The sequence below is a fragment of the Streptomyces sp. NPDC029466 genome (assembly GCF_055574515.1).
Map to the genome: position 1 here is coordinate 8,191 of NZ_JBVHZH010000014.1, position 56,885 is coordinate 65,075.

Sequence of the window (56,885 nt, forward strand, 5' to 3'; positions counted from 1 at the left end):
GGTGTGCCGGACGTAAAGCGAAGCAGTCCGGCACACCCCACCCGCGCAGGCCCGTCACCGCACCCCGACAGCCCCGCGCAGCGGACCCGCCCGCCGCAGGCGCAACGGCGGGACAGCCAAGAACGTGGGGCCGAGGCAAAGCGCAGCGGAACGGCGGGAAAGCCAAAAACGTGGGAAGGCATTAAATGCGCTCAAGGCTACGCCCGGTACTGCGTGGCCCCAGCAAGGCCACATCCACGCACAGCAGCAGCATCATCGCTGCCGAGCCCATGAAGACCGCCGCCGAGCCGAAGGCAACTAGCGCGCTCAGGGCGACGAACGGCAGGACGACCGAGGTGAGCCGGGACAGTGAGTAGGCGATACCGATCGCGCTGCTGCGCAGACCGGTCGGGAAGAGTTCGGTCTGGTAGACGTGGAAGGCGTTGGAGAAGACATTGCTGCACACCGTCAGCAGGAAGCCGAAGGTGAGGATGGCCCAGGTGGCGGTGGCGAAGCCGAAGGCCAGACCGCAGGCGGCGATACCGAGCGCGGAGGCGATGATCAGCGTCCGGCGCTCGATCCGGTCGATGAGCGGGAGGGACAGCGCGGAGCCGAGCGGGTAGCCGCAGAAGCTCAGCGCCGCGTACAGCAGCGACTCGGTGACGGTGTGGCCCTTCGCGGTGAGCACCACCGGTGCCAGTGACCCGAAGCCGTAGTAGCCGACGGTCTGAAGTACCTGGAAGATCCACCACATGACGGTGCGCCGCCGCTGGTCGCCCCGGAACATCTCCGCCAGCGGCACCTTCCGCTCCGGCACGGTCTCCGCCTCCGCTACGGACGGCAGGCTGCCGCCGGTTTCCCGGGCCACCCGCTCCTCCAGCCCGGCCACGATCCGTTCTGCCTCCGCGTCGCGCCCCTGCACCGTCAGCCACCGCGGCGACTCCGGGAGCCGGCGCCGCATCAGCTGGAGGAACACGGCCCCCAGCGCACCGGCGACCAGCAGCCAGCGCCAGCCCTCGATGCCGAACAGCCGGTGCGCGGCCACCAGCCGGGCACCGAGCAGCGCGGCGACCGGAACCCCGACAAAGCCGAGGGTGTACGCCCAGGCGATATAGCGGCCACGTACCGCCCGGGGCAGGAACTCCGCGAGATAGGTGTCCACCAGCACGAGTTCGCCGCCGAGCCCGAGACCGGCCAGAAAGCGCAGCACCAGCAGCCAGGACAGGTCCGGGGCGGCCGCGCACAGCAGCGAGAAAAGGGCGTACCCGGCGAGGTTGATCAGGAACATCCGGCGCCGACCGAAGCGGTCGGCGAGCACCGACAGCACATTCGCGCCGACGAACATCCCGAGGAAACCGGCGGCGATCACCCAGGACTTCGCGGTGGGCCCGAGGTGCCACTGGTCGGCGAGGACCGCGGCCAGCACCCCGCCGAGGAAGATCTCGTAGAGGTCGAAGAAGGCGCCGATGCCGACGATGAGGGTGAGGCGGCGGTGCCACCGGGACGGCGGCAGCCGGTCCAGCCGGGCCGCGGCCCGGGCACCGATGGGGGTCCCCCCGCGCCGTTCAGGCGTGGAGGAGGTGGTGTCCGTCATGACGGTCCTCCCCTGAGCAGGTCCCGGCGCGCGCGGGACGGAGCCGGGTCCGCACCGCGTGGTCGGGCGTACGGCGAGGACCGTACTCCGTCAAGATCAGCAAGCGGAAGACCGCCTGCCTCCGTCCCGGAAGAGTGGTATGGCCTGCGGATTCGGTGCGGCCGCAGGGGCGCTGGATACCATGCCGGGGTCAACCGAACGGTCCGGGAGGGGCTCCGCGTGACGGCGAAGCAGGACGCGCCACGGCTGTCCGATCTCATGCCGTGGTCCGTGGCGCCGCTGCGGCTCGGCCGTTCCTGGGTGCGGGCGCCGGATCCGGCCACCCTGCGGGCCCGTTGGGCGGCGCTGGTGGCCGCCGAGGACGTGGCGGAACGCGAGCGGCTGTTCCGGCCGTCCCGGGCCCGGACCCTGCACTCCGCCGTCGGCCAGCTGCCGGGCCAGGCCACCCCGACCGGTCGGCTGAACCGGGCGAGCGGACCGTGCCCCGAACCGGTGCGGATCCTGCACGGCCCGTTCGACCAGCAGTGGCTGCTGCCCGACCACCGGCTGCTCGACGGGGCACGCCCGGAGCTGTGGCGGGTCGCGGACGCCCGGCAGCTGTTCGCGGTCGAGTGGCCGCAGGTGCCGCAGCTGCCCGGCCCGGCCGTGCTGTGCTCGGCGCTGCTGCCGGACGGACGGTCCCCGGCCGGCCGCCCCGGACGGATCCACCCCCTTTACCGGCGGCCCGGCGGGCAGGAGCCCAACATCGCCCCGGGCCTGCTCGCCCTCCTCGGCCGGCGCCTGGACCGCCCGGCGGGCCCGACGGACCTGCTCGCCTGGCTCGCCGCGAGCGCCCACCACTCCCCCGACGGCTGCACGGTCCCGCTCACCACCGACCCGGAGCTCTGGGACCGCGGCGTCGCACTCGGCGCCCGGCTGCTGTGGCTCGGCACCCGGGGCGCCCATGGGCACGGGGCCGACGGCGGGCAGGCGGGCGAGCGGCCCCGGATGCCGGGCGGCCGGCGCCCGTACGTGCGCTCCGCGCTGCCCGCCCGCGGACTGCCCGAGGCCCTCGGCTACGACCCGGAGGAGGAGGCGCTGCTCCTCGGCAGCGGCCGGATCTCGCCGGTGCCGCCGGGCGCCTGGGACTTCCACGCGGGCGGCGTCCGGGTCCTGGAGGCGTGGTACGCCGAGCGCACCGGCACGGGCACGGAAGTGCCCGAGCCCGGCTCGCTGGCCGCGCTGCGCCCCGACGGCTGGCGCCAGGAGTGGACCTCGGAGCTGCTGGAGCTGATCACCGTACTTGCCCTGCTGTCCGAACTCGCCCCGGAGTGCGCGGAGTTGAGGCGGTGCACGGCGGAGGGCGCACAGCTGACGGCGGGGGAACTGCGGGCGGCCGGGATCCTCCCGGCGCCGGTCTCCGTGCACCGCCCGGCCTCCGTGCTCGATCACCACGAGGAGGGCCCGGAGGGGCAGTTCGCGCTGCTGTGAGCGCCGGACGCGGGTCGCGGCCCGGCGGGGCCGCACACAGCAAACCACCCGTCGCGCTATGAGCGACGGGTGGTGGGGAGTGCCGCGACCGGCCGGGCGGGGACGGGGCCGGGCGAAGAAGTGAGCGGCTCACGGCACCTCCGGGGCGAGGGATCCCACCCCGGCGAACACACCGACGTATTGCTGGCGCCGCCGGCCTGATGAGCGATCGGACCGCGGTGCCGCGCCGGGACGGTGTGATCGCCCGAGATGCCGCTTCAGAAACGGGTCAGCCGTGCCCGCCGAACAGCGAGCGCCGCAGCCTGCGCAGCGGTGCGAACAGCGACACCCTCGCGCCGCGGCCGTTCCTCGTACGCGAGTGATCGCGCGCGGTGAGCTCCTGCATCAGCGATGTCGCGCCCTCCACCTCGCGCTGCGGGATGGCAGGACCACCCAGCACCGCGAGATGGCGGTCGAGACGCGCACTGGTGGCGCCGCTCCCGCATTTGATGGCAGGGACTCGCGCCCTGCTACGCACTGTTATCTGTTCCATGACTCTCCCCACCCTTTGAGGGCACCCCGGCCCGGGCAGGGTAACCCTATCTCTCTTGGAGGACACGCGTGCAGACCGGTCACCGGATTCACCTGCCTCGCTCTGACGTTGACGAACACCATACGGAATGTCACGTACAAGGCTTGGCTCAGGGCGAGTTGAGCAACCGTCGGACTTCGGCGCGGGCGGTACGGGGGGCCTGACGGACCGCCGGAACGCACAAGGAGAGACCGGAATCACGGCCTCTCCCCGGCGCCCGTCTTACGGATCGTCACGCAGCGGAGGCGAACACCGGCAGATAGCCGCCGGACTGGCCGGCGGCGGTGGGGTGGTAGGACTCCAGGACGGGGAAGGTCACGCTGTGCAGCCAGGCGCTGCCGGAGCACAGCTCATGACCGGAAAAGGTGGCGTTGACATCGGCGAAGGTGAAGCCGTGGTCGGCGGCCCGCTTGGCGGTGACGCCGTTGATGTGGTCGGCGGCGGCGTTGATCGCGGCGCGGGACTTCTCGGAGAGACCGGCGATACAGGTTCCCTGGAGCTTGTAGAAGCGCGGGTAGCCCAGGACCACCACATGCGCGGCCGGGGCCTTCTGGGAGATGGCGTCGTACACCTGGTCGAGCCGGCCGGGCAGGGTGGTGTCGATGTAGGTCCTGGCCTGGGCGATGCGGGCCAGGCAGGCGCTCTCGCCCTGGAGCGCACAGGTCGTCATGGTGTCGGCGAAGCCGGCGTCGTTGCCGCCGATGGAGATGCTCACCAGGCCGGTGGAGCTGCTGAGCGGTGCGAGTTGTCCGCTGAGAACATCACCCGTTCGGGCGCCCGAACAGGCGGTGAAACGGAAGGAGGAGGGGGAGTGCGCGGCGGCCCAGAGGACCGGGTAGGACTTGGTGCTGCGCTTGCAGGAGCCGCTGGCACTGTCGTAGCTGCCGGCTCCGACGCCGGAGGAGTAGGAGTCGCCGAGGGCGACATAGCCCGTGGCGGTGGGGAGTTGGGCGGACGCGGCGGCGCTCGCGCCGGTGAGCGCGAGCGCCGTGGTGACGAAGAAGGCGGACGTCAAGGCCGCGAATCGGGACAGTTTCATGGAACCTCCCTTAGCAGGAGCTCTGCCCTGTCTGTCGTAGCAAGACTCGCGGGTAGTCGGAAGTGTCCATGCCAAAAGTTGTTCGCGGTTCACGGCAAATCTCCCGATGTGGCGGTGGATTCACCGCCATGTCGTCGCTTCGGCACGGCGTGACGATGAGCCCCGGGAGAGGCCCCGAGGTGTGCGTCCGGCCCGGACTGCCTGCCCGCGCCGCCTCTTGACGGCCTTTCGGCGGCACCCTGCGCGTCACTCCTCGCTGTTGCGGCGACGGCGGGCGAGGGCGGGCACGAGAAAGGCGGTGGCCGCGACGAAGACGCCCACCAGCAGGAGCACCAGAGTCGGACGGGTTCCCAGACCGAGCAGCCCGGCCCCGAGGAAGCCGCCGGCGAACATCGAGACGACCGAGAGCAGCCGGCGGCCCGCGCTGTGCCTGCCGTACCCCAGCCGCGCGTCCCGCCCCAGCGGCGACGCGCTGACCAGCGCCGTCATCGCCCGGGTCTCCACGGTCGTGGTGAGATCGGGCGGCGCGGCCCGCATGGCGGTGACATTGCGCATGCCCATCGCCACCGCCATCAGACCGATGACGACATCGCGCCGGCCCTGCGGCAGCCCCGGGACCGCCCCCGACTCCCAGGCCGCCGCCGCGGCCGCGATCAGCAGCGCCGCCTCCACGGCCAGCGCCACCGGGAACCACTGGGAGGCCCGTGCGGCCAGCATGGACTCCAACCGCGCCCCGAGGACCGCGCCCAGCGCGAAGGCCCCGAGCGAAACCGCCGTCGCCACGACCGGGAGCCCACCCTGCCCGGCGATCCCGAAGCCGAGGAAGAGCAGATTGCCGGTCTGGGTGGCGGTGAAGACCTGACCGAGCGCCAGAAAGCTGACGGCGTCGAGCATCCCGGTGGCCACGGTCAGACAGACCATGACCACCGTCAGCGGGGTTCCGCTCGGCGGCTCCACGGGCGCGACTCCTTCCCGCGGTCACCTCACCTCGCGGTACGTCCTCCCAGTCTCCGGACGGCCCGCCCGACGGACCGTCATTGCGCCGTCTGTGGGCGGCCCGTCGCCCCCGGCCCCGGGCCCGGTCGCCTCCCGGCCCCGGCCCTCCGCCGCCGCACCCGGCTCCGGGGAAACGCCGGGATAATCCGTGTACGTGGTGGCCCGCCGTGACGGATCATGGCCGCATGTGTGCCGATCACGTCCAGCCGTCCGCCGCCGAGGAGTCCCTTCCGCTCCGGCTGACCATGGACGACAGCGATTCGCCCGCCGATGTCGTCGACGCGCTCTTCCTGGGCCGGTTCGCCAGAGGAGAGCAGCCGTACGCCCGCAGCCGGTCCATGGACCGGGTCCGCCCGGGCCTGACCCTGCTGCCCCCGGGCGCCCGGGTGCTGCGCTCGGCGAAGGACGAGGACCGCAGCGCCCTCCTCGCCGAGGGCGACGGTTTCACCCTGCTGGTCTCCCGCTGGAACCGCGGCGCCGATGTGACGGTCACCGCCGTCACCGACGAGCTCGCCGAGAAGGTGCTGGGCCAGGCCGCTGACGGGGCGGAGGACGAACCGGAGCCACAGCCGGAGAACGTCCCGATGGGCTTCTGGTACTTCTCCCCGCGCCGCGGGCCGCACCGTACGTCCCGGCAGATCTCGGCGGGCACCTGGGAGGAGATCCGCCCCAACTACACGGCGCCGGTGGCCGACGCCATGGACCGGCTGATGAAGGTGGCGCCCGAGGAGATCTCCGGCCGGCTGCTGTTGCTGCACGGCCCGCCCGGTACGGGCAAGACCTCCGCGCTGCGCACCCTGGCCCGCTCCTGGCGGGACTGGTGCCAGGTGGACTGCGTGCTGGACCCGGAGCGGCTGTTCAACGATGTCGGCTATCTGATGGACATCGCGATCGGCGAGGACGACAGCACCGGCAAGGGCCGCTGGCGGCTGCTGCTCCTGGAGGACTGCGACGAGCTGATCCGCGGCGAGGCCAAGCACGCCGCGGGCCAGGCCCTGTCGCGGCTGCTCAACCTGACCGACGGTCTGCTGGGCCAGGGCCGGAACGTCCTGGTCGGGGTGACCACCAACGAGGACCTGGAACGCATGCACCCGGCCGTGGTCCGCCCCGGCCGCTGTCTGGCCCGTATCGAGGTCGGCCCGCTGAGCCGCCCCGAAGCCGCCCACTGGCTCGGCACGGACCAGGGCATCGGCCGCGAGGGCGCCACCCTCGCCGAGCTCTACGCCCTGCGCCGCGGCACCCGCCCCGCCTCGGTCCCGCCCCAGGACTCGGGCGCGGACGCGGGGATGTATCTGTGAACCTCCGGGGAACGGGCCCCGCCCGGCTCCGCGGTGGACCAGAACTGCCGGGGTCAGCCCGGACGGGAGCCGGGTGACTCGGACAGGGCCGCGGCCAGCTCGGGCCGCAGCACCTTTCCGGTGGCGGTGCGCGGTATCTCCGGTACCGGCACCACGCGCGAGGGAAGTACTGCCTGGGGGAACCTCGCCCGCAAGGCGGCCCGGGCACCCGCGGTGTCCGTGGCGGTGCCGAGTACCACGGCCGCGATGATGCGCTCTCCGGTGAACCGGTCCGGGACCGTGACGCAGGCCGCGTCCCGGATGTCCGGAACGGCGCGAAGGACCCGGTCCATCTCTTCCAGCGAGACGGTTTCCCCGGACACCTTGGCGATGTTCTTCAGCCTGCCCGTGAGGACGAAGTAGTCGCGCCCGTCCTCCTCCACCCGGTATCCCAGGTCCTGGGAGTGGAACCACCCGTCGCGGAAGGCCTCCGCGGTGGCCTCGGCGTTGCCGGTGTAGCCGGACATCACGTTGAAGCCCCGCATGCACACCTCACCGGTCTGTCCGGGGCGCACCGGACGGCACTCCTCATCGAGTACCGCCACTTCGTTGCCGTAGACAGCCACTCCGACCGAGGGGATGTCCGGATCCAGCATGAGCCGCCGGTAGGTTTCCTCGGACAGGTCGGCCGGCATCGTGGTGGAGAAATTCGTGGTTTCGGACAGGCCGTAGCCCTGGAGCACCCGGGCACCGAGCCTGTCGGCGACCGCGCGGGCGGTGCGGGTGGTCAGCGGGGCCGCTGCCGAGACGAAGTAGTCGAAGTCCGCCGGTACCGCAGGGCCGCGCCACGTTTCCGCGAGCGCTTCGAGGATGCCCGGTACCACGCTCGCGAGACGCGGACGGTAGTGCCGCAGCGTCTTCGGATAGTTCATCGGCGAGAACGACTCGGCGAGAATCGTGTGCGCCCCGGCCATCATGGTGCCCAGGACGGTGAAGTGGGCTCCGTTGACGTGGTGGATGGGCAGGCATCCCAGCACCCGGTCACCGGGGGCCAGACCGTGGTGGCGTCGTACCGCCTCGGCATTGGCCACCGCGTTGAGGTGTGACTGAGCGACGATCTTGGACGCGGCGGTGGAGCCGGACGTGGCGAAGTACAGCGCGTCAGCGGCCGGGTCGACAGCCGGCAGCGGCAGCGCCGGCTCCGCCAGGTCTTCCCAGTGCGGCAGGGTGGTGGCGTCCGCGTGCCGCGCGTCGGTGCCGGGTGCTTGGAGCACGCCCAGCGCGCCGGCGGCCCTGACCTGCTCGGCGCGGCGTTCCGGCGGATCGAACGGCCCGAGCATGAGCAGGCCGAACCCGGCGCGCAGCACGCCCAGTACCGCCAGGACCGAGGGCACGTCGTTCGTGGGCGCGAGGGCGAGCACGGCCGGGCGCGCGGTGCCCCACTCGGCACACAGCCATCCCGCGAGCGCGCGGCTCGCGACCTCGGCGGTGCGGTAGTCCAGGGTGGTCTCCGTGCCGTCGTGTGCCACGGCGGTGATCAGTGGTGCGCTGCCCTGACGCCGTGCGAACCAGTGCAGTGCGTCGAACGGGGTACGCCACGCCGAATGGGGGAAGCCGGGGTCGACTCCCAGATACCGATGGGCGCGTATGCGGTCAGCAGAGGTCATTGCACGGCCATCCCTCGTGGTTCACCTGGAATCTGCGGAATGCGGAATGCGGACGACGGGGCTAGTGCCGGTCGGGCGTCACGCCCGTTGCGGGGAGCTGTGAGCGGCCCTGGTGCGGCAGGGGCTGGGTGCGGCGGGTCCGTTCGGCCCAGGCCACCACTGCTCCCGTGGGCAGGACTGCCAGCAGGAACGCTCCCCCCAGCACGAGCCAGCCCGGCGGGCCCCACTCGATCAGGAGGAAGGTCAGCAAGAGGGGCGCGAACGTCATGGCGGTCGCGTAACCGGTCATCGCGAAGCCCTGGTACTGGCCTTGCTTCCCTGCCGGGGCAAGGCTGAAGGTGATGTGCCACGAGGCCGCCGACACCAGCAGTTCGCCGCATACGTGCAGGGCGCCGGCCACCAGCAGCAACACGGTCGACACGAGGGGCGAACCACCCGCGGAAACGGCGAACAGGCCGCAGGCGGCGCCCAGTGCCATCCCTGACCACCGGTAGGCCCGCACGGCTCTGGGCATCGTGGTCACCCGGGTGCCGATACGCACCTGGAACAGCACGACGCTGACCGTGTTCAGCACGAACAGTACGGTCACCATCGCCGTCGAGGCATGGGTGTACCTGGTGATCCACAGGGGCAGCACGATCTCCAGCAGCACCGTGTGCAGGGCGAGTACGGCGCCGAGTGCGGTGAAGACCGCGAACGGACCGTCGCGGAAGACCGCCCAGGTGGGCTCGTCCGGCGGCGAGTCGGGGGCCGGCGGGACCGGGGGCAGGGTCGCGAGCATGGCCGCGGAGGCGAAGAAGCCCAGCGCGTTCACGATGATGACGGTCGAGAACGCCGTGGTGGTACCGCTCTGCAAGGCGATGCTCGCTCCCGCGGCGCCGACTCCGATGCCGGCGTTGTTCACCGACCGGACCATCGCCTGCGTCCGCACCACCTCTTCGCCGCCCACCAGCCGCGCGATGAGCGCTTGCTGCGCGGCACGGGACCCGCGCTGTGACGCGGTGAACAGGCACGCCACCAGCACGAAGACCGGGAATCCGCGCACCAGCAAGTAGCCCGCCGCCGCGACGCCGTTGAGCGCCACGAGCAGGACGGCGACGCGCTGCGGACCCCGGCGGTCGGCCAGGTGTCCCAGGGGCACGCCGACCACCATGCCGATCGCGCAGGCGATCGTCAGCCCCAGGCCCATCTCGGTGAGAGTGAGGCCGCCCACCCGGGTGAAGTAGATCGCTGAGCAGGTAGCGAACGCGCCGCTGCCCGCGGTCATCAGCAAGCTGGCGGTGACGAGCCTGCGGGTCGGGCTCAGTCTCGGCAACATCAAGGGAATGCCCTTCTTGGGTGGCGCCGTTGACCGATTCAGGACAGCAGCAGTCGAGGGCGGTGGACGTCCAGCCAGGTCGCGAGGTTCAGGCTGCGCTCCAGTCCGCTCCGCACCGCCGGGCCCGTTTCCCCGGTCACCGCCCTCTCCAGCCATGGCCTGCTGATCAGCCCGAACACCGGGTGGTCCGGGTCGACGAGCAGTTCCTTCGCCTGAAGCCGCAACGCGGCCGGATAGCGCGGGTCCTGGATGGACGGGTACGCGCTCTTGACCCGGTCGGCCACCGACGGGGGCAGCAGGTCCCGGACGGCCGCCCGCAACAGGCTCTTCTCGCGGCCGTCGACGCTCTTCATCGTCCACGGGGTGTTGTGCACGTACTCCACCAGCCGGTGATCGCAGAACGGCACCCGGACCTCCAGCCCGACGGCCATGCTCATCCGGTCCTTGCGGTCCAGCAGCATGCGCATGAACCGGGTGATGCCGAGGTGCGAGGTCACCCGGCGGGTGCGGGCCTCGGCGTCGTCCCCGGGCAGCTGTTCCACCTCGGCCACCGCGTCGGCGTAGCGGTCCGCTGTGTAGGCGGACAGGTCCAGCGCCCGGAGCAGCTCCGGGCGCAGTACGCCGCCGTCCCGGCCCTGGCTGCCCGGGGGCGCCCCGTTCGCCGGCGACATCCACGGAAAGGTGCCGGCCCGCTGCGCCGCCAGGGACTGGTGCCAGTGGTACCCGCCGAACACCTCGTCGGCGCTCTCGCCGGACAGTGCTACTGCCGAGTGCCTCGCGACCGCGTGGAACAGCCGGTAGAGCGAGACGTCGGTGTCACCGGTGCCGGCCGGGACGTCCCGGGCGGTGATCACCGCCCGGCGGACGGCCGGGTCGGCGAGCGCGTCGGTGTCCAGCACGATGTCAGAGTGCACGGTGCCCACGTGGGCGACCACATCCCGCACATAGGGCGCGTCCGGGGTGGGGCGTGCCGGGTCCGGTAGGAAGTTCTCGGTCTGTCCGGCGAAGTCGACGGCGAAACTGTGTGCCTTCTGGCCCTGGAGGGACAGTTGTTGCGCGGAGAGCGCGGTCACCGCGCTGGAGTCCAGTCCGCCGGAGAGCAGCAGGCACAGCGGGACATCGGCGACCAGCTGCCGGGAGACGATGTCCTCCAGCAGGTCGCGCACATGGGAAATGGTCGCGTCCCGGTCGTCGGTGTGTTCTTGCGAGGTCAGCGTCCAATAGACGTGCTCCCGCACGCCCGTGACATCGATCGTGGTCACCGTGCCGGGCCTGACCTCGCGCATGCCCGCCCATATCGCATGCCCCGGTGTCTTGATGAAGCCGAAGAGCTCCCGCAGTCCGTCCAGGTCGACGGCCCTGGTGGCCAGCGGGTTCGCCAGTATCGCCTTGGGCTCCGAGCCGAAGAGCACGCCATCCGCCGTGGGCGTGTAGTACAGCGGCTTGATGCCCAGCCGGTCACGGATCATGACCAGTTTCGCCGAGCGGGGGTCCCAGACAGCGAAGGCGTACATCCCGTTGAGCCGTTCGGCGACCGCCTCACCCCACTCCAGGTAGCCGCGCAGCACCACCTCGGTGTCCCCGGCGGAACGGAAGACATGCCCCCGGCGCCGCAACTCCTCCCGCAGCTCACGGTAGTTGTAGACCTCGCCGCTGTAGACCATGGCCAGCGGGCCGGCGGGGGGCTCCAGTGTCATCGGCTGGGTACTGCCGGCGAGGTCGATGACCGCCAGCCGCCGGTGGCCGAGCGCGGCGCGACCGCGGGGCTCGGTCCAGGTGCCGGCCGCGTCCGGACCACGGCAGGACATGGTCTCGGTCATCGCCTCCAGCGTCGGCCGTTCCCGGTTCAGGTCCCGCTCGAAGGCAACCCATCCGGCGATACCACACATGCGACTGTCTCCCTCGGAAAGCAGAACGGGGGCCGGCCCGCGCGGGGACCGAATCGTCAGGAAAAAGCGTGCAGCCACTCCGCCATGGGCAACCGCAATTCCTCGCACCTTCGCGGTGGGGATACCTCCACCCGCTGCGAAAAGGTAGCAGCGGGCTTCGTGAGCAAATACCGCTTCCGGTAATGGGCGAACCACTCGCGAGTAATACGGGACGCGGCCGCCGTCGGCGCGGTGCGCATCGGCACGAGCGCCTCATCAGCGACGGAACACCGCCGGGACCGGCGGATTGCCGGGGAGTTTCCCCGTCGTACCTGATGCGCCCCGGCCGGTGGTCCGGGCATGGTGCGGGAATGAAGTGCGGCGGAAGGGGGCTGATCTACGCTCCCGACGGTCGCCATGGCAAATGCCGCGTACCTGAAGGAGACATCTGTGCCGGGCACTGAATTCCTGACCACCGCGATAAAGGGGGCTTCGTGATGACCACAGTGACCTGGGAAGTCGCCGCGGACGCCGGCGAGGTGCACGATCTGCTGTGCGCGAGCGACCGTTATCAAGGGGAGCGGTTCCACTCGCCCGTGCCGCAGCGCAATCCCGCCACCACCGCATCCCGGGTGCAGGACGGCCTGGTGCACCTGTTGCGCGTCGGAGGGGCGGCGGCCGCCATGTTCACCCTCACCCGGACACCGGCCTTCGCGGAGCCGCCGGGAGTCTTCCCGGCGGCCGCGGACCCCGCGTACCTGAGCAGGCTTGCCGTCCGGCCCGACCTCGTCGCCGCCGCCTCGCTCGCCGGGCCGCTGTGTCTGCGCCGGGCCATGGCGCTCGCGCGCGAGCGCGGCGCGGACATGCTGAGAGCCGAAGCGAACCCCGACATCGAGTCCACCGTGGAGTGCATGACGCTCCTGGGCTTCCGCCGCTGCACCACGTCATCCGGTGGGGCCGACGGGCCGCGGCGTGTCCACCTCTATCGCGTGCTGACCTGAGTCGCCTCAGTCGCAGTCGAACCGGTAGGTGCTGCGGTGCCGGTAGACCTCGCCCGGGTCGAGCCGTGCGGACGGGTAGTCCGGGCGGTTCGGTGCGTCCGGCATGGCCCCGGTCTCCAGGCAGATCCCGCTGCGCGGGCGCTGGGCGAACCAGTCCCCGGTGTAGACGCCGACCGCCGGCTGGTCCGTACCGAGCCGCATCACCCGGCCACTGCCCGGATGCGACAGCTCCGCGAGCACCGCCCCGCCCGGGGCGAGGAAGCAGTTGTCGATACGGACCCCGTCGAGCGACCGCTCGGCGGTGAAGTCGCGGGCGGTGCCGCGCACTTCTTCGGGGGCACCGGGAAGGGGGATGAGGTCTTTGTCGAAGCGCACCGCCTCGGTCGCCCCGAGCCGGAGCCGGTGCCCGTCGATGGTGCCTTCACCCGCGAGGTTCCAGAAGGCGTGGTTGGTCATCCCGACGACCGTGGGCGCCGTGGTGCGCGCGGTGTACTCGATGATCAGCGTGCCGTCCGGCTCGATCCGGTAGGTGGCGCAGGCCGTCAGTGCGCCCGGGTAGCCCTGGTCGCCGTCCGGGCTGAGCGCGGACAGCCGCACCTCCAGCGCGTCGCCGTCTCTCGACGCCTCGGCCGACCATACGCGGCGGTCGAGCCCCTCGGAGCCGCCGTGCACATGGTGCTCGCCCTCGTTGCGGTCCAGCGTGTGGCGCACGCCGTCGAGGGTGAACTCCGCGCCGGACACACAGCGGCAGTAGCGGCCGAGGGTGGCCCCGACGTACGGATTCCTGGCGCGGTCCAGGTAGGCGTCGAGATCCGGCAGGCGTACGCAGACATTGGCGTAGCGGCCCTCCCGGTCCGGTACCTGGACGTCAACCAGGGTGGCGCCGTAGCTCCACGCCGTCACCGCGGGCCCGCTGCCGGTGTCCAGCACATAGGACTCCACCGCGGCGGCGGGGTGCCCGGCGCGGGCGGGCGCGACACCGACGGTGGTGCGCTCGATGGTGGGACGTGATGTCACAAGGTCTCCTCTCGGCCCGGCGTGCGGTGACCGCCAGACACTAATCACGCGGGCCCGCAGTCGCGCCCACCCGGCGGTAATTGCCGGGGCATCGGCCTCACGTGGGGGGCCGTTCGGACGTATCCGCTCAACGGGCCGGCCGGTTGCCGGAAGGGTGGCGTTGTAGTTACCCGGGCGGTGATCCGGCCGCGTTACGTTCATCGCGCAGTGGCGGTCCTTCCCCAGGGCGGACGCAGCAACGGCCGATTCCGCGAGGCGGGCGCACAGATCGTCCCGTGCCGGTGGAGCAGCTACCCAGGACAGGTGAGACATGAAAGACGGCCTTGCGCTGACCGAGAGTGACGTACTCGACTATGTGCACACGCTGCTGTGCGACCTGCTGTTGAGGGAATCCATTCCGGCCGACTACGACCTCAAGGACAGTGGCGCCCTCAACTCCGTCATGTTCCTTGAGCTGTTCGTCCGGCTGGAGACACGGTTCGAGATACACATCACCGGTGCCGATGTGCACCAGGACAATTTCCGCACCGTGGAGTCCATCACCCGGTTCGTCCGTGTGAAGCGAGCGGAGGTCTGATGGGCGCGGAACTCACCCTCACCGGCTGCACACCCGCCGATTACGCGGAGATATGCGCCCTTCAGGAGGGGCTGTGGGCCGGCGGGCCGGACGGCAATCTCGCTTACCTGGAGTGGAAATACCACGCCAATCCCTATCTCGACGAGCGGTACACGGTCATCGCCCGCTCACCGTCGGCCGAGGGCGCCGAACTTCTCGGCATGGTGGGGGTCTTCGGTTCGTGCTGGGAAAGCGACGGGCGCCGGTTCACGCTGCCCTGTCTGACGGACACGATCCTCGCGAGCGAGTACCGCAACAGCCCGCTCTTCCATGACATGGTCGAGGAGGTGCTCTCCCGGCTGCGCCGCGACGGCGTCCCGTGGCTGCTCGACTTCGGCGACCAGGGCACCGTGCCGGCGATGCTGATCCGTGGCTGGCGGCAGGTCGGTGTCTGGGGACAGTCCGTGCTGACGCGGGCCGCCGGCGCCGGGCACCACGGTCCATGGGAGGCGTTGCCGGTCACCCGCGGTGTGCGCTCCGGTTCGCTGATCTCGCCCGCCCGCACCCCGGACCTCGACGCCATGGCCGAGGTCGTGCGCGAAGTGCCCGCCGACGGTCGCCTCCGCGTCGCGCGCGACAACGCCTACTTCGACTGGCGGGCCTCGAATCCGCTGGCGACGTACTACTACCTCGTGGCGCGGTCGGAAGCAGGGAGCGCCGAGGGCTATCTCGTAGCCCATCGCTCCGGCGTGGACACCGACCAGGGGCCGACACCGACCACCGTCGTCGAGTGTGAAGCCCGCACCGCGGAGGTCTGCGCCGACCTCATCCAGATCGCCCACGAGTCCCTGCCCGGCACCCGGGTGCTCATGTGGACACGGGATCTGTCAGACGCGGGCGTTGGCGTGCTGGCCGAGATGGGCGCCGAGTTCATCGAGCCGACCGGCCGGCCCACGCAGGACCGGCCGCTGCCCAGCCTCCTCATCCGCGAGACCGGTGCCCCTCCGCGCGCGGCCGGGCTCCCGGACGTGAGCCGGCTCGACGGGTGGGACTTCCGCGGTGTCTCCGGCCGGGGCTGGCGCTAGATCGTGGCTGCCCGGGTCTCGTCTCCTCCTGCGCGAGGCGCGTGGACCGGGTACCGCTCGACAAGAGGAAGAGAGGTGTTGACGTGACCGGCCATCGAGCAGGCGCGTTCCCGAACGCTACCCTCGTCGGGGAACGCCGGGAGTTGCCGGCGTCCTCCGTGGTGGAGCTGATCCGCCGATGGGCCGATACCGCGCCGGACGCGGTCGCGCTCGAATGCGGAGACACCCGGACCACGTTCCGTCAGCTGTGGCGGCGCAGCATGTCCATCGCCGCCGGGCTGCGTGACATGGACGTGCGGCCGGGTGAGGTCATCGGCATCATCGCCCACCGCACCGCGGAGTCGGTGGCCGCGATGATCGCGGTCATGGCCGTCCGCGCGACCTACGCGCCGATCGATCCCACCAATCCCCTCGGGCGCGTGCGGCTCATCCTCGACCAGGTACGGCCGCGCTTCATGCTGTGGGACGGCGACGGCTCCGTCGAATGCGCCGCCGGCTTCCCCACGCTGAACACCTCCGACCTGCCGGATCTGCCGGCGGACGGCCCGGCCCCCGTCACCGGCGGACCGCGCCACGACGATCCGGCCTACGTGGTCTTCACCTCGGGCTCGACGGGGCTGCCCAAGGGCGTGGTGGTGGAGCACCGGTCGCTGGTCAACTACATCGGCTGGGCCGCGACCCACGTCCTGCCGAACGCCGGCGGTGCCGCCTGCCCGGTGTTCGCCAGCATGAGCTTCGACCTCGCGCTCACCACCCTGTGGGTGCCCTTGGCGCAGGGCCGCACGATCGTCCTGATCGAGGACTCCTGGGACTACCCGAGCCTGTTCGCCCCCCGGGCCCGGCCGTATGACTTCATCAAGGCCACGCCCAGCCACTTCCGCCTGTTCGAGCGCATGCTGCGGCCGGAGTACCGGTCCGTCGCCAAGCGGCTGATGATCGGCGGTGAGCCGCTGGAGCCGGCCATGCTGCGGCAGATGGGCGACCGGCTCGACGGCGTGGAAGTGGTCAACCACTACGGGCCGACCGAGACCACCATCGGCTGCTGTGCCTTCCGTTCCACGGTGCGGGAGATGCCCGGTCTGCCCACCGTGCCCATCGGCAGCCCCGCCTGGAACACCGCGGCCTATGTGGTGGACGAGCGCGGCGGACCGGTGCGGGTGGGCGGCCAGGGTGAGCTTCTCATCAGCGGATTCGGTATCGCCCGCGGCTACCTCGGCGGCGGCGGGGACCGCTTCTTCGATGATCCCGCGTTCGGCGGCCGTGCCTACCGCACGGGCGACATCGTCGAGGTGCTGCCCGAGGGTGTACTGCTTCATCTCGGGCGGAAGGACGGCCAGTTGAAGGTGAGCGGCCACCGGTTCGAACCGGCCGAGTTGCGTCGCCACGCGCTCTCGCTGCCGCTGATCGCCGACGCCGCCTTCGACGTCATCCGCGGTGGTGTCCTGGACGCGGTCGAGGTCTTCGTGGTCTTCGACGACCGGTCGGCGCAGACGCCGCCCACGGAGCGGGAGATCCGCGCCCAGCTCGCCTCCCTGCTGCCCAAGGAACTGGTGCCCAGGCGGGTCCATGTCGTGCCCGGGATCGAGGTCAACGCCAACGGCAAAAGGGACGTACGGGCCACCAGGGAACTGGCCGAGGCGAGGGCGGGGGAAACCGGCCCATGAGCCCGGTACGGACAGCGCACACCGAGCCGGCCGACGGGGAAGAAGGATTCATGCGGAGCGTTCCCACGCACACCGACTCGCCGGAGTCCGCGCACGAGGTGATCGTGCTGGGCGTGACGGCGAGCGACGCGCATGCGGTGGCCAACCAGTTGATCGCACACGGGTTGCGCGCCCACGGCTACACCGTGATCAATCTGGGCGTCTGTACGCCCGTCGCGGAGTTCGCCCTGGCCGTGCGGGAGAACCCCGGTGTGCTCGCCGTGGTCATCGGCAGCCTCAACGGCCATGCCTACGAGGACCTGTGTGACCTCCCGGCCGCGCGCGCCGCGGGCGATCTGGCCTGCCCGGTCATTCTTGGCGGCAATCTGTCCGTGGGCAGCCGCAAGGATCCCGGTGCGCTGGACCGGCTGCGACAACTCGGGGTCGACCACCTTCTGTCCGAACTGAGCGATCTCGCCCCGCTGCTGCGTGAACTGGCCCGGCAGGCCGAGCAGTCCCGGCAGGCCGAGCAGTCCCGGCAGGCCGCGCGGTCCCGGCAGCTCCAGACCATATGAACCGGGACAGGCACCCCTTCACCGACGCGTCCGCCGCCTCCGGGCCCCCCTTTCCCTCAGTGGCCGAGACGGTGCGCTTCGCCCGCACCCGCGGCACGCCGACCGTCCGTGACGTACTGGCCCGGTCCGTGCGGAACGCGGTGGTGGCCATCCAGCCCCGCTGCGGGGTGGGCGGGCACACCGAGATGCGGCAGTTGCTGCGCGCTCTCGACACCGGCGCACGGCCGGATGTCCTGACCCTCACCATTGACTCCCACACCCGGCTCAACCGCTTCGCCCACGCGGCCCGGCTGGCCGGCACCGACCCGGGCGCGCTGAACGGCTATCCGCTCGTGGCGCACGGCTGGCAGCGGGGCCGCGAGCTGGTCGAGTCGGTGTCCGCACCGGTGGAGATCCGGCACGGCTCCCCGGACCCACGGCTGCTGTTCGATGTCGCGGTGGCCGCCGGCGCCACCTCGTTCGAGGGCGGCGGCATCTCGTACAACCTCCCCTACTGCAAGGACGTACCGCTCGCACACTCGCTGGCCTGCTGGCGCGAGGTCGACGCGCTGACCGGCGATCTCCGGCGCGCCGGACTGACCTTGGACCGCGAGTTGTTCGGCACCCTCACCGGGGTGCTGACGCCGCCGTCGATCAGCCTGGCCATCGGTGTGATCGAGGCCGCCCTTGCCGCGGCCGAGGGGGTGGGATGCCTGTCGTTGTCCTATCCGCAGGGCGGGCACCTCGCTCAGGACGTCGCCGCACTGCGCGCGATTCCGGTGCTGGCCGAGCGCTATCTGCCGGCGGATGTCGAGGTCTATCCGGTGCTGCACGAGTTCATGGGCGTCTTCCCGGGCCAACGGGCGCACGCCGAGCAACTGATCTTCTACGGGGCGCTCACCGCCCGGCTGGGCGGCGCCGCGAAACTGGTGACCAAGACCTACCAGGAGTCGCTGGGCGTTCCGGACGCCCAGGCGAACATCGACGGAATGCGCCTGGCGGCGGTCGCCAATTCACCGCTCCTGGACTTCGTCACCGTCGACACGGAACGGGTCGAGGAGGAACTGGACTGGCTGCTCGCCGAGGTGGATGACCTCGTCGCCCCGGTACTCGGCGCCGCGGACCCGGCCCGTGCCGTCACCGCGGCCTTCGCCGACGGCACGCTCGACATCCCGTTCAGCGCCAGCCGGTACGCCCGTGGGGAGGTGCTGCCCTGCCGCGACGCCTCCGGGGCGATCCGCTACGCGGTGGCCGGTGCGCTGCCCTTGTCCCCTGCCGCCGTGGACCGGCACCGCCGCAGCCTCGGCCTCGCCGACGGCCCGCACAGCATGCGTACCCTCGTCGACCGGGTCACCCACGACATCCACCACTTCCTGCACCTCTTCAGAGAGATCGAGCCGTGAGCTGCGGCAGGCCCGGCCCGTCCGGTGGCTCGGACGGCTCCGGTGCACCCGCCTCCCGCACGCCGTGAACCGCGCCGGGCCGGACGCGGACCGCTTCCCAGCCTTCCGGCGGCTCGGGGCCCAGGTGGTACGAGACATGTGATTCCGTCGCCTGGCGCGTGACCTCACACACCCGCACCTGCCCCCGGGGCGCCATCGCCAGCAGCCGGAAGCCCCGGTCGACCGCGTCCCCCGTGACCGTCGGGGCGCCGCTGTGCGCCGGCAGGTACGACAGGCAGGCCGCACCGGTGACCACGGCGACATGCAGACGGAGGCAGGACGGGTCGGCAGGCAGCCGGCCGCCCTCGATCCGGTCCCGGAGGGCGAAGGCCGTCCGCACGGCACGCGTGGCGTCGTCCCGGCGCGGGTGGTCGCTTCCGAACACGGCGGAGAACACCGGTGCCGTCACCGGCCCCACGGTCCCCCCGTTCTGTGTGGCCTGCTGCCGCAGCACCGCCTCGAAGTCCGCCATGGCCTGCTGCACGCCGTCCAGATCGGGGTCGTCGGACAGCTCGTGCCGCACCCACACCAGGACCACGCTCACCCGTGTGCGCCGGGGCGTCGACCGGTGGCCCGTACACTCCCGGTCGCCGTCCTCCACGCGGTCGGGCACCACCCGGGGGTCGCGTCGGTGGTCCCTGCCCACCCGTGCCAGTACGCGGCTCACCGAGGGAGCATCACGGGTGTCGGGCGCGTCCGGCCGGCGCGTGGCCTGCGGTTCGACGAGGGTCGGCATCCTGGTCCGCGCGGGCGCCTTCTGGTGCTCCGCTCCCGGCGCGGCCGGTACGTCCAGTTCGGGGGCGTGGTCGAGGATGGAGCGTTCCAGGCGACGCAGCTCCCGCGACGGCTCAAGGCCGAACTGCTCCACGAGGTCGCTCCTGATGCGCCGGAACACCGACAGCGCATCGGTCTGCCGACCGCACCGGTAGAACGCCAGCATCAGCTGGCCGCTCAGCCGCTCACGCAGCGGGTCCTCGGCGACCGCCGTCTGCAACTCGCCCAGAATCTCATGGTGGTGGCCGATCGCCAGGCCGGCCTCGAAATAGTCCTCCAGGGCCCCCAGCCGCTCGCTCTCCAGACCATCCAGCTCGGGCCAGTTCAAGTCGCCGTCCGCCAGGTCGGCCAGTGCCGCACCCCGCCACAGGCCGAGCGCCCCCCGCAGCGTGCCCACCGCGGCGGCATGGTCGCCGGCGCGGGCCTCGGCTCGTCCGCGTTCCACGTGCCGGCGGAACAGGAACAGATCCACCGTGTCGGGTTCGACCCGCAGCTGGTAGCCGGGAGCGAGCGTCAATAAGGCCGCACGGGGGTCCGCGGCCCCGTGGGCCAGATCGAGCCGCAGGCCCCGGACGGCGTTGCCGATCATCTTGCGCGCGGTGCGCGGCGTTTCGTCCGGCCACAGGACGTCGAGCAGCTTGTGGGTGGCCACGACCCGGTTGGCGTTCAGCAGGAGGTAGGCGAGCAGCCGGCGTTTGATCACTCCGCCGAGCGGCATGGCCGCGCCGTCCACGCCTGCCTGAAGAGAGCCCAGTATGCGGAAGTTCACTTCGACCTCATTTCCCTCTGACCCTGGCAAGAGCGTTCGGCGGCGAGAACCTTCCGCGCTTCCTTGAACCGGCATGAACCGGACGGACGGTTTGGCAGCTCACGCTCGGCAGATTGCCGGGGCGCCGGGCCCGGAGTCCAGCCTTCCGGAGGGCCTTTGCCCTTTTGAACAGGCCGGTGCATACCCCGGGGCACCGCAGGCGGCAACGGGCCGCCACGGGGAACGACACCTCCGTCGCGTCCCGGGCGGTCCCTTGATCAGATGAGGCCGGCGCGGATGGCGTAGGAGACGGCGTGCGCGCGGTTGCGCAGCCGTAAGCGCTTCATCAGGCCGTAGAGGATGTACTTCACCGTGCGCTCCGAATAGCACAACTTGGTGGCGATCTCGGACAGTTCCCTGCCCTCCGAGACCAGCCGGAGGACATCGAGTTCGCGGGGGCTGACGCCGGAGGCGGTGAGGCCGCGCGGCGCGAGGACCTCCCGGTGGGTCCACCGGACCTGTTCCATCAGCGCGCCCTGCAAGGTGGGCGGGAAGCTGCCGCCGCCGTCCGCGACGGTGAGCAGGGCGCGGACGAAGGCGGCGGGAGTGAAGGTGTCACGCCACAGCACGGCGCGCACTCCCCGGTCGATCGCCGCGGAGACGTCTGCTCGCCAGTGCCGTCCGGCGACGAGGAGGAAGCGCGTGTCGGGTCCGTCGGACAGGGCGCGCAGCTGGTCCAGTGCGGCGGCGTCGACGGTGTCGAAGGCGGCGACGACGGCGTCGGCCTCATGGATGCGCTGCGGTGGGACTTCCTGGACGCGGTGGTCGTGCTGGAGGGAGCTGACAAGTCCCGCGTGGACCACGACGTCGGGTGAGTGGACCGCCACACACACGGTGCCGGTGAGTATCTGCTCAGGCATTGCGCCTCCCCATCGGAAATCGCCCATGAGGTAGGTGATCGTGCCACGCACTTTTCGGAAACCGGCATTCCGCACGCCGCGATCGCTTAAGGACAGGGAAACCTGGCACGAGTGCCGGGCATGCGGACCCGATGGGGTGGACCGGTGCGGGTCTTCTTCGCCACGCCCGCCCGCGGCGGACGCATGTTCAGTGGTCCGGGGCGGTCAGGGGGTGGCCGGTGAGCATGGCCGAGACGACCTCGGTACGGGACCGCAGGCCGCTGCGTGCGAACAGCCGTGACAGGCGATTGGCCACGGCGTCCTCGCTGAGCCGCAGCACGGTGGCGATCTGGCGGTTGGTGAGCCCCTCGGTCACCAGCGTGGCCAGCAGCCGCTCGTTCTCGGCGGTGGCCTGTCTGCGGCCGGGGACGGTCAGCCCGGCCTCGCGCATCGCGGCCCGGGTGTGGAAGCGGCTCAGCAACGAGCCCGTCTCCCCGTACAGTTCGTACGCCTCGTGCAGCAGCTCCGGGGGGCCCGCCTCCCCGGCCGCCGCCGCGGTCAGCGTGCGGGCGGTCTCGAACGGCTGGCACCGCGAGCGGGCCAGGTCCACCGCCTCGTCCAGCATCTCGCGGGCGGCGCCGGAGCCCGGCTCGCGCACCCGCGCCGCGGCCAGCAGGTACAGCAGCCGGGTGCGTCCGCTGCCGGTGCGGCCGGCGAGTTCCTGGAGGCGCCACAGACAGGACGCCGCCGCATCGGCCCGGCCGTCCGCCGCCCGGAGCATGGCGAGGGCGGCCGCCAGTTCGTCGGTTCCGTAGACATAGCCGCGCGCGTCGGCCTCCCGCAGCCCGCGCCGCAGGATGCGGTCGGCCGCCTCGGGACGGCCCATGGTCCGCAGCACCGCGGCCTCGGCGACGTCCAGGAAGATCTCCGTATGCCCCTCGTGGGTCCCGCGTTCACCGGCGATCAGACGGGCGGCACCGGCCGGCTTGCCCCTGGCCAGCAGGATGGCGGCCGTCCCCGCGGCGAACAGATGGTGCTGGGGCGCCGCGATGAACGTCTGGTCCTTGGCGACCATGCCGCGCGCCAGCGCCAGCGCGTCGTCCCACCGGCCCTGGAGATGGAGCAGGAGGAAGTGGCTGGCGGGAGGAAGCGCCCCGGGCGGCATCCCGCGGTCCTTCAGCAGGTCCATGGCGCCGCACAGGTCGGCGTTGCCGAGTAACTGGAGGGCGTACCCCGCCGCTATCGAGTACAGCACCTCCGGGGGGAGGCCGGGATCCGGCGGCGTCTCCAGGGCGCGGGCGAGCACGTCGGTCCGGCCCTGCACCAGGTGCCCGGCGGCCTGCGCCAGCTCGGGTACCAGCCGGATCTGCGGGTGCGGGCGCCACACCGGCTCCGTCCGCGCGAGCAGGTCCAGCCCCTCCTGCCACCGCTCGCTCATGCACAACGCCAGCGCCCGCCCCGGCAACGCGGCCTCCGGGGGCAGCGGCAGCCGGTCCCACCACTCGGCCGCCCCCATCCGGGCCAGCTGCGGCCAGTCCTTCACGGAGGTGACCGCGACGACCTGGAGGATGGCGAGCTCATGGAGATCCGGGCCGCTGACGACATCGGAGGGGTCGCGCAGAATCGGCTCCGCCGCCCGGCCCGCCGCCGGGTGGTCGCCCACGACCCAGCCGGCCTTCACACACCGCAGCAACGCCAGTTCGCGGGCCGCCGGTTCCTCGGTCACGCGCAGCGCCGCCCGGAACCACCGCAGCATGCCGCGGTCCTCGGGGTCGGGGTGCAACGCCTCGGCGGCGGCGGTGAGTTCCGCCGCCGCGCGCTCGCGGTCGATCAGTCCGCCCGCGTCGGCGAGCCGGTCGGGCAGGTACGTCACGGCGTCCGCCTCCGCCAGGAGCACGGCCGGGCGCCGCGGGGCCGTCGCCGCGGCCGCGCCGTCCCGCGCCGCCCAGAGAGCCTCCACCGCGGCGGCGGATATCCGGGCGCGTTCCAGGGGCCCGAGCCGTTCCCGGGTGGCGTGCTCCATCAGCGGTGACCGGAACACCCAGCCCCGGGGGCCGCCGCCGTCCTCACCCGGCAGTTCGTCGAGGAGGCCGGCGGCGATCAGGCGGCGCACGCCGTCGCCGGCCTCCCGCTCGGACAGCCCGGTGGCCCCGGCCACCAGCGCCGCCGCCGTCCGGCCGAGCGGCCACAGGATGCTCAGTGCCGCCGCCGTCGTCCGGCACGGTTCGCCGAGCTCGTGCAGCGCCCTCATGAACCGGTCCGCATCGGGCAGTACCGGCACCGGCGCGCCGGCGGCGAGGAAGGCGTGCCCGTCGGCGATCCGCACCGCGTCCTGCCGCGACCACTCGGTGAGCAGCGCGTCGGCGGCTGCCGGAATCCCGCGGGTCAGCCCGAGGACGCGCGCCACCAGGGCCGGGTCGGGCACCGCCTGCGACCGCCGCGCCACCATGTCGGCGAGCTGCGGCCGGGTCAGGCGCGGCAGGCCGATGGTCCGCGCCGTGCCCGCCTTTGCCGGCAGTCCGGCGGCCTGGTCCGGCCGGCAGCCGGACGCCGCGTCACCGGCCCCGACGGTGTGCCGTACCGACGTGATCAGCAGCCGGACCTCCGGGGGGCGCCGGGCGGCGACGGCTCCCAGTACGTCGAGGGAGGCCGCGTCGGCGTACTGCGCGTCGTCCACCACCACGGCCACGGGCGCCAGTTGCGTCAGCGCGGACAGCAGTGCGTCGGCGAGCGCCGCCCGGTCGCCCCGCTCCATGGCCGGCAGCACCTCGGTGTCCAGGTCCGCCCGGCCGGCCGCGGGCTGCCGCCCGGTGACCGACCGGTGCTCCCGTACGGCGGTGACCACCCGCAGCGCCAGCAGGAGCGGGCGGTCCCGGTCCCCGCGCACGCAGACCAGCGGCAGGACCACATGATCCCGCGCCGCCAGCCGTGCGGCGGCCGCCTGCGCGAACGCGCTGCGCCCCGCCCCCCGTTCTCCGTGGACGAGCACCAGGCCGGGACCGTCCGGGTCGTCCAGGCAGCGCTCGAACTCGGTCAACTCCCGTTCGCGGCCCACCAGGTGCGCGCTCGCGCACTCCCCCCACGTCGCCGTGGCGCCGCGCGCCGCCCCGGTCTCCGCCGGCCGGCCACTGTCCACGCAAGCTCCTCAACGACGGGCCACCGGCGGGCGTTCCGCCTGGTGCGCGCGACGGGACCGGTGCACCGGTCCCGTCGGAGCCTGCATTATGGCCGTCCCCCGCGACGACGTCACGATCGGCGGGACGGCCCCGGTCGACGTGGGCCGAAGCGAGTGAGGAGTCCAGTGGAACGCCGTGCATCTCTCGTCGGCAGGGACCATCAAGTCGGCGTGGTCGCCGACGCCCTGCGTCCGGCCGGTACGGCGCGGACCCTGCTCGTGACCGGCGAGGCCGGAGCGGGCAAGACCGCCGTGCTGGACGAGGCGCGGCACACGGTGGTCCGGGCGGGGGCCAAGGTGCTGTCGTTACCCTGGATGACCGCCACCGGGCCGAGCGGGGCCGCCACCCTTGCCGACGCCGTCTGCGGCGTGCTCGCCGAGGTCCAGCACGGCCGGTTCCTGGCCCACATCACCGCCGTGCGCCGGGCGCAGTCGCGCTCCGGGGACGGCGGCGAACTGACGCTGCTGTCCACGCTGGGCGAGACCCTGGCGGACGCGGCGCGCCACGTGCCGTTCGCCCTCGTCCTCGACGGCGCCGAGCGCATACCCCCGCCGACCGCGTCCGCGCTCCAGCTGATGCTGCGGGTGTTCCGGCCCGCGGGCCTGCCGGTGGTGATGGCCGGGCGCCCGGTGCCCGGGGGCCCGGCAGCCGCGCCCGACCTGGCGACGGCGGCCGACCGGGTGCTCGACCTGCCGCCGCTGCGGCCGGAGGACATCGGCGAGCTGGTCGGACAGCGCCTCGGCCGTCCCGCCGACCCCGCGCTGCTCGCGGCGGTGCGGCGTTCCCTCGGCCCCCTGGCCGGCAACCCCGCGGCCGTGCTCTCGGTGCTCACCGCGCTGGACGAGGACGACGGCCTCGTCGGCCTCGACGGCCGTATCTGTCTGGCCGGAAGGGAGGACGAGCTGCGGCTCACCGTGGGCGCGGAGCCGCTGCGCCGGGTCACCGCCGACGGTAGGGACGCCGTCGTCGTCCTGGCCGGCCTCCTGCACCGCGCCGAACTGCGGCTGGAGGACCTGCACAGCCTGGTCGCGGCGTGCGCGGTGCCGGCGGCCGACCTCGGCCGGACGGTGGACCGGCTGGTGCGGGAGCGGGCGCTGACCGTCGACGGGGACGGCCGGCTGGCCTTCGCCGTCCCCGCGCTGGCGGCGGCGCTGCGGACGCTGCCGTCCCGCCGTGACGTGCGCTCGGTGCACGCCGCCGTCGTGCAGACGGTCGCCGAGCGGCTGGGCCCCGCCACCACGGGCGCCTGCCATCCGCTGCTGGCCGACCATGTCGCGGCCGCGGGCTCCGCGCTGAACGACGGCGTGGCGGTGCCGCTGCTGCTGGCGGCCGCCGCCAAGGACGCCCGGTCCTACCATCCGCGGGCGGCGCGGGCCTACCTCTCCGCGCTGCGCCGCCTGCCGCCCAACTACCCCGCGACGCTGGGCGTGCTGCGCGAGGCCGCCGAACTGGGGCTGGCGTGCGGCGACCACACCGGCGTCCTCGCGCTGGGCGAACCGATCCTCGCCGGCCTGCGGGACCCCGGCCCCACCGACGGCGGCGGGCTGGAGTTCGCCACCCTCGCCTGGGGGCTGTCCGCGCTGCACGAGCACCGGTCGCCCCACGACGAAGGCACCGTGCCCCGGGAGGTGTGCGCGCGGATGCCGCGGGCGGCGATGCTGGCCGCGCTCGGCGGTTGGTACGGGATCGGCCCGCTCCCCCCGGGGCCGCCGTCCGCGGAACCCGCCCCGGACAGCGGCCGGCTGCGCGAGGGGCACGGTCCGCTGCCGTCCCGGGCCGAGCTGCGGACGCTGGCCGCCGCCGTGGGCGGCCACGAGGAGCTGGCGAGGGCCGTCGACGGCCTCCAGCGGGAGGACCTCGGCGAGGCGGCCATCGGGCGGCTGCGGGACGCCGCGGCCTACGGCGACCTGGCGGGCGCCCTCGATTCCGTACTGGGGGAACGCTGTGTACGCGCGGACCACAGCGCCGCCGGCCGCTACCACACCATGGTCCGTGACTACCTGGCCGGGCGCTGGGACGACGCCCTGTCGGCGGCCCGCGGCATCGAGCGGCGCGGCGGGGTCTGCGGCGGGCCGGGCACCAGCCAGCTGGCCCGGGCGCTGGCGGCCGAGATCCACTGCTTCCGCGGTGACCTGGTACGCGCCCGCGAGTGGCTCGACCGCATTCCCGGCACGGTCGTCCACCCGCTGGTGGCCCGCGCCCGGCTGGGGGTGCGGTACTGGTCGGGACAGCAGGACGCGGCGCTGGAGGAGGCCTGGCACGACGTGCGGCGGGCGCGCGGCAGCGGCCTGCTCACGGGGGCCGAGCGGGTGCTGCTGCGCATCCTGGAGTTCGCCGAGGAGACCCGGCCACGGCAGGCGCGGCAGGCCCTGGAGCAGCTCGCGGCACTGCACGCGGAGGCGGACACGGCCATGACCCGGGAGGCGCTGCTGATCGCCCGTGGGGTGCTGGACCGCGACGCGGACGGCGCGCACGACGCCTACCGCTCGGCCGCGCGGCGGGGCGACCGGCACATGATGCTGTACTGCTGCCAGGTCCTCGCCGAGGTCGGCGACGATCCCCAGCCGTGGCTGGCCGAGGCGGCGCGGCACACCCATCTGCTGTCGCTGGGGCGTCCCGGGCGCGTTCTGCTCGACAGGTCGGCGCAACGCCGCAACGTGCCGCTGCCGAGGGGCCGTTCGGCGCGCGAGGGCCTGAGCGAGGCGGATGTGCGGCTGATCGGCATGGTCGGTGAGGGCGGGACCAACCGGCAGATCGCGGCCCGTCTGGCGTGCAGTGAGAAGACGGTCGAACAACGGCTGGCCCGGCTGTTCCAACGCACCGGCCGACGCTCGCGGGTGGAGCTGGTGGCAGCCTGGCTGGACGGCAGCCTGGCCGGGCTCGGCCCGGGGCCGGACGTCCCGCCGGGCGGTGCGGCGGGAGGGGGTGCCGGCCCGGCCGGCGGCTGAACGCGCGGGCGGGACCGGAGGCGAGCACGGAAGGGGCGTGCACCGGCCACGCGATCGAGCTCCCTGGCCCGGGCTGCGGGGTGCCCGCGGTTCAGGATGATGTCCGTCGCCCTTCACGGTGGAGCAGCGAACGGCCGGCCAGGGCAGCGGCCAGGGCCCGGGTGTGTCCGGGAAAGGCGAGCTCCTCCGCTTCGCCGAGCACACAGCAGCCCTGGGTCTCGGTCGTGCGCGCCATCTCGGGCAGTACCGCGGCCGCACGCGGCGGCAGCAGCGCGAAAATCTCCAGGGTGTCCCGGGTGCTGTGCGCTCCGAAGAGCCGCACACCTTGCGCGGAGGCCATGAGCCCGGTCTCCTCCCGGAGTTCGCGCACGGCCGCCTCCTGCCAGCTCTCCCCGACTTCCAGGTAGCCGCCGGGCAGGGCCAGCCGGCCACGCCCCGGGGGGAGCGCACGGCGGATCACGACGATGCCCCAAGAGCCGTCCTCCTGTGTCACGGGCTGGAGGGCGACCGCGGCCGGCAGCGGGTTGCGCCAGAGTGTCTCCTCACACGCCTGGCAGTGCAACGGCCAGTTCGTGCTGTCCGTGTACGCGTGGCCGCAATACGGGCAGTGTGTGATGCGGCGCCCGTGCGTGAATCCCATGAACGCCTCATTTCATGCCGGGGCCCGCGGAGAAGCTGCGGCGGGCCGGGCCGGTAAGGGTGCCGTCGTACACCGGCGGCCGTAGGAAGTATCGAATTCCTGGACGGCTGAGACCGTAACAATCTCCGGAGAATTCCCGGTTAATCGGCCGGCTATCGCCCGTGGTCCACGGTGGCTCCGCGTGATTCCCGGGTGATTCCGGCACCGCCTCTAGAGTGCTCCGCGTACCGGGTCGAAGCCGCAGGAGTACCGGCCTGCGGGGGGATGGAGAGGGGCTCTTCGGAGGCTGCTCCATCGGTTTCGTCCGCACACCCGCCCATGGCTGAGGCCGGCCGCACGGCTTGTTCTTCATCCGTGCGCCCCGGCCGTCATTGCTGCCCCCCTTTATCCGACCGTCAGCGTCATCGAGAGGGGCCGAATATCACCGCTCCACAGTTTCCTGGCGTCCGGTAGCTGATTCGTCCGAGCAAAGGAACAAGGCATGGAACAGTCCGCCTTCGCATCCTCCGAAGCCCTGTGTGCGGCAGCGCGCGAGGTCACGCACGGAAGCTTCCGGGCGTCGCGGTCCGACCCTCACCTCGCGCCCAGGGAACGGCTGCTGGGCAACGCGGCGCCCCTGCACGGTCCGGCCGCGGCCACCCTGGGGGAGCAGGAGGCCGACACCCGCGGCGTGCACCAGGAGATCACCGAGCAGCTGTGGCGTCAGGGCCTGGCCGTCGTTCAGCTCGACCAGCCGCTGTCACCCGACCGCTTCATGACACTCGGCGACGGCCTGGGCACCGCGACCCCGGAAACGGATCCCGCGGTACAGCCGTTCGTACAGGACGGCGTCATCCTCAACCTCCGCAGCCGGCACGCGCCCACGGCAGAGGTGTCGCTCCAGCCCTTCGCCCGCAACTCGCTCTCCCTGCACTCCGAGAGCAGCGGTGCCGCCGTGTCGAGGCAGCCCCGGTACATCGTGCTCATATGCGTCAACCCCGGCGACGACACCCCGCACGCCCGGACGGTGCTGGTGCCCATGCGGGAGGTGGCCCGCCGGCTGTCGCCCGGGACCCTGGAGCTGCTGTCGCACACCGGTTACCGGGACAGTCCGGCGGCGCCGCCCATCGCGCGCCATGTCGACGGCCGTTGGGTGTTCTCCTTCCGCGACTTTCTCGACCAAGAGCTGCGGTGGACACACGACCGGCCGGACACCGACCCCGAGACGGTCAACGCGGCCCTGCGCGAACTGCTGGCCGCCATGTACGCGCCCGAAGAGGCGCTCGCGGTGCGCTGGCGCCGGGGACTGCTTGTCGTGATCGACAACACCTACTACTTCCACGGCCGCACCGCCGGTGCCGCGACACCCCCGCGAGAGCAACGGCACCTCCAGCGCCTCCGCATCCGCTAGCGGTCGAGCCGCCCGCGCCGGACCCCCACCGAAGGCCCCTCCCCACCACTCCATGTGAGATGCCGATGACACTCTTCGACTCCCCTCTGGTCCCGCGCCCTTCGCACGCGTCGCAGGACGCCCTGGCGATGTCCCGGCGGGCACCCCGGCACGCCGGGATATCCGACACCTTCGCCACCCACATCGACGAGCGGGTGCTTGACGTATTCGCCCGAGCCCGCCGCCCCGACGACCCGCTGGAACTGCGCAACCTGTGGCTGGGCCGCGTGGAGAACGAACTGGGCGGCCACGCGCACCATCCGGCACTGGCCGAGCAGTGGCGGGACAGCCGCCGGCTCCGCTCGGTCGAACCGGAGCAGGTGCTGATCTCCCGGGCGACCGTCCGGTTCGTCAAGGAGCTGTTCAACTGGTACTTCCGCGACGACCTGTACGGCGATCTCCGGGACAACGCGCAGTACATCCTCTCCGGCGGCGCGGTGGACGAGGAACGGTGGGGTCTTCCGCAGAGCCTGAAGGAATGCGTCCGCTTCGCTCTGGACCGCGACTGGTACGGCTACTCCGACTCGCGGGGGCGCTACCCGGCGCGCGAGGCGATCGCCGCCTACGAGACCGCGCGGCTCGACGGCGTGCGCTACGGGCCCGAACACGTGGCCATGACCATGGGCGGGACCTTCGCCGTGAGCACGCTCGCGGACTTCGTCCTCCACCAGGCCGCCCCGTCCACACCACCGGCGCTGTGCGCGATCCCCAACTACCCGCCCCTGGTCGAGACGATCGCCCGCCGGCACGACATCCAGCTCGTTCCCCTGGACAGCGGGCACGGGCAGACCTCGATCGAGCCGCTCCTCGCGGCGCTCACGCCCGACACCCCTCTGGTGCTGCTCCAGACCGTGGGCAACCCCACCGGGGCGGCCGTCACGGAGGAGGGCCTGCGACGGCTGATCCAGGCGGCCTCCCCCTCCACCGTCATCGTCCTCGACGAGTGCCATGAGTGGCTGGGCGCCTACGAGGAGCGCTCGGCCGCGCGCGGGGCACCCAACGTCGTCCGGGTCTCCAGCCTGTCCAAGACCTGGTCGGCGCCGGGGCTCAAGGCGGGCTGGTTCCTCGCCGACCCCGCCTTCATCGCCGAGTACTACGAGTACGCCTCCTCCTCCTTCGGCGGGCCGCCGTCGTTCTTCTACACGATCGTGGAAGTGCTGGCGCGCATGGAGCGATGGCTGATCACCGGCCTGGACGAGCCCGGACCGGCCGAACTCAAGGAGTTCGAGGCGTCCTACGGACTCGGCATCGAGCAGCTACGGCACGCCTACCGCACCTACCGGACGGAGCGGCTGCGACGGGCCGAGGAGCTCACCGTGCTCCGCGACGCCGCCACCGTCCGCCTGGCGGAGACCCCCGCGCGGGTGCTCACGCCGCGCTTCTCCATCAACACCGCCGTGGAGCTGCCCGGCTGGGACGACTCCTACCGATGTTTCCGGGACGTGCTGCGGGAGACGGGGGTGTCCCTCTTCCCCGGCATCCTCACCTTCTGCTTCTCCGGTGCCGTCATGCGGATCACCACCGCCCGTCCCTGGGAGCAGCTCGCACCCGCCCTGGACCGGCTGGGATCCCATCTCGTGGCCAGGGCGGCCCGGTGACCTCCTCCCCCCACCCCGACGAGCGAGGGGCCGTATGAATTCCTGGGCCGTACCGGACGGCAGGCACAAACTCGTCCTCGGCATGGTGCACTTGGCGCCCCTGCCCGGCACTCCCTTCCACCAGCCCCACACCTTCCCGGAGATCCTCGACACGGCGGTGGCGTCCGCGCGGGCCCTGTACGACGGCGGGGCGGACGGCTGCCTCATCCAGACGGTCGACCGTGTCTACAGCGTCGCCGACGAGTCGGACCCGGCACGTACCGTCGCGATGGGCCTGATCGTGCGCGCGGTCGTCGAGGCGACCGGCGGGGCGTTCCGCGTCGGTGTCCAGATGATGCGCAACGCCACCAGGGCATCGCTCGCCGTGGCGCAGGTGGCCGGGGGCGACTACGTCCGGGCCGGCGCCCTGGTGGGGCAGACCCTCACCGCCCACGGCATGGTGCGGCCCGATCCGCTGGAGGTGATGAGCTATCGCCGCTCGATCGACGCGGAGCGCGTGGGCATCGTGGCGGACATCGACTCCATGCACTTCACCTGGCACGGAGGGGAGAAGACCACCGCGGAGGTGGCTCGCGCGGCCCGCACCGTCGGCGCGGACGCGGTGTCGCTCTCGCACCCTGACGCGCGCACGGCACTGCACATGATCGCGTCCGTCCGTGAGGCCGTGCCCCACCTGCCCGTCATCCTGGCCGGACACACGAACCACGACAACGCGGCGCGCCTGCTCGCCGCCGCGGACGGGGCGTTCGTGGGCACGTGTCTGGAGCGTGAGGGGTGGGGCGGCACGGTCGATACCGACCTGGTGCGGCGTTACGTCGACATCGTCCGGGAGGCCGAGCGATGACACCCGCGCACAGCCCGGGTCCCGGCCCGTCCGGACCGCCGCTACTGGAGCCGGAGGTGATGCTCCGTCAGGTGCACTGCCTCGCCGACGACATACGGGCCCACACCGCCCCCTTCGCCGAACAGGTGCGGGCCCTCCCGGGCTCCTTGGGCCTGGCAGACATCGAGTCGGTGGTCCTCGTGGGCAATGGCGACAGCGACCATGCCGCCCGGGCCGTCGAAATGGCCTTCCGGTCCCTCGCCGGTGTGGACTGCCGGCCGGTGAGCGCGCTGCCCTTCACCCACTACCGGAAGTCCGCTGCCCCCTCCTCGCCGGCCCGTGTGCTCACCCTCGCGATCTCCGCCTCGGGCAGCAGCCCGCTCGTGGTCCGGGCGGCCGAGCAGGCGAGGGCGGCGGGAGGAGCGGTCGTGGCTCTCACCGGACGGGCGGAGAGCCCGCTCGCCCGGGCCGCCCACGGCACCGTCCTGCTCGCGCTGCCCGGCCAGGAGCCGTCGCCGGGCGTCCGCACCTACCAGGCCAGCCTCCTGGGAGCGCTGCTGCTGGCGACAGCCCTGGGGCAGGCACGTGGACACCTGGACCGCGCGGCGGCCGACCTGCTGCGGGACGAACTCGGCGCACTGGCCGACGCGGTCGAGGCCACCGTGGGCGAGTGCACCGGACGGACCCGGCAGATCGCCGACCGGATCGCCCACGCGCCGGTGCTCACCGTGCTCGGTGGCGGACCGTCCCATGGCAGCGCCCTGTACAGCGCGGCGAAAGTCATCGAGACCTCCGCCGTCTTCGCCGTCGGCCAGGACCTGGAGGAGTGGTGCCACGTCGAGCGGTTCGCCGGCCCGCGTGATCTGCCGGTCTTCGTGCTGGCCCCGGCCGGCCGCTGCTCCGGGCACGCCCGGCAGGTCGCACAGCGCGCCACCGAGCTGGGCCGACGGCTCATCGCGGTCGCTCCCGCGGACCAGCTCGACGGCTTCCCCGCCTGGGCGAAGCTGCCCGTCCACGGGCAGGTGCGCGAGGAGTTCTCCCCGCTGCTCCACCACCTGTTCGCGCCCCCTCTCGCCTGTCACCTCGCCCAGTGCCTGAACCGTGTCCCGTTCGCCGCCGGCCGGGCCGGCCCGCACTCCCCGCACCGGCTCGGGTGAACCGCCGGGTCGTCGAACCACCTGCCAGCCCCTGACCCGAAACCACCTGGAAGCAGGGCCCACCATGTCGCAGCCCCCGCTCGCTCTGCCCCTGACCGACCCGCGCACCGGCCGGGAGCGGTCGTCCCTCGCCGTCGGCCGCGCACCCGAGACCCGTGCGGCGGTGGCGGCCGCCCGCCGCGCCCAGCCCGCCTGGGCCGCCCGCACCCCCCGCGAGCGGGCCCGGCGCCTGCTGCGGTTCGCGGACCTCATAGAGGAGAACTCCGCTGCGTATGTGGCGGCCGAGCAGGCCGGAACGGGAAAACCCGCCGCCGAGGCCCAGGGCGAGGTCGAGAACTGCGCTGATCTGCTGCGGTTCTACGCCGGCGCCCTGCGTGCCGACACCGCGCCCGCGGGCGGACGGCGGATGTTCGGCCGGGAGAGCTGGGTGCGGTGGGAACCCATGGGCGTCGTCGCGGCGATCGTGCCCTGGAACTACCCGCTCATGATGGCCGCCTGGCGCATCGGGCCGGCGCTCGCCGCCGGCAACACCGTCGTGCTCAAGCCCGCGCTGACCACTCCGGACACGGCCGTGCTGCTCGCCCGGGACGCTGCCGCGGCGCTGGTCCCCGACGCACTGGTGACGGTGCCGGGCGACCGGGGCACCGGGCGGCTGCTCGTCGCCGAGGCCATCGACATGGTGGCCTTCACCGGCAGCGAGGCAGGGGGCCAGGATGTCGCGGTCCGTGCGGCACCGCACCGGGTCAGCCTGGAACTGGGCGGCAACTGCCCCGCTCTGGTCCTCCCGGACGCGCCCGACGACACCTGCGAGGAGCTGGTGCGGGCCGTCACCTACAACGCCGGTCAGAGCTGTGCCGCTCCGGCACGGGTGATCACCCTGCGGGAGAACTACGACCGGACCGTCGCCGGGTTGGCCAAGGCGATGAGCGAGCGGCGCGCCGGAGCCGACTTCGGACCGCTCAACAACGCCGACCAGGCGGCGCGTTACGACCGCATCGTGGGGAGCAGCGCGGCGGGCATCGACCATGTCGCCGGCCTCGCCCCGCGGCCGGGACAGGAGAACGGCTTCTGGCGGCCCGGACGGATCCTCGCCGATCTGGCGCCGGACGACCCGGCAGTGGTGGAGGAGGTGTTCGGCCCGGTGCTGACGGTCCAGGCGGTGAACGACATCGAGGAGGCGCAGGCACTGGCCAACTCCGTACCGCAGGCCCTCGCCGCGAGCGTCTGGGGATCCGACACGACCACCACGCTGGCCCTGGCCCACGAGTTGAACGCCGGGGAGGTCTGGGTCAACTGCCATCTGGACCAGAGCCCGGAACTGCCCCACGGCGGCCGCGGCACCTCCGGGCACGGCACGGACATGAGCGTCCTCGCCCTCACGGAGTACCAGCGCCCCAAGACCGTCACCGTGCGCCTCCACACGCACTGACACGCCCGGCCGGGCCCGTTACCCCCAGCCCGGTCCGCTCTGCCGGCCGGGCCGACGAAGGAGAAGAGGAAGAGGAACATGAGTGAGATGGCCGGTCGAACCGGTGACGCACTGCGCGAAACGGTCCGTGATCTCGTCGCTCGGCAGCTGCCCGACGCGGTGGGCAGTGAGCTGACACCGGACCTCCCGCTGCGTGAGGCCGGGTTGAGCTCCCTGGGCATGGTCGCGACGCTGGTGGCGATCGAGAGCGAGTTCGGCGTCAGTCTCCCCGACGACCTGATCACCCCGGAGACCTTCCACACCCTGCGGACGCTGGCCACCGCTCTCGCGCCGGTGGTCGAGGCGCAGCGGGAGGCGACGGGCACGGCGAGGGCAGAAGATGCCGTCTCCTGAACCGGCGCTGAGGTTCGGCGTCCACTCCGGGCAGCAGTATGAGTCGTACGACGAGATCCTGGCGTTGTGGCGCAGGGCCGAGGAACTCGGCTACGACTGGTGCTCGCTCTTCGACCACCTGCGACCCCCCATGGGCGGACCGGACGGTCCGTGCTTCGAGGGCACCACCCTGCTCTCCGCACTGACCGCCCACACGGACCGGATCCGCGGTGCCCTGATGGTGGCGCCGGTGGCCTGGCGTCACCCGGCGATGCTGGCCGCGCTCGCCGCGACCATCGACCACGTCAGCACCGGGCGGGTGGAGATCGGCATCGGAGTCGGCGGAGCCGATCTCGCCCACCAGCAGTACGGCTTCCACCTGCCCGAACGCGCCGAGCGAGGGGACATGCTGGAGGAGACTGCCGCGATCCTGCGGGGCCTGTGGTCGGGCGAGAGGTTCTCGTTCACCGGCAAGCACTTCCGCATCACCGACGGCTATCTGCGTCCCGCGCCGGTGCAGCCGCGGCTGCCGCTGGTCGTCGGCGGTGCGAGTACACCCGTGCTGCGCGTGGTCGCGCGGCACGGCGATGTGTGGAACAGCCTGCTCACGGACCCTGACCGGTATCGCCGGCGGGTCGAGCGGCTGGACCGCGAGTGCGAGCGGGCTGGCCGTGACCGGGCGGAGATCCGTCTTTCGATGACCTTCCGCGCCCTGCTCGTCGACGACCCGGCGGAGCTGCCGGGCAGACTCGCCCGCTTGCGCGACACCTTCCCGCCCGATTCGCCGGTGTGGCCGGAGTATCTGGTCTTCGGTACGCCGGAGCAGTGCGCCGAAGCACTGCTGCCCTACCGCGAACTGGGCGTCACCGACTTCGTGCTGGGCGTCCGGCCCCCGGTGGACCGGGACACCGTCACGCTCTTCGCCGAGCGCGTGATCCCGCACCTGCGCCCCGCCTCCGCCCCGGCGTGAGCCGGACGTCCGCCCGGTGAGCAATCGCCCCGGAACACCACCGCACTGAGGCCCGCGTGCCCCGCGCGACGCCCACAAGAAGGGTTACTCGTATGGCCAATTACTACTCCCAGGGATTCGCTGCCTTCTTCAACAGCAGTTACACCGGCTGGGTGGACCGCTTCTCTCCGAAGCTGGTCGCCCACCTGGCACAAACGGCCGGGGACCACCGCACCGCTGCGGACATCTGCTGCGGCACCGGCGTGACCGCCGCCCACTTCCTTGACGCCGGATGGAGCCTGTACGGGGTGGACGGTTCCCAGGCGATGCTCGACCTCGCGCGCACCCGGCACAGCGAGCGGATCGAGGAGGGCAGGTTCGGCGTGATCCAGGCCGACGCCCGCTCCTTCGACCTGCCCGCCCAGGTCGCCGCCTGCGTCAGCCTGGACGGCGCCCTCAACCACCTTCCCTCCACCGACGATCTGCGCCAGTGCTTCACCGCGGTGGCCGCCGCGCTCACCCAGGGAGGCGAATTCATCTTCGACCTCTACGAGCAGTCGCACTTCCTCCACTGGAACCACGCCACGCTCACGGACAGCCCTGAGGCCGTCGTGGTCAAGCGCGGGGTATGGGACACCGGCAGCCGCACCGGAATGCTGCGCGTCTCGGGCGTATTCGACGCCGGAGGCCGGGCCCAGAGGGTCGACCAGACACTGACGAGCTGGTACTACGACCACGCCGACGTGACCGGTGCACTGCACGCGGCAGGGTTGGAGCCGCTCTCCCACGCCTTCGGCGGCACCGATCTCAAGTGCGACTCGGGCTCATGCTCGCGGACAGACGTGCCGTGCCGCACCATCTACCGCGCGCGAAAGGCCTGACCCAGCGACGGGGACAGCCGACTCCACCGGCGCCGGGTACCGGCGGTCCCGGTGACCGTGCGAGGCTCGGTGACCGGTGAAGTCGCCGCCGCACGGGACGTGTTCGGCCGGCCAGAGACGGTGAGGGCAGAGATGACGTCCGCAGTGCGCTACAAGACGGCCTGGGAGGACCCGGCCACCCGCCGGGCCTGGCGCCGTACCGCGCTCTTTCGGTGCGCCGCCCTGCTGGGCTGGCTCCTGGGCTTCCCGGCATGGCTCTTCGCCGTCGTCCGCACACCGGCCTGGCTGCTGGTGCTGTGGCTGCCGATGCTGTGCGTCGGCATCTGGTACACCCAGCTCGCCAGGGTCGCCGTCGCCTACCTGACGGGCATGCGGCGAGTACTGCGCGTCTACCCGTGGCAGGTCGGCATCGTCGAGGTCGGATCCAAGAAGAACGGGAGCACGCGGTTCGTCGTGCCCGACCCGGAACGGCCCGAGAAGTCCGTGAGCCTCGGCCATGGCGGCATGCTCGGGACCGGGCGGCACTTCTGGGTGCGCACCGTGAAGTCCGGACGGACCACGACTGCCTGGTTCGCCGGCGACCCCCGCTACCTGGGCGTCGTGGCGACCTCCGGCCCGCGAAACCTCCTGTGGCTGGCCCAGCGCGAGGCCACGGACGCACGGATGCCTCCCCGCAAGCGGGGCGTCAGCCCCGGGGCCCGTGCGCTGGCACGGTCCGCCGGAGCGCGGGTCGGGGAGGACTGACAGGCCGGCGGCTCAACCTCTCCGCAGGTCAGCGCGCCCTCCCCCGAGGCTTCAGGGTCATCGGCGGGAGTTCGGGGGCGGGCAGGCGGTCGCCGTCGTAGCCGTGGACGGTGCCGAAGCGGGAGCCGGTGGTCCAGTCCGAGCGGGCGTCCTCGATGTCCTGCTGGGAGCGGCCGATGAAGTTCCACCACATCACGATCTGTTCCTCGAACGGTTCGCCGCCGAGGAGCAGCAGGCTGCTGTCGGAGTCGGCGCGCAGCGGCAACTCGGCGCGGCCGCAGCCGAGGTAGAGGAGGGAGCCGGGGGCCAGCCGGACGCCGTCGACCTCGCTCTCGCCGGAGATGGTGAGGGCCGCGTACTCGAAGTCGGGGTCGAGGGGCAGCCGGGTGTCCGTGCCGGCGGTGAGGGTGAGGTCGGCGCCGACCAGGGGGGAGTAGGTGGTGCCGGGCGAGGTGGCGCCGGCCAGTTCGCCGAGGATGACGGTGGCGGAGAGGCCGCCGCCGTTGATCATCGGCAGGTCGGTGTGGTGCTCGAAGGACGGCGCGGTGTCGCGGTGTGCGCCGGGGAGGGCCACCCAGAGCTGGGCGCCGTGCAGGAACGGGCCATGGCCGTGCGGCGATTCCTCGGAGTGGGCGATGGCCCGGCCGGACGTCATCAGGCCCAGTTCCCGCGGCCGTACGGTCTGGAGGCTGCCGAGGCTGTCACGGTGCAGCACCTCGCCCTCGCGCAGCCAGCTGACGGTCTGGAGTCCCATGTGCGGATGCGGCGGCACCTGCATCCCGGGCCCGTCGACGATGTCGTCCGGGCCGATGGGGGCACCGCCCATGCCCTTCAGGCAATGGGGGAGGTCGACGAAGCACCAGGCGCCGACCATCCGCCGGCCGAGGTTCGGCAGCAGCCGGCGGACGACGGTGCCCTCGCCGAGGGGGACCTGCTTGCCGGGCTGGACGTCGCGGACCGGGCCCGTGCGGCCGGTGCCGCCGCACAGGCCGGGCGCGGGTCTGAGTTCGAGGTTGCTCATGGCGCCACGATAGGCACGGTCAGCGGCGCGGTCCGGGCAGGCACACGAAGCGCCGGTGATGTCGCCCCGTCATGCATACAGCTCGCGCAGCCGCACGGACAGGCAGGTCACACAGCCCTCCAGCTTCTCGAACTCGCTGATGTCCACGACGACCGGCTGGTAGCCCAGGTCGGCGAAGAGCTCCGCGCTGCGGGGCGCGCCGGCGGCCATCAGCAGCTTGCCGCCGCCGAGCAGCACGACATGGGCGCCGGACTCCTCGGGGACGGGCAGGAAGCGGGGGAAGGCCGCGGGGTCGTCGACCAGGGACGGATGGCCGATGACGGTGCCGTCCGGGAGCGCGGTCACGGCGGATTTGAGGTGGAGTACGCGGCTGACCGGTACCGCGACCACGCGGGCGCCCAACGGCTCGAAGGCGGCGCGGAGTTGGCGGACACCCTCGGCGTTGGTGCGGCCGCCGCGGCCCACGTAGACCGTGTCGCCGACCTTGAGGATGTCGCCGCCGTCCAAAGTGCCGGGCGCCCGGATCTCGTTGACGGAGCAGCCCAGCGCCTCGACGGCCGCGCGGGCGTCCGCCACTTCGGGCCGGCGCTCTCCGGCGCCGGGGCGGGCGAGCAGGGCGACATTGCGGAACATGACCATGGTGTCCTCGACGAAGACCGCGTCGGGGCAGTCGTCGGCGGGGGCGACCTCGGTGAGGTGCCAGCCGTGGTCGCGCAGCACCTGGACGTAGGACTCCCACTGGCGCAGGGCGAGGGCGGGGTCGACCGGGCGCCGGTCTATATGGGTGACCAGCCCCTCGGCGAGGCGGGGGCCGGGGCGGCGGACGAGCGCCTGCTTGCTGGGCATGCGGCTCCTTTCGAGCGGTGACTCGGGGGCGGGCGGGTAGCGGTGGGGGCGGTCAGCCGGCGGTGGGGGGTGGGGCGGTCTGGTGGCGGTGGGCGGGCGGCAGACAAGGCCGGGCGGCGGGCGGCAGACACGGCCGGGCGCGCGGCAGGCCCGGTCAGGGCGCGGCAGGCGCGGTCAGTCGTCGGCCCCGTACGTGGCGCGCAGGGCGTTCTCGACGGCCGCGCGGGCGGCATGGTGGTCCAGGCCGAGGCGCTGGGCGCGGCGGGCGTAGCTCTCGGCGGCCGCGGCGGCTTCCTTGTCCGCGGCCTCCCCGGCCGCCGCGATGAAGCTGCCGTTACGGCCGCGGGTCTCGATCACGCCGTCGGTCTCCAGGGCGCGGTAGGCCTTGGCCACGGTGTTGGCCGCCAGGCCGAGCTCTTCGGCGAGGCCGCGGACGGTGGGGAGTTTGTAGCCGACCGGCAGACCGCCGTCCCTGGCCTGATCCGCGATCTGGGTGCGTACCTGCTCGAACGGCGCGGCGGCCGCGGCCGGATCGATGGTGATGGTCAAGGTCTGCGGGGACACGGTGGCGCTCCTGGTGCTGGTGGCGGGGCGGGCGGATGCGCGACGGCGCGTACCCCTGGGGGGGTCCCCGGGATGCGTGCGCGTACGCGTACCCGTCGGTGCGCGTGTTTGTCGCATCCATTGTGCGTCAGGAGCGCCCGCTGTGACGGGAGGTCTCACCTCTCGGGAGATGTCACCCCTGGGTGCGTCCCCAGGGGAAGGTCACAGCTCCAGGGTGGTGCCCGTCGTCCGCAGCCAGGCGTTCATGCCGAGGACCAGCTCGGCGCCGGGGCGGATGCCCGGCGTCGCGCCGTCGGCGGTGGCCCGCGCGAGGGCGCCGGAGTCCAGCAACGGCCGGACGGGAGCGGCCCGGTCGGCGGCCAGCTCCTTGAGTTCGTCGTGCAACGCCTCTAAATAGCGCGGGTCCTGGGTGCTGGGATAGGGGCTCTTGACCCGGTCGGCCACCGCGTCGGGCAGCACGTCGCGGGTGGCGGCGCGCAGCAGCGACTTCTCCCGGCCGTCGAAGACCTTCATCGACCAGGGGGTGTTGAAGACGTAGTCGACGAGCCGGTGGTCGCAGAACGGGACGCGCACCTCCAGGCCGACGGCCATACTGGCCCGGTCCTTGCGGTCGAGCAGGATCTGCACGAAGCGGGTCAGATGCAGATAGCTGATCTCGCGCATCCGCCGCTGGAGGCCGGTGTCGCTGTCGAGGCAGGGCACTTCGGCGAGCGCCTCGCGATAGCGGCGCTCGGTGTATCCGGGCAGGTCGAGCTTGCCCAGCAGGCCGCGGTCCAGCAGCGCCTCGCGGGTGCCGCCGCCCCCGGCGAACCGGCCGGAGAGGCCGGCCGCGATCCAGGGGAAGGTGTCGGCGTGCACGGCCCCGGGGTCGTGGAACCAGCGGTAGCCGCCGAAGACCTCGTCCGCGGACTCGCCGGACAGCGCGACCGTGGACTGCTCGCGGATGGCCTTGAACAGCAGGTAGAGGGAGGTGTCCCCGTCGCCGAAGCCGTTCGGCAGATCGCGGGCGGCCAGGACCGCGCCGCGGTGGCCGGGGTCCATCAGGGCGGCGGTGTCCAGGACGATGTCCTGGTGCTCGGCGCGGACGTGCTCGGCCAGGGCGTGCGCGTACGGCCCGTCGGGGGTGCCCCGCAGATCGTCGGGCCGGAAGTTCTCGGTGTAGCCGGTGAAGTCGACGGCGAACGAGCGGACCGGGCCGCGCCCCTGGGCGGCCAGCGCGCGGGCGGCGAGCGCGGTGAGGGCGGAGGAGTCCAGGCCGCCGGAGAGCAGGGTGCACAGCGGCACATCGGCGATCAGCTGGCGGTCCACGATGTCGTCGAGCAGTGTGCGGATGTGCGCGACGGTGGTGCCGAGGTCGTCGGTGTGCTCGCGGGCGGTGAGGGCCCAGTAGCGCTTGACGGTCACCCCGCCGCGGCCGACCCGGACGAGATGGCCGGGGCGTACCTCGTGCATGCCCTGGTAGACGGCGTGGCCCGGGGTCTTGGTGAAGGTGATGAGCTCGGCCAGGCCCTCGGCGTCGACGGTGGGGCGCAGGGAGGGGTGGGCGAGGATCGCCTTGGGCTCGGAACCGAACAGCACCCCGTCGGGGGTGGGGTGGTAGTAGAGCGGCTTGATGCCCATCCGGTCGCGTAACAGCAGGAGTTGCCGGCTCCGTGGGTCCCAGAGCGCCAGGGCGTACATGCCGTTGAGTCGCTCGGCGAACGCCTCGCCCCACTGGAGGTAGGCGTGCAGCACCACTTCGGTGTCGCTGTGGGTACGGAAGGTGTGGCCCAGCTGCTCCAGTTCGGCGCGCAGCTCGCGGTAGTTGTACACCTCGCCGCTGTAGGTGGTGACGAGGAGGGTGCGGCCGTCGTGGGTGACGGTCATGGGCTGCTGACCGCCGTCGGGGTCGATGACGGCGAGCCGGCGGTGGCCGAACGCGGCATGGGTGTCGAGCCAGATGCCGGCCGCGTCCGGGCCGCGGCAGGCCATGGTCTCGGTCATCGCCTCAAGGATGGCGCGCCGTCTGCTGAGGTCGTGGTCGTAGGAGATCCATCCGGTGATTCCGCACATGCTCGCGGCTCCTCCTTCGGGGGCCGCCGCATCCAGGCGGCGGCCTGCGGCAGGCACCGTACGCGCGGGTAGATGTATCGGCCACACAAGCCGCCCGGGAGCGCCCGGAACGGGCCACGCGCGCACCGCATTACGGAAAAGCAGCGGCAAAGCGGGGCCCGCACACCGGAAAAGAAGCGGCAATTTCGCCTCGTGCCGACACCACCGGCCGGTTCCCGAAGAGCCATGTCACATAGGCGAGTGGTGGGTGACCTCCAGGCCGGCGCAGTCGACCACTCCGGTGTGCCGTCCGGAGAGGTCGGCGATCAGCACATACCGCTCATCGGCCACCTCCTTGCCCCACAGCGCCGGATCGTGCGCGAGGCTCTCCACTCGTGTGCGCACCGCCAACGGCTCGGCGAGGGCGGTGAGTTCGCCGGACGGAAGACCTATCGGGTCGGCCTCGCCCCAGCGGCCCTCCACCAGCACCAGCCGGCCACCGGGGGTGAGCAGACCGGCCCAGTGACGCAGCGCGGCCGCGGGATCGGGCAGGGCCCACAGGACATGGCGCACCAGGACGACATCGAAGAGCCGCTCCCCCACGGGTGGTTCGGCGGCGTCACCGACCAGGAACGCGGCATCGCGGCCCGCGAGCTTGGTGCGCGCCCGCTCGATCATGCGCGCGGAGCGGTCGATGCCCGTGACCCGATGGCCCTGCTCGGCGGCGAGCAGGGCCAGGCTTCCGGTGCCGCAGCCCAGGTCGAGGACGGCGGCGGGCCCGGCAGGCAGCCAGGAGCGCAGCCGGGCGGCCCAGGCGGAGCGGACGGCGGGGTCGCGCAGACCGTGGTCGGGCTCCTCGTCGAAGGAGGCGGCGGCCGCTTCCCAGTAGGCGGCGTCGGCGGTCGGCAGCGGTGGGTTGAGGGGGTCGGTCACGGGCTGACGGGACGGGTCGTCGGGCGCTACGGGACTCATGTGCCGATGGTGGCAGCACCCACTGACAGCGGCCGCGGACAACGGCCGCGGACACGGCCGCAGACATGGCTTCCCGGCGCTGGGCGCGGGCCGGTGGCGGGCGCCGGGGAGAGCGCCCGGCCAGGGTGAGGGGTTACCGTGGAAAAGGCCGGTCGAGTGCGGCGGCGCCGCCCTGAAAAGCGCCTGTCGCACGGTGGGGACCGGCATTGGACCGGTCATATGTGTGCCTCCCAGAGCAGCCGTCTCTCCGGAGACGGCGTCTTCGACCTCACGCGGACGGCCGTGGTGATGGCCGATCGCGCGGGGGTGGCGCAGGGCTGGACGAAGGGCGCCGAGCGACTGCTGGGCTACGCGGTGTCCGAGGCCGTCGGCAGGCCCCTGACGGAGCTGTTCGCGGGCGTGGCCGCCGGTGCGCCGCCGGACAGCAGGTGGGAGTCCCGGCTGGCGGCGGCGGACGGCTGGAGCGGGTTGGAAGCCGTACGGCACAAGGACGGCCACCGGCTCGACCTGGAATTCCGCGTACTGCCGCTCATGGACGCCCAGGAGCACTCGACACGGCTCGTCCTCGCCGCCGAGATGACCCGGACCCCCTGGTCGGGAGCGAGCCGGTCGTTCCTGGAGGGCATTCTCGGCATGTCACCGATCGGCGTGGCCATGGTGAACGCCGATCTTCAGTACGTGTGGCTGAACGACGCCTTGGAGCAGATGGGCGGCACCAGCCGCGAGCAGCGCCTCGGGAAGCGGCTGGGGGACATCCAGCCGGGCCTCGCCGTGGAGGCCATCGAGGCGGAGATGCGCAAGGTGCTGACCAGCGGTACCCCGTCGGTCGGCTACGAGTACCTGGGGCGCCCGGAGTCCGATCCGCAGCGGGAGCACGCCTACTCCACCTCGTTCTTCCGGATCGAGGACGAAGCCGGTCAGGTGCTGGGCGTCTGTTACATGGTCCTGGACGTCACGGAGAGCTACCGGGCGCGCCAGCGGATGGCCCTGCTGAACCGGGCCGGTGAGCGCATCGGCAGCTCCCTGGACGTCTGGCAGACCGCACAGGAACTCGCCGATGCGGCGGTTCCGGAGCTCGCCGACTTCGTCACCGTCGATCTGCTCGACGCACTGCTCTCCGGGGAGGAGCCGATGCCCGAGCCGGCCGATGGCGCGGATCTGTTCACCATGCGCCGGGCGGGGCAGCAGTCGGTACGCGAGGGCTGCCCCGAGGCGGTGGTGGCGATCGGGGACGCGGCCGCCTATCCGCCGTCGGCGCCCGTCGTGCTGAGTCTCATCGAAGGCGATTCAGCGCTGTTCCAGACGCTGGATCTCGCCGAGGGTGACTGGGCGGCCGAGGACCCGGTCCGCGCGGCGCACCTGCGGGAGCTGGGCTTCCACTCGCTGATGGTGGTTCCGCTCCGGGCGCGGGGCGCCTTCCTGGGGGCGGCCGCGTTCGCCCGCTGGCAGCACACCGGGCCGTTCCAGCCGGACGACCTGGTGCTCGCCGAGGAGTTCGTCACCCGCGCCGCGATCTCCATCGACAACGCCCGCAGATACACCCGCGAGCACAACACGGCCCTCACCCTCCAGCACAGCCTGCTGCCGCACGATCTGCCCGAGCAGTGCGCGGTGGAGGCCGCCTACCGCTATCTGCCGGCCGATTCGCTCAGCGGCGTCGGCGGGGACTGGTTCGATGTGATCCCGCTGTCCGGCGCCCGGGTCGCGCTGGTGGTCGGCGATGTCGTCGGCCACGGGGTGCACGCCGCGGCCACCATGGGGCGGCTGCGGGCCGCGGTGCAGGCCCTCGCCGACCTGGACCTGTCCCCGGAAGAGGTGCTGGCGCACCTGGACGACATGGTCAACCGGGTCGGCCACGACACCAACGCCGACGACGGGGTCATCGGAGCCACCTGTCTGTACGCGGTCTACGACCCGGCCGGCTGCCGCTGCACGCTGGCCCGCGCCGGTCACCCCGCACCGCTGCTCATCAGCCCCGCGGGCGAAGGCCGGCTGCTGGAGCTGCCGACCGGACCGCCGCTGGGACTGGGCGGGATGCCCTTCGAATCCGTCGAACTGCCGTTGCCGGAAGGCAGTCTGCTGGCCCTCTACACCAACGGCCTGCTGCTGGGGAAGGCCCTCGATCTCGACGGCGGGGTCACCAGGCTGCGTGCCGCCCTGGCCGATCCGCAGGCCCCGCTGGAGGATCTGTGCGACACGGTGATCGGCGGTCTGCCGGGCGGACGGCCGGTCGATGACGTGGCGTTGCTGCTGGCCCGCACCCGGGCCCTGGCGCCGGCCCAGCTGGCGACCTGGGAGATCGCCGCCGATCCGTCCGCGGTCGGCCAGGCCCGCAGGTCCGCCGCCGGCCGGCTGGCGGAGTGGGGGCTGGAGGACCTCGCGTTCTCCACCGAGCTGATCGTCAGCGAACTGGTCACCAACGCCATCCGGCACGCCTCCGGGCCGATCAGCCTGCGGATGATCCGGGCGCGGACGCTGATCTGCGAGGTGTCGGACAGCAGCAGCACCTCGCCGCACCTCCGCCATGCGCGCACCACCGACGAGGGCGGCCGGGGGCTGTTCCTGATCGCCCGGTACGCCGATCGCTGGGGCACCCGGTACACCGCCCAGGGAAAGATCATCTGGGCCGAGCAGCCGCTGCGTTCGGCGGCCGGGGCCGTACCGGCGCACGACCTGGACGCGCTCCTCGACGGACTCGGTGGACTCGACGACCTCGACGGCCCGGCCGGCGGCACCGGCACCGAAGGCCGCTGAGGGCACCTCCCGCCGCGCACAACTCCCGCTGTACGCACGGCCCGAGAGCCGCACGCGGCACCGGCGCCGACTGGCCCGGGACGCACCGGCCGCCGGTCCGGACGGCGCTCACCACCCGGCGATGCCCGTTTCCTCCCCGCCTGTATGAGCCCCCGCTTAGCCGTCCCCTAAGCGGGCGAGAACCTTGGAAGTGCCTTGCGCCGCAGGTCAGGCCCTAGGTTCTCCTGCCGAACAGAGCGTTTACGGGCCGAGGGGAGCCAAACGGGGAGCCACAGACCTCTGCCGCTGGTTCACCCGTCAGCGGCAGCACCTTTCTCGAAGATCTCGTCAATGGCCTGAGCCCCGTCCACGATGACAGGGCGAATCTGCTTGCGGTAGACCCGCTCAGTCGTCAGAGAGGTGCCGTGCCCGACAACTTGCGCGATCTTCTCCAATGGAATCCCGTGGTCCGAGAGGATGGACACGAAGCTGTGTCGTAGCTCCCTCGGAGTCCATCGTTTCGGATCAGCGAAGCCCGCATCTTTCAGCAGCGCCCGGAAGTTCCGTCGCACATTTTCCGAAGAACGCTGTTCACCACTGTCCGTCCCGAAGACGAACCCCGTGTCTTCCCAGGGAAGACCCAAGGCCTCACGGCGCTGTTGCTGCCTGAGCTGGTGGTCCGCAAGAACCACCACCAGCTGCCGAGGCATGGCCAAGGTGCGTCGGCTCGCTACCGTCTTGGTATCTCCACGTCGACGCACCGACCGCCATACCTCAATGTGTGGAGCGATGCCGGTCGGCGGACCTAGATGCACATGGCTCCAGGTGAGCGGTCGCACCTCTTCAGTCCGGATACCAGTCAGCATCGACACGGCGACATACGCGTGAATCCATGTTCCTTGCCGTGCAGTGAGTGCAGATTTCGCCTGCTCCAAAGTAAGGGACTTACTAGGTCGGCCTGGCTGCCCCTCTGGCAACTCCACGAGTTCAGCCACATTCCGCAAGACCTTGTTACGTCGCTGAGCGTGGGTGATGGAGCGCCGAAGAATGGAGAGGATCATCTCCATTGAATTCGTGGCCAGAATCAACGATTTCTCATCCAGCCAGCAGTCGACAGAATCGGCCGTGAGGTCACGTAGCTTGGCTTTCCCCAGGTCAGCGATAACGTGATTCCTGGCCATGCTCTCATAGGTATTAACGCTACCCTGATCCCTGCCTTTGAGCCCTTGAGCAATCCAATCTCGCACCGCATTCTCGACCGTGTAGGCGGCAGATGTCTTGACACCGGCTTCCAGCTCTCGCTTCTTCTCTCGAAGCTTGGCGCGAACTTCGGTCTTAGTCTTGCCATACACCTTGGGGCGACTACGTTTACCTGCGGGAGTGTAGCCGCGCGACACGGCACCCACGTACCGATTCTTGGATTTATCCCAATAGATCGAATCCTCGCCGTTTCCGGCCTTGCGGGCATGCGTAGGCTCGTCGGCCACGTAATACTCCCCTTAATCGAAGAACGAGGTCACATCCCACGTGGGATGTGACCTCGCCCTCGACAGATAGCTTTTTCAGTTTTCGGCTTCCGACTCACGCATGAGCAATTCGACATACTCATCGATGTACCTAAGCGGTACGAGGCGGCGCCGGCCGATGCGCACGGTGCGGAGCCTGCCGAGTCGGATCTCTTCGTACGCCATCGAGCGCCCGACGCCGCACAGCTTGGCGGCGTCCTCGATGGTGTAGAGGCGCGGTTGCATCGCGGTGGCCGCAGCGCTGATGCCCATGACTTTCCTCCTTCCGGGGCTCTCCACCCCCTTCTCGGAGATCCGCAACATCCGCCACGCCGCAACATCGCAGGTCAGCGACTTGCTTTTGTGGCGGCTGGCGGTTGTGTTGCGGATAGGTGCCGCTACACCGGAGTGCGGCGGCACTTGCCAATCGGGTTGTCAGCCCCTGGCTGCCAAGAGCGGTGTGGCGGTTTCCGGCACCGCGTGGCGGATGTCCATGGCGCTATCCGCCACAGATTTACCCCCGCTGACCTGCGGTGTGGCGGACGTTGCGGATGTTGCGGATTCTCCGGGGGGTGGAGGGCAGTACCGGGTCCACGCGTCCTGGAGGTCCTCCGCGTAGTACCCCTTGGGGGTGCCCGACGCGGTACGGATGCCGCGCGGTCTGATCGGCTTGTTCGCCGGGGTGACGTACTGGCCAAGAAGCTTGGAGAGCTTTCGGGCGTTGATGGGCTTGTCGTCCAAGTCCGCCCAGGGCGCATCGTCCATGTGCAGGAGCATTTCGAGGATGACTGCGGTGGACATGCGGTCGGCACCGCCAAAGACGTGGTCGCGCAGGTCGGTGAGCAGACGGACGCCGAGGGAGGCTTCGTCGTTGTCCTGGGCGGCGTTGACCAGTTCCAGGCAGGCTGCGCGGGCACGGGCGGGCCAGTGGCCGCCGGCCGCGTCGGCCACGGCGAGCAGCGGCTCCCACACGTCCGCGGGGCGGTCGATGACGCCTTCGGGCATGTCGGGCCAGGCGTCCTGCACGGCCTGGCGGACGGTGTCGGCCCAATCGGCGAGGCGGTCGCGTAGCGCGTGACCCTGCTTTTCGTGGAGACGGCGGCGGTAGGGCTCGACCTTCTCGTTGGGGGCGCGTTTGCGCATGCGGATGATCACGGAACGGGTCAGGATCGTGTCCGGCAGTGAACCAAGGCCGGCCATGGCGACGGCGCAGAAGGACGGGAACGGCTGAACGGTCTGGTCGCCCTTCCCGTCGGCCACGCAGCGGTGCGCTTGCCCGCCGCGCCGGTAGCCCGAGTTGAGGAAGCCGCGCACGGGCTCGTTGTCCCCTGCCTTGGGGCCGAAGACGGTGTCGATCTCGTCGAAGAGGATGGTGGGGCAGCCTTCGGGGCTCTCCACGACGCGGAAGAGGACGTTCGCGGAGCAGTTGACGGTGACCATGGCGCGGGGAACGAGAGTCTCCACGATTTCCAGGGCTCGGCTTTTGCCGCTGCCCGGTTCTGGTGAGAGAAAGGCCAGGCGGGCTGTGGAGTCGAGCGCTTCCATGAGGTGCGCGTGCGCGTCCCACAGCGCGACAGCGACGTAGGCGGCTTCGGTGGGGAAGACGTTGAAGCGCCTGTGGAAGCGCTCGACTTCGTCCAGCAGGGCGGCGCCGTCGATGTGGTCGGTCATGCGGCGGTTTTCCTGTTCGTTTCGGGGGCGCGGTGTGGGCAGTGGCCGATACGCACGCGGGTGGTCAGTTCGATGACGGCCTTGTGGCCGCGGGCCCGTTCATGCCTGCCGCAGGCACACAGCCAGTCGGCGACGGGTACGTCGCCGCGGCCCGTGTCACGGATTTCGATGCCTGGGCGGATGCCGGTCACCGTGACCGTGTGCAGGTCGGGGCGAAGAGCTGAAACGACGCCCTGACGGGCGGGCTCTTCCCCGCCGCGAGGGTCGGTCGGCGCTTGGGCGGTGGTGGCGGAGCACGCGGTGCCGGTGTCACCGGCAAGGCGTTTGGGGTGCGCGGGAGGCCGGGTGGGGGTCAAGAGACCTCCCGGGGCCGGCAGGTTCGGGCGGAGTAGGCCAGGGCGTCACGGATGGTGGCCCGGCATTCGGCCGGTGACAGTCCCACGGACTCCCCCGCCGCCCCAAACGCCTCCTCAACCTCATGGCGGGGGATGTCGCCCCAGACCACGAAACGCCCCATGGCGATGGTGCGCGTCAGCAGCAGCCGGTGCCGCTCCCCCTCCCCAGCTCCCTGCACAGTGGCCACCTCACGCGCCAGAGCGACCTGCGCCCGACGCGTGGCCCGGCCGGGAACCCGCAGCGCCGCAAGTGGCATGGGCGGGTCGACGGGCCGGGGCTGAAGGAGATGCAGAAGCCAGTTCGGCAGGGCGATTGCGGGGGCGTCGTTGATCGGCTGATAGGCGCCCTGGGGGGTCGTGCTGCCGGCGGCGACGATGTTGCCGCCCCAGGCCCGTGTGTCGATGTTCGGGGCCAGGGTCTTGGTGGTGCTGGGCAGCCGGGCGTCGTGGCCTGCGGTGAAGTATAGGTGGAGTCCGCGGCTGGGCGTCCGCACCGTGTAGGTCAGCGGCCAGGACTGTCCGGCGCGCTCGCAGAGCGCCTGGAAAGACGTCGCGCCGCAAGGCGCGTCCGAACTCGTCTTTCCCTTGGGGATGTCCAGATCGACGACGAGCAGGTTCGATGGGCCGGTGGCGATACCGACGTTGAACCCTCCCGCGGCCCAGGCGGCGCGGATGCGGTCAGGGTCGGTGGTGGCCCTGACCTCCCACTTCTTGTGGCCGGCGGCGCATTCCCCGGTCCGGCGACAGGTGCGCTCTCCGTGGAGGGCAGAGCCTTTCGCACCAGGGCGCAGCGGGTGGACGTGCCAGCCGTGTTCAGCGGCGTTCAAGGCGGCGGTGAGCAGGTCGTGGTTCATGCGGCCACCTGCCGAACGCCGGCGAGGTACTGGGTGCCGATCCAGTGGGTGTAGTCCGGGGGCAGGGCTTCACGAAGGCGGAAGTGATCGGTGGACCAGTCGATGCCCTTTGCCTCCCGGATCTCATTCACGGTGGCTTTGCCGCCGCCGGAGCCATAGGCGGCCACGTACGGCCCGTCGAAGAACTGACCGTGCCGCCAACTGCGCACACGCCCCTGGTGGGAGGGGTGCGCCGGCTGTAGGGCGGACCAGGCGCCGAGTTCGAGGTAGCGGTGCATGAGCACGCCCAGGCCGAACATCTCCCCACACAGGCGGATGTCCTTGCGCACCGAGCTGCCGGGCACGTTCTCGATCACGTACGGCACCCTGACCGCATCGAGGGCTGCGCGGGTGGGGGTGATGAGGCGGGGGTGGGTGCGGCCGGTGGCTTTGTTGCGGGCTGCGTTGGTGCCCTTGGTGCAGGCGCTCTCGCCCTGGCAGGGCGGGGAGGCGTGGATGAAGTCGAACTCCGCGCCGTGGGCGCGGATGAACTCGATCGCGTCGCCCTGGTGGAAGGCATCGCCGCAGTAGTCCGGTTGCGGTGCGATGTCGATGCCGGTGACGTGGAAGCCGGCCCGCTGGTAGCCGCGGGCCGCGCCACCGATGCAGCAGAAAACGTCGAGCAGACGCGGCTTACGGATAGCGTCTGCTCGCGGGATCGGGATCGGGTGGGTCATCCTGGAGTCTCCAGTTCTCTTCTGGGTGCTGGGGCCGGGGCGACCGCAGTTCTTTGGCGAGATGCGGCGGTCGCCCCGGGCGTGATCAGAACGGGGGCTCGTCCCCGGTCGGGCCCGTCTGGGCCTGGCCGGCGGGGCGGACGGCGGTGAAGCGGACGCTGGCGCCGATGTCGTCGATCTCCAGGGCGAGCATCGAGCGGTTCTCCCCTTCGGAGGTCTGCCAGTTGTGCTGGCGGATGCGGCCGGAGGCCACTACGCGGGTGCCCTTGGTGAAGCTGTCGGCGATGTGCTCGGCGAGCTGGCGCCACGCGGCGCAGCGGAAGAACGTGGTGGTGCCGTCCCGCCACTGGCCGGAGTCCTTGTCGAAGGTGCGCGGGGTGGAGGCGACGGTGAACTTCGCCATCGCCTGGCCGCCGTCGGTGAACTTGATTTCGGGGTCGGCGGTCAGGTTGCCGATGACGGTGATCGGGGTCTCTCCCATGGCCATGGGGGCTCTCCTTAGCGGTGGTTGATGGTGCCGTTGGCGCGGCCGAAGAGGCCGGTGGCGGTGATGTGCTGGGTGATGTGGGGCCGTTGTGCGGCGGTGATACGGGCTCGGACACGGCCGATGACCACGGCCGCGACGGTCCCGCCGGCAGCGATGGCCGCGACCGCGGACCACAGGACGTGACTGACGGCGATCAGGCCGGGGGCGGCGGCCGAGAGGCCGACCGCGGCGACCGCGATGCCTCCGCCGACGGTCGGGGCCAGCAGGGCAGTGCTCTTGGCCCAGGCCGGGATCGGCTGAGCGGCCGGCGGCGCCGGGACGGGTGGCTGGGGTGGCGGGTTGGTGGGGCTGGTGCTGTAGGCCAGGGCCCGTTCCCCGGACGGGAGGATGACTTCCTGGACGCCGGGAGGGATCTCGTCGGCGCGCAGCGCCGGTACCTCCATCGTGGCCGGGGCGGGGTGTTCGGATCTCACGGACTCCTCCTCTACGAGCCGCGGCGGATCAGGCGGTGAGGTGGGTAAAGGCGTCGGCTATGGCCTGACACAGGTCATTGATGGGCTTGTGGGCGCCGGTTCCGGCGACGAAGAAGCCGAAGAGGAAGACCACGACGGCGGTGCCGGCGGTGAGGGAACGGGAGCGGATGAGGAAGAAGGTGAGGATGCCGAGGAGGACAGCGGCGGAGAGGGTCACGGCCATATAGCAACTCCGGTGTCGGTGGTGAACGGGCGGAACCCCCGCGCCGCGGGCGGCGATCGGGGGTTCCGGCGTTCGATGTGGTGTGACGCTGTGTGGTTGTAGTGGGTAGTGGCTACTGGGTAGTGGATAGTGGGGGGCCCAGTAGAAGTTCCTGTTGAAGGCCCGTATGTGGCTCTAGTGGGGTGTTCTGCTGGGTAGTGGGGTGGACCCCACTACCCAGTACCCGGTAGCCGTGTGTGGCCGTTCAGACGTGATCGGGGTGGACGTAGACCGAGTGCGGCCCGTTGTCCCGGTAGGCCAAGTCGCCCCGCTCGACGGCGCTCTGGAGAGCAGCCCGGACGGTCTTGCGGTCGCGGCCGACGAGGTCGGCGACGGCGCCGGGCTTCATACCCATGGTGCCGGCCGACTCGATCGCGTCGATCGCCTCCGCCAGCCACGCCGGTCCGCTCTCCTCCTGCCCGCGCAACGCGGACAGGTTCAGCCCCTCGGCCTTCGGCTCGGGCGCGGGCTCCGCGTCCTTGGGGACGGCATCCTCGGTGGGGTCCTTGGCGGTGCCAAAGCGGGCGTCGATCTGCTGCATGAACTTGCGCGCCAGATCGTCCGCATCCTCCTTCCCGCCCGCGGATTGGTTGCGGAAGGCGGAGAGGTTCAACCCCGACCCCGCGGCCGCCGGGCCACTGGATGCGGTCTCGTCGGCAGGCTGGGTCGAATTGTCAGCGCCGGTGTCGTTGATCCAGGTGAGGCGGTCGGTGTCCCAGCGGGTGGTGTAGGCGGGGCCTGCGGCGCGGGCGGAGACGGCGTCGAGGGTGGGGTGGCGGTCGCTGGTGGCGTGGACGATGTCGCGGATCTGGTTGGGCAGGATCCGCCAGTTCTTGAACAGCGCCGCCGGGGACTCGGGGGTGCTCATGAAGCCCGACCCCTTGTAGGGGGCCTGTTCGACGCGCAGGCCGCGGCGGCCGGGGAACATCTTCGACAGGTCCATGCCCTCGGTCTCACCACCGGTCAGCGCCACCCGCACCTTCGCCTCACGGCGGATCATCAGGTTGCCCAGCACCGCCCCGGTGGCGCCGAGGGCGGTGAGGACGGTGCGGCCGCCCATGGCGCGCATGATCCGGATGACTTCGAGGATGCGCTTGGCCAGCTCCCGCATCTGCTTGTCGTTGGCGGCGAGGATCTCGGCGCCCTCGTCCACGACCAGCATGATCTGCGGAATCTTCCGGCTGATCGGCAGCAGATCGGTGTTGTGCTGGGCCATGAGGTCTTGGTAGGCGGTCTTGCGGGTCTTGGCGATCCGCACCATCGCGTCCAGCATGACCAGCGCCTCACCGGGGGTGGCGGCGAGCCAGTCGATGCCCGGCCGGACCTTGTCCCCCACCGTGCCGTTCGCATCGAGGGCGGGGCGGACCCAGGGCAGGCCGGCCGATCCGGCGTTCAGGTCGATCACCCACGTCAGCACGTCCTCGGCGCGGGCGAACCCGGCGAGGACGGTGTGAACGAGGTTGGTCTTGCCCGACCCGGTGGGGCCAACCAGCAGCGCACACTGCTCCCGCAGATAGGCCTTGACCTCATCGGCGTTGCTCCGGACTCCCCACGGGATGCCCGTGTGGATGGACAGGGGGCCGTAGGTGTTGGGGTAGGGGACTTCGCCGGCCAGGACGTTGACGGTGCCGACGTCGATCAGGACGCGGCCCTGGTCGATGCCGGGCTGGGCGGTGGCGGTGCAGCCGTGCGGCAGCCGGGCATCCGCCGACAGGCGGGGCGCCTCCTTGGCGATCCGGTCCCAGGTGATGCCGCCGGACAGTTCGGCATCGATCGTGAAGCCGGTCCCGGCCTGCCACTTCTCGACCGCCAGCACCCTGAGCGTGACCCCGCAGATGCGCTGGATGCGCTCGACCCACTCGGTCGCGATCGCGCGGCGTTCGGCGGACAGTTCGGCCGCCACCTGCCGTTCGGCGGCGTGCAGGGCTTCTTCTTCGCGGGCTTCTTCGTAGAGGTTGGTGGAGCGGGTGGCGGTAGCGATCCCGACCCCGAGGGTGGCAAGCGATCCGAGGGCGGCCCAGGTCAGGGGGCCGTGGACGGTGGCCCAGGTGGTCCATCCGGCGCCGACGAGCCAGGAGGCGGCGCGGGTGGCCAGGGTGCGGCCGGCGTTGCGCATCCGCACTCCGGCGACGGTGTGCCCCAGGGCGCCGGCGGCGCCGACGGCCAGGGCCCAGGCGGGCGGCATGTGGGTGGCCGCGCCGACGGTGGCAACGGCGAAGGCTCCGGTGGTGGCGGACAGGGCGCCGGTCACGGGTCCGTGACCAGCCGCCCAGTCCAGCACCGGGCCACTCTTGTGCTTCTTGACGGTGGCGGTGCTGGCGCTCATTTCAGACGTTCCAGCCCTTCTCGGCCTCGGGGCCGTTGCGGGGGTCTTCGTGGCGGGCGATGTCGGCCTCGTGGGCCTGGCGGAAGGCGGGGCCGATGTCCTCGGCCGCGGACTGCGCGGCGTTCAGGGCCTGGAAGAGGTCGTTGAAGCCGTCGGCGACCTCCTTCTCCAGCGCGAACTCGGAGTCGGAGCGCTCGGCGAGGATGCGGATGGTGTTGGCGATCGAGGCGAACGCGGCGGGCAGCCCCTCGACCATGGCCAGCACCTCCATGCAGCCCTCGGGCTCGTAGGACTGAGCGGCCTCTTCCATCTCGGCGGCGTGCTCTTCGAAGCGGAATCCGGACTCGGACACGATCTCTCCTCCACAAGTGCTGCATACGGGGTCAGGGCGCTCTGCGGTGTCGCCGATCTCCTCGCCGTCGGCTTCGGCGTCGATGGCGTCTTCCTGCTCAGCAAGCTCCGCGCGGATTTCGGCGTCTCGCTCGGCGCGGTCCTCTGCGGCCTGGGCCACCAGGTGCTGGTAGAGGCGGCGGCCGGGGTACTGCATCCACTCCGCGCCCAGCCACCGCCCCAGCGGGGTGGAGACCAGGCCGATGACTCCGAGCGGGAGGGCGAGGGCGGCGGCGAGCAGGCGCCGGCCGTGGAAGCGGGCCGCCGACTTGATCAGCGCGATGCGCGCGGCCCGGCGGGCTGGGGCCTTGAGCTTCTTGAGCAGCTTGGCCTGCGCCTTGTCCCGCACCCGCTGCTGCTTAGCCGCCACCTTGCCGTTCGTCGCGGTATCGCGAGCGGCGCGGGATTTGGCGACGGCGGCGTCACGGCCCTTCGCGGCCTGCGTCAGGCCCCTCGACAACGCGCGGCCCGTCGGCCCGCCGGACGCGAGCCGGGCTGCGGTCCGGGCGGCCGGGCCTGCAGCACGGCGGGAGTCCGCAGCACCGCGCCGGGCGGCAGCGGACTGCATGCGTGCTGCCTTGCGGGTCGGCGTCGTCGACCGCTGATCCGCCCGCAACGACCTCACCGCACCCGCCCGGCCGCCCGCTCGCCCGCCCGCACCGCCACCGGCCCGGGAGCCGCCAGCTGCACGGCTGGAAGCGGGTGTTGCCTTGGACAGCGAGACCCGGCCGGTGCCGGGAGCCGTACGGGAAGTGTGCGGCGCACGGCGCGCAGACGAAGCCTTCCCGGCCGTGCCGGAAGCACCAGACCCGGCCCGGGAACCGCGCTTTCCCGCCCCCTTGCCGCCGCCGGCGCCGCCGCTGCGGCCGCTTCCCCCACCGGAAGACCTGGTGCGGGGCGAGGGGATACGGCCGGTACGAGAGGCAGCCGTGGCGCCACGGGCGGTAGTGCGCTTGCGAGCGGCGCGGCGGGAGCGGGCTGCGGCAGCCGCGCTGACGCCCGCAGCACCAGCGGCCGTCAGGCCTGCGGCGATCGGGCCACCGGCCAGCGCGGCGGTAGCCACCAGGCCCACCGTCGTATTCGCCGTCGACAACGCCAACGGCACCACCGGAATCCCACCCGGAGTGTGCGCCACGTCGACGGCCACGGCGGGCGCGAGGTCCGGCGCGGACGGTGTCGGAGCGTGCGGTGCGGGGGGTGTCTCGGGGGCTTCTACCGGTTGGGTACTGACATCCGTCATGCTGAGATCACTCCTTTCAGGAGAAGGCGCCCCCGGCCGGGCCCTGAGAAGCGGGCCGGGGGCGCCGTGCGAACAGCCCAGATCAGGGCCGGACATCGTGGTGAGGGTGGGTGGCGGCGGCCTCCTGCCACCGCCGGTTCTCCGCCGCATCCACCCCGCGCACCCGCACCCGGAAGGTGCACCCGGGCACCAGGCAGCGGTGAATGGTGACGTCGAAGACATCCGCGAGATGCCCCGCCAGCCACAGGGCTGCAGCGCCCGTGCCCAGCGAACAGGACACGACCAGCGAGGCGGGAAGACCGTAGGCGCTCAGCCGCACGGCGTAGGAGACGGCTACCGCCGCACCCACGACAGAGACGGCGGCCAGGATCAGGTGACGACGCTTCACGATGTGCTCCTTCAGGGGTCAGGCAGCTAGGTAGAGGGCGGCCGCGGTCAGGGCGGCGATGTGGGCGGCCTGATCGACATGCGCCGCGCCACCGTTCTTGAGGAAGTCGTGCTGGCCGGCGTGCTCCATCCACCAGCGCACGGGCCAGCGCCGGTCGATGAGGCTGTGGGTGACGCCGATCCACAGGACCGCGAGGGCGGCGGGGACGAGCGGCAGGTGCCAGTCCAGCACCGCACTGCCGACGGCCAGCAGCACGGCGCAGGTCAGGACGTGGGTGGCGGCGTGGGTGAGGTTGGCACGCCAGCCGCAGGCGGTCTTCTCGGCTTTGTGGGTGGCCTGGTGGTCGGTCTGGCCGGGGTAGTCGGCC

49 protein-coding genes (1 of these 49 running past the window's edge) are annotated in these 56,885 nt (G+C 71.9%); 19 read left to right on the forward strand and 30 right to left on the reverse strand.

The features are described 5' to 3' along the window. Window positions 1-181: 181 nt before the first annotated feature. The gene (locus tag ACZ4XD_RS13515; protein ID WP_468041513.1) at window positions 182-1,573 is read right to left on the reverse strand and encodes an MFS transporter; all 1,392 of its coding nucleotides are present in this window, start codon (window positions 1,571-1,573) and stop codon (window positions 182-184) included. A gap of 219 nt (window positions 1,574-1,792) precedes the next feature. Here ACZ4XD_RS13515 and ACZ4XD_RS13520 point away from each other — a divergent pair, with 219 nt between their 5' ends. Further along, entirely contained in the window at window positions 1,793-3,043 is a 1,251-nt protein-coding gene (locus ACZ4XD_RS13520; RefSeq protein ID WP_468041515.1) for a type ISP restriction/modification enzyme, read from the forward strand. Between the two features lie 268 nt (window positions 3,044-3,311). On the opposite strand, the gene ACZ4XD_RS13525 is transcribed toward ACZ4XD_RS13520, so the two are convergent. The 3 genes from ACZ4XD_RS13525 to ACZ4XD_RS13535 all read right to left on the reverse strand — a co-directional run bounded on the left by ACZ4XD_RS13525 (window position 3,312) and on the right by ACZ4XD_RS13535 (window position 5,610). Continuing rightward, window positions 3,312-3,575 (reverse strand): hypothetical protein, encoded by a 264-nt coding sequence (locus ACZ4XD_RS13525; protein WP_042157340.1) that lies wholly within the window; start codon window positions 3,573-3,575, stop codon window positions 3,312-3,314. Between the two features lie 271 nt (window positions 3,576-3,846). Continuing rightward, entirely contained in the window at window positions 3,847-4,653 is an 807-nt protein-coding gene (locus tag ACZ4XD_RS13530) for an SGNH/GDSL hydrolase family protein (protein WP_468041518.1), read from the reverse strand. A 246-nt stretch (window positions 4,654-4,899) separates the two neighbouring features. Next, window positions 4,900-5,610, reverse strand: a complete 711-nt coding sequence (locus tag ACZ4XD_RS13535) for a YoaK family protein (protein WP_468041520.1) — start codon at window positions 5,608-5,610, stop codon at window positions 4,900-4,902. A gap of 224 nt (window positions 5,611-5,834) precedes the next feature. Between ACZ4XD_RS13535 and ACZ4XD_RS13540 the strand changes: the two genes are divergently transcribed. Next, window positions 5,835-6,947: a DUF5925 domain-containing protein gene (locus ACZ4XD_RS13540; RefSeq protein WP_468041522.1), complete on the forward strand. Its 1,113-nt coding sequence runs from the start codon at window positions 5,835-5,837 to the stop codon at window positions 6,945-6,947. A gap of 53 nt (window positions 6,948-7,000) precedes the next feature. Here the strand turns inward: ACZ4XD_RS13540 and ACZ4XD_RS13545 are convergent, their stop codons facing one another. From ACZ4XD_RS13545 to asnB (ACZ4XD_RS13555), 3 genes are all read right to left on the reverse strand, one after another. Next, entirely contained in the window at window positions 7,001-8,593 is a 1,593-nt protein-coding gene (locus ACZ4XD_RS13545) for a class I adenylate-forming enzyme family protein (protein ID WP_468041524.1), read from the reverse strand. A gap of 61 nt (window positions 8,594-8,654) precedes the next feature. Continuing rightward, a complete protein-coding gene (locus tag ACZ4XD_RS13550) occupies window positions 8,655-9,911 on the reverse strand; it encodes an MFS transporter (RefSeq protein WP_468041527.1) in 1,257 nt (418 codons plus the stop codon). A gap of 38 nt (window positions 9,912-9,949) precedes the next feature. Further along, window positions 9,950-11,800 carry an asparagine synthase (glutamine-hydrolyzing) gene (asnB, locus tag ACZ4XD_RS13555; protein ID WP_468041529.1) on the reverse strand — a complete coding sequence of 617 codons (1,851 nt, stop codon included), beginning with the start codon at window positions 11,798-11,800 and terminating at the stop codon, window positions 9,950-9,952. 476 nt (window positions 11,801-12,276) lie between these two features. On the opposite strand from asnB (ACZ4XD_RS13555), the gene ACZ4XD_RS13560 reads away from it, so the two are divergent. Beyond that, entirely contained in the window at window positions 12,277-12,780 is a 504-nt protein-coding gene (locus ACZ4XD_RS13560) for a hypothetical protein (protein WP_468041531.1), read from the forward strand. A 6-nt stretch (window positions 12,781-12,786) separates the two neighbouring features. Here ACZ4XD_RS13560 and ACZ4XD_RS13565 read toward each other — a convergent pair whose 3' ends face one another. Next, entirely contained in the window at window positions 12,787-13,797 is a 1,011-nt protein-coding gene (locus ACZ4XD_RS13565) for an aldose epimerase family protein (protein WP_468041533.1), read from the reverse strand. A gap of 310 nt (window positions 13,798-14,107) precedes the next feature. On the opposite strand from ACZ4XD_RS13565, the gene ACZ4XD_RS13570 reads away from it, so the two are divergent. From ACZ4XD_RS13570 to ACZ4XD_RS13590, 5 genes are all read left to right on the forward strand, one after another. Next, the gene (locus ACZ4XD_RS13570; protein ID WP_468041536.1) at window positions 14,108-14,374 is read left to right on the forward strand and encodes an acyl carrier protein; all 267 of its coding nucleotides are present in this window, start codon (window positions 14,108-14,110) and stop codon (window positions 14,372-14,374) included. Further along, window positions 14,374-15,438, forward strand: coding sequence for a hypothetical protein (locus tag ACZ4XD_RS13575; protein WP_468041539.1), 1,065 nt, complete (start codon window positions 14,374-14,376; stop codon window positions 15,436-15,438). Before ACZ4XD_RS13570 ends, ACZ4XD_RS13575 begins: the two co-directional genes overlap by 1 nt. A gap of 83 nt (window positions 15,439-15,521) precedes the next feature. After that, window positions 15,522-17,102, forward strand: a complete 1,581-nt coding sequence (locus ACZ4XD_RS13580; RefSeq protein WP_468041541.1) for an amino acid adenylation domain-containing protein — start codon at window positions 15,522-15,524, stop codon at window positions 17,100-17,102. Window positions 17,103-17,152: 50 nt separating this feature from the next. Next, window positions 17,153-17,656, forward strand: coding sequence for a cobalamin-dependent protein (locus ACZ4XD_RS13585; RefSeq protein WP_468041544.1), 504 nt, complete (start codon window positions 17,153-17,155; stop codon window positions 17,654-17,656). A 59-nt stretch (window positions 17,657-17,715) separates the two neighbouring features. Further along, a complete protein-coding gene (locus ACZ4XD_RS13590) occupies window positions 17,716-19,038 on the forward strand; it encodes a methylaspartate mutase (protein WP_468041546.1) in 1,323 nt (440 codons plus the stop codon). Here the strand turns inward: ACZ4XD_RS13590 and ACZ4XD_RS13595 are convergent. From ACZ4XD_RS13595 to ACZ4XD_RS13605, 3 genes are all read right to left on the reverse strand, one after another. After that, complete coding sequence (locus ACZ4XD_RS13595; protein WP_468041548.1) at window positions 19,019-20,620, reverse strand: BTAD domain-containing putative transcriptional regulator; 1,602 nt, start codon at window positions 20,618-20,620, stop codon at window positions 19,019-19,021. The genes ACZ4XD_RS13590 and ACZ4XD_RS13595 overlap by 20 nt on opposite strands. A gap of 257 nt (window positions 20,621-20,877) precedes the next feature. After that, window positions 20,878-21,519 carry a helix-turn-helix transcriptional regulator gene (locus tag ACZ4XD_RS13600; protein ID WP_468041551.1) on the reverse strand — a complete coding sequence of 214 codons (642 nt, stop codon included), beginning with the start codon at window positions 21,517-21,519 and terminating at the stop codon, window positions 20,878-20,880. Between the two features lie 187 nt (window positions 21,520-21,706). Beyond that, a complete protein-coding gene (locus tag ACZ4XD_RS13605; RefSeq protein ID WP_468041553.1) occupies window positions 21,707-24,634 on the reverse strand; it encodes a helix-turn-helix transcriptional regulator in 2,928 nt (975 codons plus the stop codon). A gap of 165 nt (window positions 24,635-24,799) precedes the next feature. Between ACZ4XD_RS13605 and ACZ4XD_RS13610 the strand changes: the two genes are divergently transcribed. Beyond that, on the forward strand, window positions 24,800-27,622 hold the full coding sequence (locus tag ACZ4XD_RS13610; protein WP_468041555.1) for an AAA family ATPase: 2,823 nt from the start codon (window positions 24,800-24,802) through the stop codon (window positions 27,620-27,622). 91 nt (window positions 27,623-27,713) lie between these two features. Here ACZ4XD_RS13610 and ACZ4XD_RS13615 read toward each other — a convergent pair whose 3' ends face one another. Then, the gene (locus ACZ4XD_RS13615; protein ID WP_468041557.1) at window positions 27,714-28,262 is read right to left on the reverse strand and encodes an NUDIX domain-containing protein; all 549 of its coding nucleotides are present in this window, start codon (window positions 28,260-28,262) and stop codon (window positions 27,714-27,716) included. Between the two features lie 481 nt (window positions 28,263-28,743). On the opposite strand from ACZ4XD_RS13615, the gene ACZ4XD_RS13620 reads away from it, so the two are divergent. The 9 genes from ACZ4XD_RS13620 (at window position 28,744) to ACZ4XD_RS13660 (ending at window position 37,644) form a co-directional block, all read left to right on the forward strand. Next, window positions 28,744-29,652 carry a TauD/TfdA family dioxygenase gene (locus tag ACZ4XD_RS13620; protein WP_468041560.1) on the forward strand — a complete coding sequence of 303 codons (909 nt, stop codon included), beginning with the start codon at window positions 28,744-28,746 and terminating at the stop codon, window positions 29,650-29,652. Window positions 29,653-29,717: 65 nt separating this feature from the next. Further along, a complete protein-coding gene (locus ACZ4XD_RS13625) occupies window positions 29,718-31,289 on the forward strand; it encodes a pyridoxal phosphate-dependent aminotransferase (RefSeq protein WP_468041563.1) in 1,572 nt (523 codons plus the stop codon). Between the two features lie 34 nt (window positions 31,290-31,323). Beyond that, on the forward strand, window positions 31,324-32,133 hold the full coding sequence (locus ACZ4XD_RS13630; protein ID WP_468041566.1) for a BtpA/SgcQ family protein: 810 nt from the start codon (window positions 31,324-31,326) through the stop codon (window positions 32,131-32,133). After that, window positions 32,130-33,269, forward strand: coding sequence for an SIS domain-containing protein (locus tag ACZ4XD_RS13635; protein WP_468041569.1), 1,140 nt, complete (start codon window positions 32,130-32,132; stop codon window positions 33,267-33,269). Before ACZ4XD_RS13630 ends, ACZ4XD_RS13635 begins: the two co-directional genes overlap by 4 nt. A 64-nt stretch (window positions 33,270-33,333) precedes the next feature. Continuing rightward, window positions 33,334-34,698, forward strand: a complete 1,365-nt coding sequence (locus ACZ4XD_RS13640; RefSeq protein ID WP_468041571.1) for an aldehyde dehydrogenase family protein — start codon at window positions 33,334-33,336, stop codon at window positions 34,696-34,698. A gap of 87 nt (window positions 34,699-34,785) precedes the next feature. After that, entirely contained in the window at window positions 34,786-35,091 is a 306-nt protein-coding gene (locus ACZ4XD_RS13645; protein ID WP_468041573.1) for a phosphopantetheine-binding protein, read from the forward strand. Next, a complete protein-coding gene (locus tag ACZ4XD_RS13650; protein ID WP_468041576.1) occupies window positions 35,078-36,040 on the forward strand; it encodes an LLM class flavin-dependent oxidoreductase in 963 nt (320 codons plus the stop codon). Before ACZ4XD_RS13645 ends, ACZ4XD_RS13650 begins: the two co-directional genes overlap by 14 nt. Before the next feature lie 92 nt (window positions 36,041-36,132). Next, complete coding sequence (locus tag ACZ4XD_RS13655) at window positions 36,133-36,900, forward strand: class I SAM-dependent DNA methyltransferase (protein ID WP_468041578.1); 768 nt, start codon at window positions 36,133-36,135, stop codon at window positions 36,898-36,900. Between the two features lie 132 nt (window positions 36,901-37,032). Further along, on the forward strand, window positions 37,033-37,644 hold the full coding sequence (locus ACZ4XD_RS13660) for a hypothetical protein (protein ID WP_468041580.1): 612 nt from the start codon (window positions 37,033-37,035) through the stop codon (window positions 37,642-37,644). 28 nt (window positions 37,645-37,672) lie between these two features. On the opposite strand, the gene ACZ4XD_RS13665 is transcribed toward ACZ4XD_RS13660, so the two are convergent. The 5 genes from ACZ4XD_RS13665 to ACZ4XD_RS13685 form a co-directional block, all read right to left on the reverse strand. Beyond that, window positions 37,673-38,665, reverse strand: a complete 993-nt coding sequence (locus ACZ4XD_RS13665) for a pirin family protein (protein ID WP_468041582.1) — start codon at window positions 38,663-38,665, stop codon at window positions 37,673-37,675. 69 nt (window positions 38,666-38,734) lie between these two features. Next, window positions 38,735-39,511 carry a dimethylargininase gene (ddaH, locus tag ACZ4XD_RS13670; RefSeq protein WP_468041584.1) on the reverse strand — a complete coding sequence of 259 codons (777 nt, stop codon included), beginning with the start codon at window positions 39,509-39,511 and terminating at the stop codon, window positions 38,735-38,737. A 174-nt stretch (window positions 39,512-39,685) separates the two neighbouring features. After that, window positions 39,686-40,075, reverse strand: coding sequence for a GntR family transcriptional regulator (locus tag ACZ4XD_RS13675; RefSeq protein ID WP_468041587.1), 390 nt, complete (start codon window positions 40,073-40,075; stop codon window positions 39,686-39,688). Window positions 40,076-40,276: 201 nt separating this feature from the next. Next, window positions 40,277-42,127: an asparagine synthase (glutamine-hydrolyzing) gene (gene asnB / locus ACZ4XD_RS13680; protein ID WP_468041589.1), complete on the reverse strand. Its 1,851-nt coding sequence runs from the start codon at window positions 42,125-42,127 to the stop codon at window positions 40,277-40,279. Window positions 42,128-42,355: 228 nt separating this feature from the next. After that, window positions 42,356-43,078, reverse strand: a complete 723-nt coding sequence (locus tag ACZ4XD_RS13685) for a class I SAM-dependent methyltransferase (RefSeq protein WP_468041591.1) — start codon at window positions 43,076-43,078, stop codon at window positions 42,356-42,358. A gap of 219 nt (window positions 43,079-43,297) precedes the next feature. Between ACZ4XD_RS13685 and ACZ4XD_RS13690 the strand changes: the two genes are divergently transcribed. After that, on the forward strand, window positions 43,298-45,832 hold the full coding sequence (locus tag ACZ4XD_RS13690) for a SpoIIE family protein phosphatase (RefSeq protein WP_468041593.1): 2,535 nt from the start codon (window positions 43,298-43,300) through the stop codon (window positions 45,830-45,832). A gap of 290 nt (window positions 45,833-46,122) precedes the next feature. Here ACZ4XD_RS13690 and ACZ4XD_RS13695 read toward each other — a convergent pair whose 3' ends face one another. From ACZ4XD_RS13695 to ACZ4XD_RS13755, 13 genes are all read right to left on the reverse strand, one after another. Then, window positions 46,123-47,298, reverse strand: a complete 1,176-nt coding sequence (locus tag ACZ4XD_RS13695) for a site-specific integrase (protein ID WP_468041596.1) — start codon at window positions 47,296-47,298, stop codon at window positions 46,123-46,125. A 75-nt stretch (window positions 47,299-47,373) separates the two neighbouring features. Continuing rightward, window positions 47,374-47,589 carry a helix-turn-helix domain-containing protein gene (locus tag ACZ4XD_RS13700; RefSeq protein ID WP_468041598.1) on the reverse strand — a complete coding sequence of 72 codons (216 nt, stop codon included), beginning with the start codon at window positions 47,587-47,589 and terminating at the stop codon, window positions 47,374-47,376. A gap of 162 nt (window positions 47,590-47,751) precedes the next feature. Beyond that, the gene (locus tag ACZ4XD_RS13705) at window positions 47,752-48,987 is read right to left on the reverse strand and encodes a DUF3631 domain-containing protein (RefSeq protein WP_468041600.1); all 1,236 of its coding nucleotides are present in this window, start codon (window positions 48,985-48,987) and stop codon (window positions 47,752-47,754) included. Beyond that, window positions 48,984-49,343 carry a hypothetical protein gene (locus ACZ4XD_RS13710; protein ID WP_468041602.1) on the reverse strand — a complete coding sequence of 120 codons (360 nt, stop codon included), beginning with the start codon at window positions 49,341-49,343 and terminating at the stop codon, window positions 48,984-48,986. The genes ACZ4XD_RS13705 and ACZ4XD_RS13710 overlap by 4 nt, the downstream gene beginning before the upstream one ends. Continuing rightward, window positions 49,340-50,236, reverse strand: coding sequence for a bifunctional DNA primase/polymerase (locus ACZ4XD_RS13715; RefSeq protein ID WP_468041604.1), 897 nt, complete (start codon window positions 50,234-50,236; stop codon window positions 49,340-49,342). Before ACZ4XD_RS13715 ends, ACZ4XD_RS13710 begins: the two co-directional genes overlap by 4 nt. Beyond that, window positions 50,233-50,952, reverse strand: a complete 720-nt coding sequence (locus tag ACZ4XD_RS13720) for a DNA cytosine methyltransferase (RefSeq protein WP_468041607.1) — start codon at window positions 50,950-50,952, stop codon at window positions 50,233-50,235. Before ACZ4XD_RS13720 ends, ACZ4XD_RS13715 begins: the two co-directional genes overlap by 4 nt. An 85-nt stretch (window positions 50,953-51,037) precedes the next feature. Beyond that, entirely contained in the window at window positions 51,038-51,439 is a 402-nt protein-coding gene (gene ssb, locus ACZ4XD_RS13725) for a single-stranded DNA-binding protein (protein ID WP_468041611.1), read from the reverse strand. An 11-nt stretch (window positions 51,440-51,450) separates the two neighbouring features. Then, the gene (locus tag ACZ4XD_RS13730) at window positions 51,451-51,882 is read right to left on the reverse strand and encodes a hypothetical protein (RefSeq protein WP_468041807.1); all 432 of its coding nucleotides are present in this window, start codon (window positions 51,880-51,882) and stop codon (window positions 51,451-51,453) included. A 58-nt stretch (window positions 51,883-51,940) separates the two neighbouring features. Next, on the reverse strand, window positions 51,941-52,135 hold the full coding sequence (locus ACZ4XD_RS13735; protein WP_468041614.1) for a hypothetical protein: 195 nt from the start codon (window positions 52,133-52,135) through the stop codon (window positions 51,941-51,943). Between the two features lie 244 nt (window positions 52,136-52,379). Next, window positions 52,380-54,500 carry a hypothetical protein gene (locus tag ACZ4XD_RS13740; protein WP_468041618.1) on the reverse strand — a complete coding sequence of 707 codons (2,121 nt, stop codon included), beginning with the start codon at window positions 54,498-54,500 and terminating at the stop codon, window positions 52,380-52,382. Window position 54,501: 1 nt separating this feature from the next. Then, window positions 54,502-55,458, reverse strand: coding sequence for a hypothetical protein (locus ACZ4XD_RS13745; RefSeq protein ID WP_468041621.1), 957 nt, complete (start codon window positions 55,456-55,458; stop codon window positions 54,502-54,504). Window positions 55,459-56,212: 754 nt separating this feature from the next. Further along, window positions 56,213-56,518 (reverse strand): hypothetical protein, encoded by a 306-nt coding sequence (locus ACZ4XD_RS13750; RefSeq protein WP_468041624.1) that lies wholly within the window; start codon window positions 56,516-56,518, stop codon window positions 56,213-56,215. An 18-nt stretch (window positions 56,519-56,536) separates the two neighbouring features. Then, on the reverse strand, window positions 56,537-56,885 hold the 3' portion of the coding sequence (locus tag ACZ4XD_RS13755) for a DUF3307 domain-containing protein (RefSeq protein ID WP_468041627.1). It continues 44 nt past the right edge of the window; only the last 349 of its 393 coding nucleotides appear in the window; its start codon lies beyond the right edge, outside the window — the gene reads right to left on this strand; its stop codon occupies window positions 56,537-56,539.

Excerpts from the sequence above, each read along its gene's own strand:
- ACZ4XD_RS13515 (WP_468041513.1), bottom strand. The coding sequence starts at position 1,573 with ATGACGGACACCACCTCCTCCACGCCTGAACGGCGCGGGGGGACCCCC.
- ACZ4XD_RS13525 (WP_042157340.1), bottom strand. The coding sequence starts at position 3,575 with ATGGAACAGATAACAGTGCGTAGCAGGGCGCGAGTCCCTGCCATCAAA.
- ACZ4XD_RS13530 (WP_468041518.1), bottom strand. The coding sequence starts at position 4,653 with ATGAAACTGTCCCGATTCGCGGCCTTGACGTCCGCCTTCTTCGTCACC.
- ACZ4XD_RS13540 (WP_468041522.1), top strand. The coding sequence starts at position 5,835 with ATGTGTGCCGATCACGTCCAGCCGTCCGCCGCCGAGGAGTCCCTTCCG.
- ACZ4XD_RS13545 (WP_468041524.1), bottom strand. The coding sequence starts at position 8,593 with ATGACCTCTGCTGACCGCATACGCGCCCATCGGTATCTGGGAGTCGAC.
- ACZ4XD_RS13550 (WP_468041527.1), bottom strand. The coding sequence starts at position 9,911 with ATGTTGCCGAGACTGAGCCCGACCCGCAGGCTCGTCACCGCCAGCTTG.
- asnB (WP_468041529.1), bottom strand. The coding sequence starts at position 11,800 with ATGTGTGGTATCGCCGGATGGGTTGCCTTCGAGCGGGACCTGAACCGG.
- ACZ4XD_RS13560 (WP_468041531.1), top strand. The coding sequence starts at position 12,277 with ATGACCACAGTGACCTGGGAAGTCGCCGCGGACGCCGGCGAGGTGCAC.
- ACZ4XD_RS13570 (WP_468041536.1), top strand. The coding sequence starts at position 14,108 with ATGAAAGACGGCCTTGCGCTGACCGAGAGTGACGTACTCGACTATGTG.
- ACZ4XD_RS13575 (WP_468041539.1), top strand. The coding sequence starts at position 14,374 with ATGGGCGCGGAACTCACCCTCACCGGCTGCACACCCGCCGATTACGCG.
- ACZ4XD_RS13585 (WP_468041544.1), top strand. The coding sequence starts at position 17,153 with ATGCGGAGCGTTCCCACGCACACCGACTCGCCGGAGTCCGCGCACGAG.
- ACZ4XD_RS13600 (WP_468041551.1), bottom strand. The coding sequence starts at position 21,519 with ATGCCTGAGCAGATACTCACCGGCACCGTGTGTGTGGCGGTCCACTCA.
- ACZ4XD_RS13615 (WP_468041557.1), bottom strand. The coding sequence starts at position 28,262 with ATGGGATTCACGCACGGGCGCCGCATCACACACTGCCCGTATTGCGGC.
- ACZ4XD_RS13620 (WP_468041560.1), top strand. The coding sequence starts at position 28,744 with ATGGAACAGTCCGCCTTCGCATCCTCCGAAGCCCTGTGTGCGGCAGCG.
- ACZ4XD_RS13625 (WP_468041563.1), top strand. The coding sequence starts at position 29,718 with ATGACACTCTTCGACTCCCCTCTGGTCCCGCGCCCTTCGCACGCGTCG.
- ACZ4XD_RS13630 (WP_468041566.1), top strand. The coding sequence starts at position 31,324 with ATGAATTCCTGGGCCGTACCGGACGGCAGGCACAAACTCGTCCTCGGC.
- ACZ4XD_RS13635 (WP_468041569.1), top strand. The coding sequence starts at position 32,130 with ATGACACCCGCGCACAGCCCGGGTCCCGGCCCGTCCGGACCGCCGCTA.
- ACZ4XD_RS13640 (WP_468041571.1), top strand. The coding sequence starts at position 33,334 with ATGTCGCAGCCCCCGCTCGCTCTGCCCCTGACCGACCCGCGCACCGGC.
- ACZ4XD_RS13645 (WP_468041573.1), top strand. The coding sequence starts at position 34,786 with ATGGCCGGTCGAACCGGTGACGCACTGCGCGAAACGGTCCGTGATCTC.
- ACZ4XD_RS13650 (WP_468041576.1), top strand. The coding sequence starts at position 35,078 with ATGCCGTCTCCTGAACCGGCGCTGAGGTTCGGCGTCCACTCCGGGCAG.
- ACZ4XD_RS13655 (WP_468041578.1), top strand. The coding sequence starts at position 36,133 with ATGGCCAATTACTACTCCCAGGGATTCGCTGCCTTCTTCAACAGCAGT.
- ACZ4XD_RS13660 (WP_468041580.1), top strand. The coding sequence starts at position 37,033 with ATGACGTCCGCAGTGCGCTACAAGACGGCCTGGGAGGACCCGGCCACC.
- ACZ4XD_RS13665 (WP_468041582.1), bottom strand. The coding sequence starts at position 38,665 with ATGAGCAACCTCGAACTCAGACCCGCGCCCGGCCTGTGCGGCGGCACC.
- ddaH (WP_468041584.1), bottom strand. The coding sequence starts at position 39,511 with ATGCCCAGCAAGCAGGCGCTCGTCCGCCGCCCCGGCCCCCGCCTCGCC.
- asnB (WP_468041589.1), bottom strand. The coding sequence starts at position 42,127 with ATGTGCGGAATCACCGGATGGATCTCCTACGACCACGACCTCAGCAGA.
- ACZ4XD_RS13685 (WP_468041591.1), bottom strand. The coding sequence starts at position 43,078 with ATGAGTCCCGTAGCGCCCGACGACCCGTCCCGTCAGCCCGTGACCGAC.
- ACZ4XD_RS13690 (WP_468041593.1), top strand. The coding sequence starts at position 43,298 with ATGTGTGCCTCCCAGAGCAGCCGTCTCTCCGGAGACGGCGTCTTCGAC.
- ACZ4XD_RS13700 (WP_468041598.1), bottom strand. The coding sequence starts at position 47,589 with ATGGGCATCAGCGCTGCGGCCACCGCGATGCAACCGCGCCTCTACACC.
- ACZ4XD_RS13705 (WP_468041600.1), bottom strand. The coding sequence starts at position 48,987 with ATGACCGACCACATCGACGGCGCCGCCCTGCTGGACGAAGTCGAGCGC.
- ACZ4XD_RS13715 (WP_468041604.1), bottom strand. The coding sequence starts at position 50,236 with ATGAACCACGACCTGCTCACCGCCGCCTTGAACGCCGCTGAACACGGC.
- ACZ4XD_RS13720 (WP_468041607.1), bottom strand. The coding sequence starts at position 50,952 with ATGACCCACCCGATCCCGATCCCGCGAGCAGACGCTATCCGTAAGCCG.
- ssb (WP_468041611.1), bottom strand. The coding sequence starts at position 51,439 with ATGGCCATGGGAGAGACCCCGATCACCGTCATCGGCAACCTGACCGCC.
- ACZ4XD_RS13730 (WP_468041807.1), bottom strand. The coding sequence starts at position 51,882 with ATGGAGGTACCGGCGCTGCGCGCCGACGAGATCCCTCCCGGCGTCCAG.
- ACZ4XD_RS13735 (WP_468041614.1), bottom strand. The coding sequence starts at position 52,135 with ATGGCCGTGACCCTCTCCGCCGCTGTCCTCCTCGGCATCCTCACCTTC.
- ACZ4XD_RS13740 (WP_468041618.1), bottom strand. The coding sequence starts at position 54,500 with ATGAGCGCCAGCACCGCCACCGTCAAGAAGCACAAGAGTGGCCCGGTG.
- ACZ4XD_RS13745 (WP_468041621.1), bottom strand. The coding sequence starts at position 55,458 with ATGCAGTCCGCTGCCGCCCGGCGCGGTGCTGCGGACTCCCGCCGTGCT.